Source organism: Arthrobacter sp. PsM3, assembly GCF_030433895.1.
Classification (GTDB): Bacteria; Actinomycetota; Actinomycetes; order Actinomycetales; family Micrococcaceae; genus Arthrobacter.
Window position 1 is genome coordinate 1 of sequence record NZ_JARUXE010000025.1, and the last position, 57,671, is coordinate 57,671.

The 57,671-nt window shown below is 65.1% G+C and carries 45 protein-coding genes and 3 pseudogenes (1 of these 48 running past the window's edge); 29 read left to right on the plus strand and 19 right to left on the minus strand.

Annotation, left to right across the window (positions count from 1 at the left end; all coding sequences use genetic code 11):
- Positions 1 to 187: 187 nt before the first annotated feature.
- From QCD75_RS13975 to QCD75_RS13995, 5 genes are all read right to left on the minus strand, one after another.
- A complete protein-coding gene (locus QCD75_RS13975; protein WP_301229575.1) occupies positions 188 to 1,687 on the minus strand; it encodes an NAD-dependent succinate-semialdehyde dehydrogenase in 1,500 nt (499 codons plus the stop codon).
- Positions 1,688 to 1,801: 114 nt separating this feature from the next.
- Entirely contained in the window at positions 1,802 to 2,755 is a 954-nt protein-coding gene (locus tag QCD75_RS13980) for an alpha/beta hydrolase (protein WP_301229576.1), read from the minus strand.
- Positions 2,752 to 4,239 carry a flavin-containing monooxygenase gene (locus QCD75_RS13985; RefSeq protein WP_301229577.1) on the minus strand — a complete coding sequence of 496 codons (1,488 nt, stop codon included), beginning with the start codon at positions 4,237 to 4,239 and terminating at the stop codon, positions 2,752 to 2,754. The genes QCD75_RS13980 and QCD75_RS13985 overlap by 4 nt, the downstream gene beginning before the upstream one ends.
- 31 nt (positions 4,240 to 4,270) lie before the next feature.
- Positions 4,271 to 5,425, minus strand: a complete 1,155-nt coding sequence (locus QCD75_RS13990) for an alcohol dehydrogenase catalytic domain-containing protein (RefSeq protein WP_441005489.1) — start codon at positions 5,423 to 5,425, stop codon at positions 4,271 to 4,273.
- A 133-nt stretch (positions 5,426 to 5,558) separates the two neighbouring features.
- Complete coding sequence (locus QCD75_RS13995; RefSeq protein ID WP_301229579.1) at positions 5,559 to 7,001, minus strand: PucR family transcriptional regulator; 1,443 nt, start codon at positions 6,999 to 7,001, stop codon at positions 5,559 to 5,561.
- Positions 7,002 to 7,139: 138 nt separating this feature from the next.
- Between QCD75_RS13995 and QCD75_RS14000 the strand changes: the two genes are divergently transcribed.
- The 5 genes from QCD75_RS14000 (at position 7,140) to QCD75_RS14020 (ending at position 12,980) form a co-directional block, all read left to right on the plus strand.
- A complete protein-coding gene (locus QCD75_RS14000) occupies positions 7,140 to 8,498 on the plus strand; it encodes an aminotransferase class III-fold pyridoxal phosphate-dependent enzyme (RefSeq protein WP_301229580.1) in 1,359 nt (452 codons plus the stop codon).
- The gene (locus QCD75_RS14005) at positions 8,495 to 9,676 is read left to right on the plus strand and encodes a CaiB/BaiF CoA transferase family protein (RefSeq protein WP_301229581.1); all 1,182 of its coding nucleotides are present in this window, start codon (positions 8,495 to 8,497) and stop codon (positions 9,674 to 9,676) included. Before QCD75_RS14000 ends, QCD75_RS14005 begins: the two co-directional genes overlap by 4 nt.
- Before the next feature lie 68 nt (positions 9,677 to 9,744).
- A complete protein-coding gene (locus QCD75_RS14010) occupies positions 9,745 to 10,947 on the plus strand; it encodes an acyl-CoA dehydrogenase family protein (protein WP_301229582.1) in 1,203 nt (400 codons plus the stop codon).
- Between the two features lie 107 nt (positions 10,948 to 11,054).
- Positions 11,055 to 11,603 (plus strand): DUF2231 domain-containing protein, encoded by a 549-nt coding sequence (locus QCD75_RS14015; RefSeq protein ID WP_301229583.1) that lies wholly within the window; start codon positions 11,055 to 11,057, stop codon positions 11,601 to 11,603.
- Positions 11,604 to 12,323: 720 nt separating this feature from the next.
- The gene (locus QCD75_RS14020) at positions 12,324 to 12,980 is read left to right on the plus strand and encodes a hypothetical protein (protein ID WP_301229584.1); all 657 of its coding nucleotides are present in this window, start codon (positions 12,324 to 12,326) and stop codon (positions 12,978 to 12,980) included.
- On the opposite strand, the gene QCD75_RS14025 is transcribed toward QCD75_RS14020, so the two are convergent.
- Positions 12,962 to 13,165: a hypothetical protein gene (locus QCD75_RS14025; protein WP_301229585.1), complete on the minus strand. Its 204-nt coding sequence runs from the start codon at positions 13,163 to 13,165 to the stop codon at positions 12,962 to 12,964. The two genes, QCD75_RS14020 and QCD75_RS14025, sit on opposite strands and share 19 nt — an antisense overlap.
- Positions 13,166 to 13,724: 559 nt before the next feature.
- On the opposite strand from QCD75_RS14025, the gene QCD75_RS14030 reads away from it, so the two are divergent.
- The 5 genes from QCD75_RS14030 (at position 13,725) to QCD75_RS14050 (ending at position 19,782) form a co-directional block, all read left to right on the plus strand.
- Positions 13,725 to 14,480 carry a FadR/GntR family transcriptional regulator gene (locus QCD75_RS14030; RefSeq protein WP_301229586.1) on the plus strand — a complete coding sequence of 252 codons (756 nt, stop codon included), beginning with the start codon at positions 13,725 to 13,727 and terminating at the stop codon, positions 14,478 to 14,480.
- Positions 14,470 to 15,234 carry a cache domain-containing protein gene (locus tag QCD75_RS14035; protein WP_301229588.1) on the plus strand — a complete coding sequence of 255 codons (765 nt, stop codon included), beginning with the start codon at positions 14,470 to 14,472 and terminating at the stop codon, positions 15,232 to 15,234. The genes QCD75_RS14030 and QCD75_RS14035 overlap by 11 nt, the downstream gene beginning before the upstream one ends.
- A gap of 118 nt (positions 15,235 to 15,352) precedes the next feature.
- A complete protein-coding gene (locus tag QCD75_RS14040) occupies positions 15,353 to 16,801 on the plus strand; it encodes an aminobutyraldehyde dehydrogenase (protein WP_301229590.1) in 1,449 nt (482 codons plus the stop codon).
- Between the two features lie 96 nt (positions 16,802 to 16,897).
- Complete coding sequence (locus QCD75_RS14045; protein ID WP_301229592.1) at positions 16,898 to 18,361, plus strand: APC family permease; 1,464 nt, start codon at positions 16,898 to 16,900, stop codon at positions 18,359 to 18,361.
- A 26-nt stretch (positions 18,362 to 18,387) separates the two neighbouring features.
- The gene (locus QCD75_RS14050) at positions 18,388 to 19,782 is read left to right on the plus strand and encodes a flavin monoamine oxidase family protein (protein WP_301229680.1); all 1,395 of its coding nucleotides are present in this window, start codon (positions 18,388 to 18,390) and stop codon (positions 19,780 to 19,782) included.
- Between the two features lie 115 nt (positions 19,783 to 19,897).
- Here the strand turns inward: QCD75_RS14050 and QCD75_RS14055 are convergent, their stop codons facing one another.
- From QCD75_RS14055 to QCD75_RS14065, 3 genes are all read right to left on the minus strand, one after another.
- Entirely contained in the window at positions 19,898 to 21,247 is a 1,350-nt protein-coding gene (locus tag QCD75_RS14055) for a purine-cytosine permease family protein (protein WP_301229594.1), read from the minus strand.
- A gap of 230 nt (positions 21,248 to 21,477) precedes the next feature.
- Positions 21,478 to 23,484 carry a hydantoinase B/oxoprolinase family protein gene (locus tag QCD75_RS14060; RefSeq protein WP_301229596.1) on the minus strand — a complete coding sequence of 669 codons (2,007 nt, stop codon included), beginning with the start codon at positions 23,482 to 23,484 and terminating at the stop codon, positions 21,478 to 21,480.
- Positions 23,481 to 25,541 carry a hydantoinase/oxoprolinase family protein gene (locus tag QCD75_RS14065; RefSeq protein ID WP_301229598.1) on the minus strand — a complete coding sequence of 687 codons (2,061 nt, stop codon included), beginning with the start codon at positions 25,539 to 25,541 and terminating at the stop codon, positions 23,481 to 23,483. The genes QCD75_RS14060 and QCD75_RS14065 overlap by 4 nt, the downstream gene beginning before the upstream one ends.
- Positions 25,542 to 25,697: 156 nt before the next feature.
- Between QCD75_RS14065 and QCD75_RS14070 the strand changes: the two genes are divergently transcribed.
- Positions 25,698 to 27,296: a helix-turn-helix domain-containing protein gene (locus tag QCD75_RS14070; RefSeq protein ID WP_301229600.1), complete on the plus strand. Its 1,599-nt coding sequence runs from the start codon at positions 25,698 to 25,700 to the stop codon at positions 27,294 to 27,296.
- A 184-nt stretch (positions 27,297 to 27,480) separates the two neighbouring features.
- Entirely contained in the window at positions 27,481 to 28,935 is a 1,455-nt protein-coding gene (locus QCD75_RS14075) for an amino acid permease (RefSeq protein WP_301229602.1), read from the plus strand.
- A gap of 426 nt (positions 28,936 to 29,361) precedes the next feature.
- Here QCD75_RS14075 and QCD75_RS14080 read toward each other — a convergent pair whose 3' ends face one another.
- Positions 29,362 to 30,156: a DUF4386 domain-containing protein gene (locus QCD75_RS14080; RefSeq protein ID WP_301229604.1), complete on the minus strand. Its 795-nt coding sequence runs from the start codon at positions 30,154 to 30,156 to the stop codon at positions 29,362 to 29,364.
- Between the two features lie 1,281 nt (positions 30,157 to 31,437).
- Here QCD75_RS14080 and QCD75_RS14085 point away from each other — a divergent pair.
- The 7 genes and pseudogenes from QCD75_RS14085 (at position 31,438) to QCD75_RS14110 (ending at position 38,137) form a co-directional block, all read left to right on the plus strand.
- Positions 31,438 to 32,664, plus strand: a complete 1,227-nt coding sequence (locus QCD75_RS14085) for a sugar ABC transporter substrate-binding protein (protein ID WP_301229606.1) — start codon at positions 31,438 to 31,440, stop codon at positions 32,662 to 32,664.
- A 59-nt stretch (positions 32,665 to 32,723) separates the two neighbouring features.
- Positions 32,724 to 33,683: a carbohydrate ABC transporter permease gene (locus QCD75_RS14090; protein WP_301229608.1), complete on the plus strand. Its 960-nt coding sequence runs from the start codon at positions 32,724 to 32,726 to the stop codon at positions 33,681 to 33,683.
- 11 nt (positions 33,684 to 33,694) lie between these two features.
- On the plus strand, positions 33,695 to 34,564 hold the full coding sequence (locus QCD75_RS14095) for a carbohydrate ABC transporter permease (protein ID WP_441005490.1): 870 nt from the start codon (positions 33,695 to 33,697) through the stop codon (positions 34,562 to 34,564).
- 73 nt (positions 34,565 to 34,637) lie between these two features.
- Entirely contained in the window at positions 34,638 to 35,423 is a 786-nt protein-coding gene (locus QCD75_RS14100) for a ThuA domain-containing protein (RefSeq protein ID WP_301229612.1), read from the plus strand.
- Entirely contained in the window at positions 35,420 to 36,598 is a 1,179-nt protein-coding gene (locus QCD75_RS14105) for a Gfo/Idh/MocA family protein (protein ID WP_441005491.1), read from the plus strand. The genes QCD75_RS14100 and QCD75_RS14105 overlap by 4 nt, the downstream gene beginning before the upstream one ends.
- A gap of 291 nt (positions 36,599 to 36,889) precedes the next feature.
- Positions 36,890 to 37,102, plus strand: a pseudogene (locus QCD75_RS22225) (transcriptional regulator); the annotation flags it as partial.
- A gap of 93 nt (positions 37,103 to 37,195) precedes the next feature.
- Positions 37,196 to 38,137 carry an ROK family protein gene (locus QCD75_RS14110; protein WP_301229616.1) on the plus strand — a complete coding sequence of 314 codons (942 nt, stop codon included), beginning with the start codon at positions 37,196 to 37,198 and terminating at the stop codon, positions 38,135 to 38,137.
- A gap of 47 nt (positions 38,138 to 38,184) precedes the next feature.
- On the opposite strand, the gene QCD75_RS14115 is transcribed toward QCD75_RS14110, so the two are convergent.
- Positions 38,185 to 40,422, minus strand: a complete 2,238-nt coding sequence (locus QCD75_RS14115; RefSeq protein WP_301229618.1) for a S9 family peptidase — start codon at positions 40,420 to 40,422, stop codon at positions 38,185 to 38,187.
- 287 nt (positions 40,423 to 40,709) lie between these two features.
- Here QCD75_RS14115 and QCD75_RS14120 point away from each other — a divergent pair, with 287 nt between their 5' ends.
- The gene (locus QCD75_RS14120) at positions 40,710 to 41,537 is read left to right on the plus strand and encodes a response regulator transcription factor (RefSeq protein WP_301229620.1); all 828 of its coding nucleotides are present in this window, start codon (positions 40,710 to 40,712) and stop codon (positions 41,535 to 41,537) included.
- Here the strand turns inward: QCD75_RS14120 and QCD75_RS14125 are convergent.
- The 7 genes and pseudogenes from QCD75_RS14125 to QCD75_RS14155 form a co-directional block, all read right to left on the minus strand.
- Entirely contained in the window at positions 41,504 to 43,267 is a 1,764-nt protein-coding gene (locus QCD75_RS14125) for an ATP-binding protein (RefSeq protein WP_301229622.1), read from the minus strand. The genes QCD75_RS14120 and QCD75_RS14125 overlap by 34 nt on opposite strands.
- A 141-nt stretch (positions 43,268 to 43,408) precedes the next feature.
- Positions 43,409 to 44,710 (minus strand): glycosyl hydrolase family 8, encoded by a 1,302-nt coding sequence (locus QCD75_RS14130; RefSeq protein ID WP_301229624.1) that lies wholly within the window; start codon positions 44,708 to 44,710, stop codon positions 43,409 to 43,411.
- A 101-nt stretch (positions 44,711 to 44,811) separates the two neighbouring features.
- Positions 44,812 to 45,183 (minus strand): annotated as a pseudogene (locus QCD75_RS14135) (response regulator transcription factor); the annotation flags it as partial.
- Between the two features lie 14 nt (positions 45,184 to 45,197).
- Positions 45,198 to 45,956: a hypothetical protein gene (locus QCD75_RS14140; protein ID WP_301229628.1), complete on the minus strand. Its 759-nt coding sequence runs from the start codon at positions 45,954 to 45,956 to the stop codon at positions 45,198 to 45,200.
- On the minus strand, positions 45,953 to 47,383 hold the full coding sequence (locus QCD75_RS14145; RefSeq protein ID WP_441005492.1) for a glycosyltransferase family 2 protein: 1,431 nt from the start codon (positions 47,381 to 47,383) through the stop codon (positions 45,953 to 45,955). Before QCD75_RS14145 ends, QCD75_RS14140 begins: the two co-directional genes overlap by 4 nt.
- 221 nt (positions 47,384 to 47,604) lie before the next feature.
- Positions 47,605 to 48,693 (minus strand): LCP family protein, encoded by a 1,089-nt coding sequence (locus QCD75_RS14150; RefSeq protein ID WP_301229632.1) that lies wholly within the window; start codon positions 48,691 to 48,693, stop codon positions 47,605 to 47,607.
- Positions 48,694 to 48,751: 58 nt separating this feature from the next.
- Positions 48,752 to 49,342 (minus strand): arsenate reductase/protein-tyrosine-phosphatase family protein, encoded by a 591-nt coding sequence (locus QCD75_RS14155; RefSeq protein ID WP_301229634.1) that lies wholly within the window; start codon positions 49,340 to 49,342, stop codon positions 48,752 to 48,754.
- Between the two features lie 186 nt (positions 49,343 to 49,528).
- On the opposite strand from QCD75_RS14155, the gene paaA reads away from it, so the two are divergent.
- The 6 genes from paaA to QCD75_RS14185 are packed head-to-tail and all read left to right on the plus strand — an operon-like array spanning position 49,529 to position 54,412.
- On the plus strand, positions 49,529 to 50,560 hold the full coding sequence (gene paaA, locus QCD75_RS14160; RefSeq protein ID WP_301229636.1) for a 1,2-phenylacetyl-CoA epoxidase subunit PaaA: 1,032 nt from the start codon (positions 49,529 to 49,531) through the stop codon (positions 50,558 to 50,560).
- The gene (gene paaB, locus QCD75_RS14165) at positions 50,557 to 50,862 is read left to right on the plus strand and encodes a 1,2-phenylacetyl-CoA epoxidase subunit PaaB (RefSeq protein ID WP_024367847.1); all 306 of its coding nucleotides are present in this window, start codon (positions 50,557 to 50,559) and stop codon (positions 50,860 to 50,862) included. Before paaA ends, paaB begins: the two co-directional genes overlap by 4 nt.
- Positions 50,859 to 51,803 carry a 1,2-phenylacetyl-CoA epoxidase subunit PaaC gene (gene paaC, locus QCD75_RS14170; protein WP_301229639.1) on the plus strand — a complete coding sequence of 315 codons (945 nt, stop codon included), beginning with the start codon at positions 50,859 to 50,861 and terminating at the stop codon, positions 51,801 to 51,803. The genes paaB and paaC overlap by 4 nt, the downstream gene beginning before the upstream one ends.
- A gap of 2 nt (positions 51,804 to 51,805) precedes the next feature.
- Positions 51,806 to 52,342: a 1,2-phenylacetyl-CoA epoxidase subunit PaaD gene (gene paaD / locus QCD75_RS14175; RefSeq protein ID WP_301229641.1), complete on the plus strand. Its 537-nt coding sequence runs from the start codon at positions 51,806 to 51,808 to the stop codon at positions 52,340 to 52,342.
- Positions 52,343 to 52,356: 14 nt separating this feature from the next.
- Positions 52,357 to 53,589, plus strand: coding sequence for a 1,2-phenylacetyl-CoA epoxidase subunit PaaE (gene paaE, locus QCD75_RS14180; RefSeq protein ID WP_301229643.1), 1,233 nt, complete (start codon positions 52,357 to 52,359; stop codon positions 53,587 to 53,589).
- A gap of 40 nt (positions 53,590 to 53,629) precedes the next feature.
- Entirely contained in the window at positions 53,630 to 54,412 is a 783-nt protein-coding gene (locus QCD75_RS14185; RefSeq protein ID WP_301229645.1) for an enoyl-CoA hydratase/isomerase family protein, read from the plus strand.
- Between the two features lie 2 nt (positions 54,413 to 54,414).
- Here the strand turns inward: QCD75_RS14185 and QCD75_RS14190 are convergent, their stop codons facing one another.
- A complete protein-coding gene (locus QCD75_RS14190; RefSeq protein WP_301229647.1) occupies positions 54,415 to 55,293 on the minus strand; it encodes a hypothetical protein in 879 nt (292 codons plus the stop codon).
- Positions 55,294 to 55,421: 128 nt separating this feature from the next.
- Between QCD75_RS14190 and galU the strand changes: the two genes are divergently transcribed.
- From galU to istB, 3 genes and pseudogenes are all read left to right on the plus strand, one after another.
- A complete protein-coding gene (gene galU / locus QCD75_RS14195; RefSeq protein ID WP_301229649.1) occupies positions 55,422 to 56,312 on the plus strand; it encodes a UTP--glucose-1-phosphate uridylyltransferase GalU in 891 nt (296 codons plus the stop codon).
- 112 nt (positions 56,313 to 56,424) lie between these two features.
- Positions 56,425 to 57,606, plus strand: a complete 1,182-nt coding sequence (gene istA, locus QCD75_RS14200; protein WP_301229651.1) for an IS21 family transposase — start codon at positions 56,425 to 56,427, stop codon at positions 57,604 to 57,606.
- Positions 57,607 to 57,665: 59 nt separating this feature from the next.
- Positions 57,666 to 57,671, plus strand: a pseudogene (istB, locus tag QCD75_RS14205) (IS21-like element helper ATPase IstB); it runs 751 nt beyond the window's last position.

Here is a 57,671-nt window from a genome sequence, read left to right on the forward strand (position 1 = left end):
TCCGCAGCGCTCAGCCGGTGTAGGGGTCGGCGATGACCAGCCCGGATCCGCAGCGCTCAGCCGGTGTAGGGGTCGGCGATGACCAGCCCGGATCCGCAGCGGTCAGCCGGCGGGGTCGGCGATGACCAGCCCGGATCCGCAGCGGTCAGCCGGCGGGGTGCGCGGCGCCAGCCTGGATCCGTAGCGCTCAGCCGGCGTAGGGGTCGGCGATGCCGATGTACTGGGTGGTGGTGTATTCGGCAATTCCTTCCGCGCCGCCTTCGCGGCCCAGCCCGGAATGCTTGACCCCGCCGAACGGAGCGGCCGCGTTCGAGATGACCCCGGAGTTGAATCCCACCATGCCGAATTCGATCTGCTCGGCCACGCGCAGCAGCCGGTTGAAGTCGCGGCTGTACAGGTAGGAGGCCAGGCCGTATTCGGTGGCGTTGGCCAGGGCAATGGCGTCCTGCTCGGTGGCGAAGGTGGTGACCGGGGCGACGGGGCCGAAGATTTCCTGGCGGAGGATGTCGGCGTCGTTGGGCACGTTGGCCAGCACCGTGGGCGGGTAGAAGTACCCGGCGCCGCCAGCCGGTGCGCCGCCGGTGACCGCGGTGGCACCGGCGTCGACGGCGGCGCTGACCAGGGCGTGCACGTCATCACGGGCACCGGCGTCGATCAGCGGTCCCACCTGGGTGCCGGGGTCGGTGCCCCGGCCAACGGTCAGGGCGCCCATGGCCGCGGCGAACTTCTGCGTGAATTCGGCAGCCACGGATTCCTGGACCAGGAAGCGGTTCGCCGCGGTGCAGGCCTCGCCCATGTTCCGCATCTTGGCGGCCATGGCACCGACGACCGCCTTGTCCAGGTCCGCGTCCTCAAAGACGATAAAGGGCGCGTTCCCGCCGAGCTCCATGGAAGTGCGCAGCACGTTGGTGGCGGCGTCGGCCATCAGGCGCTTGCCCACCGGGGTGGAGCCGGTGAAGGAAACCTTGCGCAGCCGCGCATCGGCCAGCAGCGGCCCGGAGATGCCGGCGGCGCTGGAGGAGGCCACGACGTTGAGCACGCCGGCGGGCAGCCCGGCCTCCAGCATGGTCTGCGCGAAGAGCTGCGCGGTCAGCGGGGTCAGCCTGGCAGGCTTGAGCACCATGGTGCAGCCGGCCGCGACGGCCGGGGCGACCTTGCGGGTGGCCATGGCCAGCGGAAAGTTCCACGGTGTGATCAGCAGGCAGGGGCCCACCGGCTTCTTCTGCACCAGGATCCTGTTATTGCCCTCCGGGGTGGGGAGGTAGCGGCCGTAGTTGCGGACCGCCTCTTCGGAGAACCAGCGCAGGAATTCGGCACCGTAGGTGACCTCGCCGCGGGCCTCGGCCAGCGGTTTTCCCATTTCCAGGGTCATCAGCAGGGCGAAGTCCTCGGCCCGGGCCGTCACCAGGTCGAAGGCCCGGCGCAGGATCTCGGCCCGTTCCCGCGGCGCGGTGCGGGCCCAGGAAGCCTGCACCGCGTCCGCCGCGTCGAGCGCGGCGAGGGCGTCGGCGCTCGTGGCGGACGCCAGAGTGGCGAGGACTGCACCCGTGGAGGGGTCGTGGACGTCAAAGGTGCCGCCGTCGGACGCTTCGCGCCACTGCCCGCCGATCAGCAGGCCCTTCGGGACGGAGTCAAGAAGCTCGGCCTCACGAACTGGTGAGAGCGGACCTACGAGGGAAGTGGTCATGGAGTTTTTCCTAAGAACGTGAATGACGGTGATGGCCCGTCAAGGAATTGACGGGCCATCACCGTGCTTCGATTGATCAGCCTTCCGGTGCCGGGACGGCAGGGTCCGCCCCGGTCAGGCTGTGCGGTTCCTGATGAAGCCGGCGACGTCGCCGACTGTCTTTTCGCCGCGCCGGATCCGCCCGGCGGACGTGAGCAGTCCGTGGGCGTATCCGGTGAGGTGCTGGTAATGGACCTCGGTTCCGGCCCGGGCCAGGGCGGCGGCGTAGTCTGCCCCCTCGTCAACCAGCGGATCGTTGTCCACTGTGATGACGTAGGCCGGCGGAAGCCCGGCAGGGAGCTGGGCCAGGGCGGGGCTGATGTCCGGCCGCGCCCGGTCGATCCCCTCGGGCAGGTAGTGGTCCGCGAACCAGGCGATGGTGTCGGCAACCAGGGGGAAGCCTTCGGTGACCCGGCTGTAGGACTGGGCAGACATCGTCAGGTCGACCATCGGGTAGATGAGGACCTGCGCCGCGATCGGCCACGGATAGGCGCTTTCCGCGTTTTCGATGGCCAGGACCGCGGCCAGCTGGCCGCCTGCACTGTCACCGACCAGGACGGCCTTGGTTACGTCCAGGCCATGGACCGGAGCTGCGCTGAACAGCCAGTCCAGCGCCGCCCGGCTGTCCTCGATTGCCGCAGGGTAGGGGTGCTCCGGGGCGAGCCGGTAGTCCACCGCCACCACGGGCAGGCCCGTGAGGGCAGCCAGGCGCCGGCACAGCCCGTCATGGGTGGAGAGGCTTCCCATGACCCAGCCGCCGCCGTGGAGGAACAGCACGACGGCGGTCGGCCCGGTCTGGGTGCGCGGCTCGTAGACCCGCACGCCGAAGTCCTGCACGCCGAAGTCCGTGACCGAGGAAAGCGGATCGCCGGTGAGGCCGTTGGCGGCACAGCCGCGCTCGTACATTCCCCGCACCTCGTCCACGGGGTAGGTGTGGAACGGGCGTCCGCCGGAGGCCCGGAACCGTTCCAGAACGTCGGCTGCGTCCTCGGCTACGGGCCTTCCGCTGAACAGATCCTGGCTGGTCACTTTTCCGAACCGGCCGCGGCCAGCTGGAGGTAGTCCTCGAGCTGGAGGTCCTGGGTGTGGGCCCGGTACTCGTTGACGGTGCCGGACCAGTTGTTGATGACGCGGCCGTCCTCGTTCTTGTACCAGGAGGAGCACTCGGAGGAGAAGGCGGACTTGCCGAGTTCTTCCTGGACGTGGGCGTTGAATTCCTCCAGCACGCCGCGGTGAACTTCCAGCACCCTCGTCTCGTCGGCCGCGATGTACTGAACGGCCTGCGCGATGTAGCGGTGCTGGGCTTCGAGCATGGACACCACCGAGTTGTGGTTCAGGTTGGTATTCGGCCCGTAGACCATAAAGAGGTTGGGGAAGCTGTCGACGGTGATGCCGAGGTAGGCCTCCGGGGCGTTGCCCCACCGCTCGTCCAGGCCGAGTCCGTCGCGTCCGGCAACGCGCATGGAGCCCTGGAAGGCGTGGCTCTTGAACCCGGTGGCGTAAACGATCACGTCGAATTCGTGCTCGACGCCGTCTGCCGTGCGGATGCCGCGGGGCGTGTATTCGGTGATCTTCTCGGTCACGAGGTCCACGTTGTCGCGGGTCAGGGCGGGGTAGAACTCATCGCTCCGGAGGATGCGCTTGCAGCCGAAGTCGTAGTCGGGTGTGAGCTTGGCCCGCAGGGCCGGGTCCGCCACCTGGTTCTCGAGGTGCTGGCGGGCCTGCTGGACACCTTCCTCGGATGCTGCACTGTGGCGGCGGGTGCGTTCGAATCCGGCTTCGCGGAGCTCATGGATCTCCTGGCGCTTCGTGCGGTAAAGCTCGGGGTCCGCCTGGAACGCCGCGGTCTCCTCGGCCGTGAAGACGTACTGGTCGCGGGGCAGGATGTAGTTGGCTGACCGCTGGAACACCGTAAGGTTCGAGGCGATCTTGGCTACCTCGGGCACGTACTGGACGGCGGTGGCTGCGGAGCCGATGGATGCGACGCGCTTGCCGGTCAGATCGAGGTCGTGGCGCCAGGAGGAGGAGTGGAACACCTCTCCTTCGAAGGACTCAATGCCCGGGATGTCCGGGATGTTGGGCACATTCAGCTGGCCCCAGGCTGCCACGACGGAACGGGCCAGGAACTGGGAGCCGTCTGCGGTATGCACGGTCCAGAGGCTGCGGTCCTGGTCCCATTCGGTGGCCGTGATGTTCTGGCCGAAGCGGATGTGCTTGGCCAGGCCGAATTCCTCCACCAGGGAACGCAGGTAACCCAGGAGTTCCTCCTGGCCGGCGAACAGCCGGGACACCTTCAGGTTGAGGAAATAGCTGTAGCAGTAAACGAGCGCCTGGGTGTCGCAGGCGGCGCCCGGGTACGTGTTCTCGCGCCAGACACCTCCGACGTCGTTGCCGCGCTCAAGGATCAGGAAGTCCTCGACGCCTTCCTGCACGAACTGGGCTCCCTGGCCCAGGCCTCCGAAGCCGGCGCCGATGACGATGGAACTGTAAACGTGGTCGTTGGTGAGTGACATGGTGTTCTCTCCTCAGGGAAAGTCTGGTGGTTTAGGAAAAGGTGATGATTTGGCGCAGCGCGTGGCCGCCGTCGAGCGTGTCCATGGCCCGGTTGATCTCCTCGAGCGGGATGGTGTCCGAAACGAGGCCTTCCACGGCAAGTTGCCCGGAGCGCCACAGCTCCTCGTAGATCGGGATGTCGTGTTCCGGAACGGCTGAGCCGAGGTAGCTGCCAACGATGGTCCGGGCCTCCGCCGTCAGGGCGAGCGGGTCGATGGAGGCGGGCTGACCCGGGGCCGGCAGGCCGACCGTCACGGTGATGCCGCCGGGCTTGGTCAAGGCGATGGCGGCTTCCAGCGCGCGGGGGTGTCCGGCGGCTTCAATGACGGCGTCGAACTTCTCACCGCATTCCAGCGCCGCAGCGGAGGTCATGGCGTTACTCGCGCCGAGATTCATGGCGGCTTCCAGCTTGGCCGGCAGCGTGTCAATGCCGACCACGTATTCGACGCCGGCGGCCCTGGCGGTGATGAGCGCGGCCATGCCGACACCGCCGAGCCCGACGATGGCCACCCGGGAGGAAGGCCCGGGTTTGGCAACATTGAGAATGGCTCCGCCGCCGGTGAGCAGGGCACAGCCCAGCAGCGCAGCGATGTGCGCCGGCACGTCCGGGCCGACGGGCACCACGGAACGGCGGGAGACCACGGCGTGCGTGGCGAAAGCGGAGACGCCGAGGTGGTGGTGCACGGGCTCACCGTCCCGGGAGAGTCTCCGGCTGCCACCGAGCAAGGTGCCTTCCGCGTTGGAGGCGCTGCCCTGCGCGCAGGGGGTCTTGCCGTTCGAGTGGCATCCGGCGCACTCTCCACACCGGGGGAGGAAGGTCATCACCACGCGCTGGCCCAGGGCAATGTCAGTGACACCCGCACCGAGTTCCTCGACGATTCCGGCGGCCTCGTGACCGAGCAGCATCGGAACCGGCCGCGGCCGGTTTCCGTTCACGACGGACAGGTCCGAGTGGCATACCCCGGCGGCCTCGATGCGGACAAGGATCTCGCCCTGGCCGGGACCTTCCAGCTCGAGTTCGGCCACCCGGATGGGAAGGCTGTCCTGGTAGGGCCGGTCCGCCCCGATGGTTTCAAGCACGGCGCCGCGGATGGTCCTCGTGCGGCCGGCGGTCTTTGTGGCTGGCTTTGTGTCTTCGATCGTCACGATCGTCCTCTCCATGATGCAGTGAAGCTGTGCATTGAGAGTAGGCAACGTGACAACCCCAGTCACGGTGCGGAATGTCGTGACTTGGCCTTTTCTTTGTACGATTCGTCAAAAAGCCTTGGTGGCAGGGCCTTTATTCCTTGGGGGGCGCCTGGGTGCGGCCCCTCAGGGCAAGCCAGAGCTGGGCTGCGACGTCGGGGTCGTCCAGGTCAACGCCCAGAAGTTCCTTGGCCTGGGCAATCCGGTACCGCACCGAGTTCCGGTGCACGCCGATTTCCCGCCCGGCGGCCTCCCACTGCCCGCGGTGGGCCAGGTAGGCCCGGACGGTCTCCAGGAGGTGGCCCGGGTGCGCCACCAGCGTGTCCACCCACTCGTCGGCCGGGAGGTCGAGTCCGTGCCCGACGCGGATGAACTGTCCGGGAGGGGCGGAGGCCGCAATCTCGGCGACCTGGGCCCGGATTTCGTGCAGCCGCCGGAGCGGCATCGGCCCGCCCCACGCGCCGCGGGCACCCTTGGGCAGCTTCGGCGAGGGGCCGGATGCTGCCTGGAGCACGAACATCACACCGGAACGCTCGAGCACGAGTCCGTCCGGGTGGGGCTGCGTTGCCAGCTCTTCCAGGTCCGGAAGCACCACGACGAATGCCGTCTCGGGCAGCGGGGCGGAGTCCATCTGGGTGGCCAGGAGGCGCGCGGCATCATCGTGTCCCTCCAGGACAAGCGCGGCGAGCATCCCCTCGGCGCGGCGCCGTTCAGCCGCCGCGCGGCGCTGCCCTGCCGCCCTCGCGGCAAGGAGCGTGGACGCGGTCAGGAACAGGTGGCGCTCGGCGGCACCCAGCTGCCCGCTCCGGCCCAGCGCAAGGTAGCCGGACATCGCCGGACCGTCGGATACCGGATAGAGGGACGCGGTGCCGGATGCGAGTTGGATGTTGCCCGTCGCCCCCCGGCGGGCGGTCCGCAGCCTGGCGGATTCGCGGGCCAGTTCCGCCAGCAGCCCGGCCGGCAGTTCGCCGCCGCTGGCCGCCGCCGACGACGGAGTCCCGTCACCTTCCGGCAGGTAGGCAACCCATGTGCCGAGGGCGCGGGAGAGCTCGCGGACGATCTCGGGTTCCGCATCCTCTTCCGCGGCGGCGCGGGTCAGTGCCACCTGGAGACCCAGCAGGGCTGTAAGTTCGGCCTCGCCGCCCTGCCTGACCAGCTCCCAATAGGCCCGCGATACGGCCAGGAACGGGGACTCCCGGGGGACTGTCAGCAGGGGAAGGCCCAATTCCACGCATGCGGCCCGGAGCTCGTCGGGCACCATGGCGTGGCCTGAACCCAGGCCCAGACCCAGGGCCGCCACGCCGCCGTCAACAAGCCGCTGCACGTAATTTCGGGCCGCCTCCGCCCGGGCATCACCGTTGAGGCCGCCGAGCTGCAGTCCCACGGTCAGCAGCAGTTCGCCGCCGTAAAGGAACACGGTGGGATCCTCAAGCTCGGACACGTGGACGCCCGTCAGCTCAACGCGGGGAAGCGGAACCGGCCAGTAGGGCACCAGGTCGGGCTTTGCGGCCTCGACAAGCCGAGCGAGGGTGATCATGCCTCAAGCATAAGGTACAAGCCTTTGTACAATCCGGCTTCTGTGCTCATTCAGCAGGACGAATCATCCAAAGACAGCAGGCTCCGCCGTCCTTATCGTGGGAGCCAAACCACGAATCCAAACCCACGAGGAGGACCCATGACGGTCACACCAGAACTCGCCCCCAGCCGCGCCACTGACCCGGCCAGCGTCACAGCAACAGCCCGCCGCCTGCTCACGGAGCTCCCCGGCCCGCGCTCCCGCGAACTGGAAGCCGAACGCCGGAAGCACGTGACCGACGCATTCGGCATCACCATGCCGGTGTTCATCGACCACGCGCAGGATGCGCTGCTCGTGGACGTTGACGGGAACCACCTGATCGACTTCGCCTCCGGAATCGCGGTCACCAGCGTCGGCGCGGCGAACCCGAAGGTGGCCAAGCGCGCTGCCGCCCAGCTCGAGCGCTTCACGCACACCTGCTTCATGGTCACCGAATATGCCTCCTTCGTCGAGGTCTGCCGGTGGCTCAACGAGCACACCCCCGGCGACTTCGAGAAGCGGACCGCGCTGTTCACCACCGGTGCCGAGGCCGTGGAAAACGCGGTCAAGGTCGCCCGGGCCGCAACCCGGCGCCCGAACATCCTCGTCTTCGACGAGGCCTACCACGGACGCACCCAGCTCACCATGGCCATGACGGCCAAGGAAAACCCGTACCGGCTCAACTTCGGACCTTTCCCGGGTTCGGTCTTCCGCGGCCCGACGGCGCCCGCACACACCTCCCCGAACGGACCCGGCGAAGCCCTCGGACGGATCGAGGAACTCCTGGCCCAGCACGGGCCGGAGACGTTCGCCGCGATGGTCATCGAGCCGATCCAGGGCGAGGGCGGCTTCATCGTCCAGGCCCCCGGATTCCTCACCGGGCTGCGCGAGATCGCAACGCGCCACGGCATCGTCCTGGTCATCGACGAAATCCAGTCCGGCATGGGCCGCACCGGAAAGCTGTTCGCGTCCGAGCACGAAGGCATTGCCGGGGACATCACCTTGACCGCGAAGGCCCTCGGCGCCGGTCTGCCGCTCTCGGCCGCCACCGGGCGGGCCGAGCTCATGAACGCCGTTCACACCGGCGGTCTCGGCGGCACCTACGCCGGCAACCCGGTAGCCTGCGAGGCCGCCCTGGCGGTCTTCGACATTCTCGAAGAGGGTACCCTCCTGGAGAACGCCGCCCGCATCGAAGCCGCCGTTCGCCGCCGCTTCGAGCCTCTTGTGGCCCTCGACGGCGTCGCCGACGTCCGCGGCCGGGGCGCCATGATGGCCATCGAGTTCCGCGACAGCTCAGGACCCCGCGGGGACCTCGCCAGCGCCGCCGCCAAGGCAGCCAACGCCCACGGCGTCCTCACCCTCACCTGCGGGACCAACGGAAATGTGATCCGCCTGCTGCCCCCGCTGGTCATCGAGGCCGACGTCCTCGACGAGGGCCTCGCCGTGCTGGAGGCATCCATTCGCTCCGTGCTTTCATGAGTAAACCGGGATCCGGCGCTCCCCTCGCGGGAATCCTCGTCGCGGACTTTTCCCGCGTGCTCGCCGGGCCGCTGGCCACCATGACCCTGGCCGACCTCGGCGCCCGCGTCATCAAAGTCGAACGGCCCGGAACCGGGGACGACACCCGCCAGTGGGACCCGCCGTCGTCGAAAACGGGGGCCACCTACTTCGAGAGCGTCAACCGGAACAAGGAATCCATCACCCTGGACCTGACCGACGCTGCGGACCTCGAGCTTGCCCGGGAGCTCGCGCGCCGCGCCGACGTCCTGGTGGAGAACTTCAAGCCGGGCGGGCTCGCCGCACTCGGGCTCGGGTATGAGTCGCTCGCCGGGGAGAACCCGGGACTCGTGTACGCATCAATCTCCGGCTTCGGCTCCGCCGGCGGCCGGGATCTTCCCGGGTACGACTTCATCGTCCAGGCCCTCGGCGGGCTCATGAGCATTACCGGCGACCCGGACGGCGATGCCTACAAGGCGGGGGTCGCGCTGGTCGATGTCCTGACCGCAAAAGATGCCACCATCGGCATCCTTGCAGCCCTTTCCGAGCGTGCCTCCTCAGGACGGGGCCGCCGGATCGAGGTCAACCTGCTGTCCAGCCTCCAGGGCGCACTCGCCAACCAGGGGCAGGCGTATCTGGGCGCCGGTGTGGTGCCCAAGCGGATGGGCAACGACCACCCCTCCATCGTCCCCTATCAGCTGCTGGCCACAGCAGACGCGCCCCTGGCCGTAGCCGTGGGCAACGACGCGCAGTTTGCCCGGCTGTGCACGGCCATCGGGGCGCCGGAGCTTGCCGTGGACCCGCGCTTCGTCACCAACTCGGCCCGGGTCCGGCACCGGCGCGACCTCATCCCGCTGCTGGAATCCGGGCTGGCCGGGGCAGGTGCGGCGGCGTGGCAGGACACCCTGGTCGCCGTCGGGGTGCCCGCCGGGCGGGTGGCCAGCATCGGGGAGGGCATTGCCTACGCGGAGTCCCTGGGCCTGGCGCCCACCATCGAAATGCACGACGCCGGCGGCTCAGTCATCGGACGACAGATCCGCCACCCCATCACCTGGACACCGCCGCTGCCGCCGCGGACCCACGCGCCGCCCGCACTCGGGGAGCACACCGGGGACGTGGTGGAGTGGCTGCGGCACCCGCAAAGCAATACTTCCCCCTAGCCCTCGAAGCCCCCGTTCCCCCTGCCTTTCCCATTCCCCCAGCCGTTCAGCCCCGGAAGGACCACACCATGAGCCTTGCCCTTAGTTCAGCCGACCTCGAGGCAGCCGCTGCCGTGGACCCCTCGGACCTGATCTCATTCGACTCCCTCCTCAGCCCCGAAGAGCTCGCCCTGCGCGACCGGGTCCGGACCTTCGTACGGGAGGAAATCAAGCCGAACATCGCCCAGTGGTACGACGAGGCGAGGTTCCCGATCGAAATCGTGCCGGAAATGGCCAAACTCGGCCTGCTCGGCATGCATCTCAAGGGCTACGGCTGTGCCGGCGGAACCGCCGTCGAGTACGGCCTCGCCGCCGCCGAACTTGAAGCCGGCGACTCCGGCATCCGCACCTTCGTGTCGGTCCAGGGGTCCCTCGCCATGTCCGCCATCGCCAAGCACGGCTCCGAGGAGCAAAAACAGGAGTGGCTCCCGCGGATGGCGGCAGGCGAGGCAATCGGATGCTTTGGCCTCACCGAGCCCACCGCCGGGTCAGACCCGTCGGCCATGACCACCTTCGCCCGCCGGGACGGCCGTGACTGGATCCTGAACGGCACCAAGCGGTGGATCGGACTCGCCAACATCGCCCAGGTGGCCGTGATCTGGGCCCAGACGGACGACGGCGTGCGGGGCTTCGTGGTGCCCACCGGCACTCCCGGCTTCACCGCCATTCCGATCGAGCAGAAACTCTCGATGCGCGCCTCGATCCAGTGCGAAATATCGCTGGAAAACGTGCGCCTCCCCGGTGACGCGGTCCTGCCCGACGCCAAAGGCCTCAAGGGCCCGTTCTCGTGCCTGAACGAGGCACGCTACGGCATTGCCTGGGGCACAATGGGCGCGGCACGCGACGCCTTCGAGGACGCCCTGGCCTATTCCAAGGAGCGACTCCAGTTCGGCCGCCCGCTCGCCGGGTACCAGCTCACCCAGCAGAAGCTCGTGAACATGGCGCTGGAGATCAACAAGGGATTTCTGCTCGCCCTGCACCTGGGCCGGCTCAAAGACGCAGGAAAACTGCAGCCCCACCAGATCAGCGTGGGCAAGCTCAACAACTGCCGTGAGGCGATCGAAATCTGCCGCGAGGCCCGGACTGTCCTTGGCGGCAACGGCATCACCCTTGAGTACTCACCGCTGCGCCACGCCAACAACCTCGAGTCGGTGCGCACCTACGAAGGTACTGACGAAGTCCACACCCTCATCCTTGGCCAGAAGCTAACGGGCGTGGGAGCCTTCCGCTGAGCTGAAAAGCCCTGTTGTGCCGTCCCCAGAACTGAAGCGGACACAACATCGAACGGTTAGCGGCTGTCTCTATACAGCGGCGCAGCGCCGGCGTACCGTGAGTGAGCGTGAGCGAATTGTCACTGCCGCAGCGTCTGGCCCGGGCCGTGGGCGAGAGTCCCATCTCGGAGCGGGTGGCGCTCGCGCAGGGGCTCGTTTACGGGCCTGTTATCGGCTGGGCACGTCGCAGCCCATTTCACACCGGCGTCCTTGGCCACTCGGTACATCCGCCACTCACCGACCTGACGCTCGGGTGCTGGATCAGCGCGTCAATCCTCGACGTGGCCGGAGGACCCGAGGCCCGTCGCAGCGCCACGCTTCTAGTCGGAGCAGGCCTGGCGGCGGCCGGGCCGACCGCTATCGCAGGAGCCGGTGACTGGGCGGAAATGACGGGCGCCGAGCGTCGGCTCGGAGCGGTGCACGCGCTGGGCACCGACGTCGCCGTCTTCCTTCTCCTGGGCTCCCTGATCGCGCGGAAGCGAGGCCGCTATGCCCTGGGTATGAAGCTCGGCCTGGCCGGAAACGCGATCGCCGCAGGAGCCGGCTTTCTGGGCGGGCACCTAGCGCTCAATCGCGGAACCGCCCGCCGGACCGCTTTACCGTCTGATGTTTCCTAGCATCCGGAGCCAACCCCCTGCGTTTGCGGACCGGCGCCGGAGGGACCGGACGGGCCATCGCCCAGACGCTCAGGAGCGGCCTTGCAGGCCGGGCGTAGAATGATGTTGTAGTCCTCCGCGTCGAGCACCCGCTCCTGGGAGCGCGTATGGCCGTGGATCCGTTTCAGGTTCAACTGGAACAGGAATAAGGGACATCAAATGTCGACCAGTCCGTCTTCACTTCCGGAACGCAGCCCGGGCGGGCCTCCGCCGTCGCGTCCTCGCCTAATGACCTTCAGCGCAGCAAAAGTTCCCAGTGGCAAGAAGATGCCGGACATTCGACGGCAGGCCATAGCTGTTATTGAGGCTTTGATGGCACTGTCCGGGCCGGAGGGTGCGGCTGAACGGGAACAACTAAGGGCATACGTGGAAGCGCATCCCGGGCAACCGGAAGTCGCGCTGGCCAAGCACTTGCTGGCCCTCAGGCCCTATGTCGATGTCCCCAGTGCCGGGACGGGGCCACATCCCGGGTCGTAAAATGCCGGGGCAATCCCGGGCTGGGACCGGTAGTCCGTTGATTCAGCTGGTGGAAGTGGTCTGAGAATGTGGCCACCTTGATGGAGCTCTGAAACTCTTCCTTCGGCGCGGCGGCACGGAACGGCTCTGACTGTGATGTCATGAAGATAGGGACCGCAGCAGCCACTGCGGCTGCGGGTTGGATCACAGCAGGAGCGCACCGCCATGGAGGCCACACCAGGACCGAAAAGACACACCCCGGTTGTTCCGGCGACTGCCGGCGGTGCCCGGGATTTCGTCTCCGTCGATGACAGCGGGGCGTTTTCGTACCATGAGTCCGAACCGGCGCTGATAGCGGCGTTTGAGTATGTCGGGGAGGCCGCGTGCATTCTCGACCGCGCCGGCAACTCCTATGACCTGTCCCTGGATCCGAACCGTCACTTGATCCTTGGGCCGGCCCACGGTCCGGCGGAATTCCATTGGCTCCGTCAGGCATTGGTGGACGCCCGCGAGGTTCACCCCGAAGATCACCGGTTGCGGCGCTTTTACCCGGAGACCCCGGACCAGTTGCTGTCTGATCTATTTGAAACCCTCGCCTTGGAACACGGTTCGGATACGGGGCTTTGGATTCTGGACATTGATGGAGTCACCACTCGCGGGCAAACCCTCCAGGATGTCGATCGCTGCCTCTCCGGCCAGGACCAGCTGGCGAACGTCCGTGTCCTGGACCCCTTCGGCCACGTCTACCGGCCCAACAGGCACCGCAAACACTGGTACCTGCCGGCCTCTGCCGGAGTCATCCTCTACATCGAAGTCCCTCCGCAGCGCGGCGGATCCGGCGTTCTCGGGCACGAAAGCGCCCCTCATTCACCTGGGTTTTGAGCACCGTAGGCCGGCGCGGCCATCGGCGTCGATTGGACGCGCAGCCGGTCGGCGGAGCTTTCACCGGGAACGGGGCTCACCCACCCTGACTGCTTGCTGCTGGTGAGCGACTGCTGGCCACTGCCGGGTACCGGTGATACGAGCCGCCGGTTGTTGTTGCTTTGGACCAGGGTTTTGCGTTTCATGGCGTTACTGTCCTTCTGGGTGAGCGCGATTTATGGGTCGTATGACGGGACGCCTGTGCCTTAGTTCCGCCGCCCCGTATCGGACCCTGAGCCAGGGATCGAGCTCGTGGATGAGTTTCCACAGGGTCTGGCTGCCCCCGAGAGAGGGCATGATTTCCCCCTGCTGCAGGTAGCGGAAAGGCTCCGGGTCGCCATCCGGCCGCCACCAGCCGCTGGCGGGTGCATGGTGGCCGGTGGTGGCGGTGACCGTCGACTCGTGCGGACGTTTTAGCTTCAGTGGCATGAGGGCTTCCTTTCACTCCTGCGGCCCAAGTTGCAGACAGCCGAAGCAGTTTCTGGGGGAGGAACTGACCGTCCCCTGAGCGTATGCACCGCTGTGACACCCGTCACCGTGCAGAACGTCAAGACTTTTGCCTTTGTTTGTACGCGTGCGCCTGGCAATCTGTGCGAGGGGCGCAAGATGTTGCGCCAAGACCCGAACCGAAAGATACAGTGGCGCTATGGATGACAGGCCCCACCTTTGCGCGCAGATCCCGCCACCAAGCCGCGGGACGGAACTGTGACGTCAGACCCGGCGCCGCAGCCATCCTCCCGGGGAGCCCGGGCCGCGGTTTTTGCCCAGCTGTCCGGCGCCGGCCGTTCGGAGCAGGTCGCCCAGCGGCTCATCGATGCGATCCTCCTGGGCGTCCTGACGCCGGGGGACCGCCTGCCCAGCGAAGCGGAACTGGCACAGCGGTTCGGTGTGGCTTTGGTGACGGCCCGCGAAGCACTGAGCGCCATGCGGGACGCCGGGTTGGTGGAAACCCGTCGCGGCCGGGAGGGGGGCAGCTTCGTTCTGCCTGTGTCCCGGGCCCCGGAAGCACTGCTCTGGGCCCGGCTGCGCGGCATGGCCCGGGTCGATATCGAAGACAGCGCCGTCTATTTCGGGGTGCTCAGCGCCGGCTGCACCGAACGGGCCGCGGAGCTGGCCTCGGATGAGGAATCGGCACGCCTGCGGTTATGGCTGGAGAATGCCGATTTTGCCACGGTGAGCGACGCGGCCCGCAACGCGGGCGGTTTCTATCTGGAAATCGCCGTCATCAGCCAGTCGCCGCGCCTTGTCCGTGAACAGATCCGCCTGCAGGCCGAATTTGGTTCCCTGTTGTGGCTCGGAGTGGCCGACGACGGTCTGCGCCGGAGCATCTTCGGACAGAACGTGCAGATCGCGGAGGCAATATCCGTGCATGACCCGGAGCGGGCCCGCGCGCTGGTGCGGGCTCAGCTGAGCGAACTGTCGAGTTGGTTGTTGGCAGCAAAGGAAAGAATTGAGCAATGAGAGCATGGCCATGCGCATAAAAGACAACGGGCCGGATGCCGGACGCGGCAGGGAGTGCGCGGCCGCCATCGGTGCCCTGTTCAGCGGAGTCTTCACCATGTTGGACGGCTGGCGCGCTGCGGTGGAGGCGTCCGGAGCAGGCGCCACAACCGCCCGGATCGACTCGCTGGTGTACTCCCTGGTGGAGCCGGAGCTGACCGCGGCTGATCCGCTGGTGATCGGGGCAGGATTCATCGCCGCTCCGGAAACTGACACCAGCCAGGCGCTGCATTTCGCCTGGTGGCTGGGCCCGCTCTCAGACAATCCCCTGCTGGGCACCACCACGAAGCCCAGCCGGCTGGACCTGGCGTCGCGCGAATACGCGGAATACCTGCGGGACTTCAGGGCCTTTGAGTGGTATCAGGTCCCCCAAGCCACCAGGACCGGCCACATCACCGGCCCCTACGTGGACCACCTGTGCACCTGCGACTACATCCTGACGCTCACCGTGCCGGTGGGCACCGGCGGATCCATGCGGGGAGTCGTGGGGGCGGACATCCTGGTCCGGCGGTTGGAGCCGGAAGTACTGCCGTTGCTCCGCGCCACGAAAACGGCCATCGCCCTGGTCAGCAGCAGCGGCCGGGTGATTTTGTCGGTTTCGCCGACCCTGCGGGTGGGCTCCACCGTGTCCGATGCCGGCGCCGCGAGCCGCGGATGGGACGCTGTCCGGTGCCCTGGCACGGAGCTGAAACTCCTCCTGGGAGAAGACATATAGATTAAACATCCCATTCCAGATGAATCAGGTGTAGTCTCACTTAGGCGCTGTGAACCGCGTCACAAAGCGGGCCGCAAATGCGCTGTCCTGATTGATGTCTTTTGGAAGGGAAACCCATATGAGTGTGCGCGAGCTACACAACTTCGTCGACGGCCGGTATGTCGAATCTTCCTCTGCGGAAAGGCTGGACATTATCAATCCGGCCACCGAAGAGGTCATCGCCAGAACCCCCATTTCCAATGCGGCGGACGTAGCCGCGGCATACGCTGCCGCCGCGGCCGCGTTCGAAACCTGGGGCGAGACCACACCGGGGGAACGCCAGCGGGCGCTGCTCAGCATCGCCGCCGCGGTGGAGAGCCGCGCCGAGGACCTCGCCGACCTGGAATGCGCCGACACCGGCAAGCCCCGCGGGGGGATCGTCTCGGACGAAATCGATGTCCTGGTGGACCAGATCCGCTTCTTTGCCGGTGCCGCCCGGACCCTGGAGGGACGGGCTACGGCCGAGTACCTGACGGACCACAGCTCCTCCATCCGCCGTGAACCCATCGGCGTGATCGGCCAGGTGGCCCCGTGGAACTACCCGCTGATGATGGCCACCTGGAAGGTCATCCCGGCGCTGGCCGCCGGCAACACCGTGGTCCTCAAACCCTCGGACTCCACACCCAGTTCCACCCTGCTGTTCGCCGAACTGGCCAGCGAATTCCTCCCCGCCGGCGCCTTCAACGTGGTCCTGGGTGACCGGAACACCGGCCGGGCCCTCGTGGCGGACAAGGTTCCGGGCATGGTGTCCATTACCGGATCGGTCCGCGCCGGCATGGAGGTGGCCGGAGCCGCTGCCGTCGATCTCAAGCGGGTCCACCTTGAACTTGGCGGCAAGGCCCCCGTCATCGTCTTCAGCGACGCGGACATCACCGCGGCCGTCGAGGGCATCGTCCCGGCATCGTTTTATAACGCCGGCCAGGACTGCACGGCGGCGACGCGCCTGCTGGTGCACGAGAGCATCCACGACGAGTTCGTGGCCGCCTTCACCGCCGAAGTCCGGAAAAACGCCAGGACCGGCGCCCCGGACGAAGAAGGCGTCCTTTTCGGAGCGCTCAGCAGCGCCGAACACCTCAAACGGGTCGCCGGGTTCGTCAAGCGCCTGCCCGATCACGCCGTCGTCGAAACCGGCGGCAAGCGGCACGGCACCGTGGGCTACTTCCACGAAGCCACGGTGGTGTCCGGCCTGAATCAGGACGACGAGCTGGTGCAGGAAGAAGTCTTCGGACCGATCGTGACCGTACAGAAGTTCTCCACCGACGCCCAGGCGCTGCAGATGGCCAACGACGTGGACTACGGCCTGGCGTCCTCCGTCTGGACCCAGAACCACACCCGTGCCATGCAGTTCGCCAAGAAGCTGGACTTCGGCTGCGTCTGGATCAACACCCACATCCCGCTGGTCGCCGAGATGCCGCACGGCGGCTTCAAACAGTCCGGCTACGGCAAGGATCTCTCCATGTACGGCCTGGAGGACTACACCCGGATCAAGCACGTCATGAGCTACATCGGTTCCGACAGCCGTGGGTAACGCACAGACCCCGGTGGAGACTGCCGCGCTGTTGCGGGAACACCGGGGCACCGCCGCACCCGCGGACGTCGAATCCACGTTGAGGAAGTGAGCTCCATGGCACCGAAAAAATCGCTCAAGCGTTCCCTGGGAATGTGGGCCATTGTGGGCCTGGGCCTGGGCTATATGACCCCCACGGTGGTCTTTGACACGTTCGGCATTGTCTCCACGGAAACCGGCGGCCTGGTCCCGATGGCGTACCTGGTGGCCACCGTGGTGATGTTCTTTACCGCACTCAGTTACGGGAAAATGGTGGCGGTCTTCCCGGCCGCCGGATCGGCGTACACCTACACCCGCGAGACCATGCACCCCGGGCTCGGCTTCGTGGTGGGCTGGGCTGCGTTGCTGGATTACCTTCTGCTGCCGGTGGTCAACGCGCTGCTCATCCGCATCTACATGGAGGCCCTGTTTCCCGACGTTCCGGGCTGGATCTGGGTGGTGCTGTACGTCGCCCTGATCACCGGAATCAACCTGCGCAGCATGACCTCAACCTCCAAGGTCACCTCCACGCTGGTGGTCTTCGAGATCGCACTGATTGTCGCGTTTGTTGCCCTGGCCGCCATCCAACTGTCCAACGGAATGGGACAAGGCACCATCTTCTCCACTGCGCCGCTGTTCAACGACGGCATCAAGGCTGCGGCGATCCTCACCGGAGCAACCGTGGTGTGCTTCTCCTTCATCGGCTTCGACGCCATCACCATGTACAGCGAGGAGGCCAAGGACCCCAAGACCATGCCGCGGGCCATCCTGCTCACCCTGGGAATCGGCGGCGGCATCTTCTTCCTGGCGGCCTGGTTTGGCCAGTCCGTGTTCCCCACGGTGGACCAATTCCTGGTCACCGACGACACCCTGCCGGAAATGGCGCTCTACGTGGGCGGGCAGGTCTTCCAGCTGCTGTTCCTGGCCGGAGCGTTCGCGGCCACCATCGCGTCCGGCCTCTCCTCCCACGCCAGCGTGTCGCGCCTGCTCTTCGTGATGGGGCGCAACGGCGTGCTGCGCCCCGCCAAACTCTTCGCCTACGTCCACCCGACATTCCGGACACCGGTTTTCACCGTGGCACTGGTGGGTGTGGTCTCGCTGCTGGCGATCACGCCGTCGCTGGAGTTGGTGGCGTCCATGATCAACTTCGGCGCACTGATCGCCTTCACGTTCGTAAACCTCTCCGTGATCGCCTACTTCGTGGTCCGCAAGAAGCGGTACCGCACCCCAAAGGACGTATTCCACTATCTGGTGCTGCCCTTGATCGGAGCGGGCATGACCGGGGTGCTGTGGGCCTTCCTGCATCCGGAAGCGCTCACCTTCGGCCTGATCTGGACCGGTGCCGGCGTGGTGTACCTCGCGGTACTCACCAAGGGCTTCCGTCTGAAGGTCGCGGACTTTGTGCTTGAAGAAGAGACCGCGGACGTCGGGGTCACCGCTGACATCGAGGTCAGCGCCGACATCGACGACCGCGACCGCCCCACCAGCGGAGTTCCGGTCCTGGCCGGCGCGGCCCCCACCCAAGCCCATGACAAGGAATGAACACGACCATGAAAACCGAGGAAAAAGTGAACACTCTTGACCGCGACGTCGTCATCATCGGCGCCGGCGTCACGGGGCTGACAGCGGCCCGTGACCTCAAAGCCGCCGGCCTGACCGTCGCCGTCCTGGAAGCCCGCGACCGTGTAGGCGGCCGGACCTGGACGGACACCATCGACGGCGCTGTGCTGGAGATCGGCGGCCAGTGGATCTCCCCGGACCAGGACGCGCTGACGTCCATCCTGGACGAGCTCGGACTGGAAACCTTCAGCCGGTACCGCGAGGGAAAATCCGTGTACGTGTCTCCGAAGGGCGAACGGACCGAGTACGCCGGGGACATGTTCCCGGTTCCGGAGCAGACCGGGCGCGAGATCCAGCGCCTGATCGAGATCCTGGACGAGCTCGCGGCCGACGTCGGCGCCGCCGAGCCGTGGGCCCACCCCAGAGCCCGGGAACTGGACACCATCTCCCTGCACCACTGGCTGCGCCAGCATTCCACGGACGAGGAAGCCTGTGCCAACATCGGACACTTCCTCGCCGGAGGCATGCTGACCAAACCTGCCCACTCCTTCTCCGTCCTGCAGGCCATCCTGATGGCTGCGTCCGCGGGCTCGTTCTCCAATCTGGTCGATGAGGACCTGCTTCTGGACAAGCGGGTGGTGGGCGGCATGCAGCGGCTCTCCGAAACGATCGCCGCGGAACTGGGCGACGACGTCGTACTCGGCTCTCCGGTCCGCACCCTGCAATGGGGGCAGAGCGGGGACGGCACCGGCGTGACCGCCGTGTCAAAGAAGGCGACCGTCAGGGCGAGGTACGCCATCATGGCCGTTCCGCCCAACCTCTATTCCCGGGTTTCCTTCGATCCGCCCCTGCCGCGCCGGCAGCACCAGATGCACCAACACCAGTCCCTGGGGCTGGTCATCAAGGTCCATGCCGTTTATGACGCACCGTTCTGGCGGGACGAAGGATTGTCCGGCACCTGCTTCAGCCCGGACCTGATGGTGCAGGAAATTTATGACAACACCAACCACGAGGACCCGCGCGGAACGCTGGTCGCCTTCGTGCCGGATGAGAAAGCCGATGCCATGTTCGCGCTGGGCGCTGACGAGCGGCGCCGTGTGATCCTGGAAGACTTCGCAAAGTCGCTGGGGCCGAAGGCACTGGAGCCTGCGGTGTACTACGAATCCGACTGGGGATCGGAGGAGTGGACCCGCGGCGCCTATGCCTCCAGCTACGACCTGGGCGGCCTGCACCGTTACGGCGCGGACCAGCTCACACCCGTGGGACCGATCTACTGGGCTTCCTCCGACCTGGCGGCCGCCGGCTACCAGCACGTGGACGGGGCCGTGCGGATGGGCCGTGGCACCGCGGCGAAGATCGCGGCCCGCGCCGGGGAGTCAATGCCGGCATACACCGCAATCTGACGGACAAGGGTTCGCGGCGGGCCGTGAAACGGCTGGAGCACCGTGAAACAGCAACAAGAACCAGGCGGGCCCGGCAGTAATGACTGCCGGGGCCGCCTGGATTTAAGGACCAACCCTAATGTGTGAGGGCAGGATCCAGCTCTTCATCGGCCGGGTCAACGGTCGCTGCGGAACTGATCAAACGCGGCGGTGAGAGTTTGTAGGCGCCGTAGTACACGCCCGCCGCCAACGCCATGGTGATCAGGGGTGTGAGCTGGGAAACCACCGGCCACGCTGTTTGTTCGGTGAGTGCAATTCCCACTGCTGAAGCAAACACCCATGCGACCGCTCCGGGGCTGATCGCCTTGAGATTGGCCGGCCGGATATCAGGGACCTGATCCTGCGCTTTCCAGTTCAGGCCGATGAATACCAGTGCGATGGCAACCCACGCGGTGACAAAGACACCCTGCCAGGCCAGGGCCTTGAGAAGGTAACTCAAAACGTCCGTGAGCATCAGCAGGAAGGCCAGGGCGCCGGTGACGATAACCCAGATATAGCGGGGCAGGTCCAGCCGGAACACCCGGCTGGCGAACGCCGAGATGTTTTCTGATGCGAGGTAGTAGTTTGCCGTGTTGATGCGGGTCTGTGAAATGAGGATGACCAGCAGGCCGACAATCCCCAGCGATGAGATAAAGGCCTGGACGACTCCGGTTTCCGAGGCTTCAATTCGCCATGCACTCATGATGTAGATGCCAACCAGCCCGTTCAGTCCGAACGTGAATGCATAGAAGACCCAGCCGAATGTCACGGTTCCCAGGAACTTCTCGTCCTGCTTACGTCCCATCCGGGCATAGTCGAAGGTGTACATCATCATGATGTAGACGCCCATGTAGATAAGGTAAGAAGTCAGCCAGCCCGGCAGTGCGGACGAGACGGCGGCCTGGCCAATCCAGTCGGTGGGTACGCCCCTGATGAGGGTGGCCGCGACGACCACCGCAATCAGGCCGGCAACATAAAGCGGGAGCAGGACACCGTTGAGTTTGTCCAACCAGTTCTGCACGCCCCCCAGGGCCAGTGGGATGGCGTAGATCACCACCACGGCATACCAGACGACGATGCTCCCACCGAAGAACTCGTGGAAGGCAACGGCAATGATGGATCCTTCGAACACCGCATAGTAGATGGCCGTGGCTGCGAAGATCAGCGATGCCAGGGCGGAGCCGACCAGGCCGAAAAGGGTGCGGGAGAAAAGGCTGACAGTGAGCCCGGTCCGCGCCGCATACCGCGAGAGGACCTTGTTGATGGCGCCGTAGGTGACGATGGTGAGCGCCATGCCAATCAGGGTGTTCACGACGCCAACTGCTCCTGCCGAAGCTACAGCCACGTAGATCCAGAACATGGCGGAGAATACCGCCCACCAAGCCATCGTGAGGGACCATCTTCCGGCACGCATGCTGGCCGGAAGGACATAGTTTGAGTACGACAATTTCGCACCTTTCACAGCTGTTGAAGAAGCTAGGGAGGGTGAGGCTTAGCCTCGGAATGCTCTGGAAGGAACGCCTGGCCCGGGCATGCGGGGTTCGGGCCGGGTTCGCTTCCTGCAAAACTGGGTGCTTCCCCCACCGTGGTCACGGATCCATCGCGATGCAGGGCAATGAGGTGCCAGGCCCGCCGATGCGGTCAGCGTCGGCGGGCCCGGGGTCGGTCAGAATGCGCTTAGTGCCAATGGGACGAGGAGCGCTTCTCCATGCTTTTGCGGAACTCAGAGGTGGTCTCCGGGAACAGTTCCCCGGTGCCCCAGTCCAGGATCACGCCGTGCCGGCGGATCACATCGAGCATGTCCACCTCTCCGGTGCGGTACTTCTCCGCCACGACCACAGGATCGGCGGTCAGCCACCCGGGGCGGTCGGCGCGGATCTGCTGGCGCAGCGCGGTGCTGGCTGCATGGTCAATCTCGAACTGGTCCAGTTCGCGGTCGATTTCGCGGATGACGACGCCGTAGTCCTTGGCTGCCCGTTCGATCGACACATACTCGTCGATGACGTCTTCGAGGACCTCCTCAAAAGGCCGTTCCAGGGGATCGCCGTAGCCGCCGCCACCAGCGGACGGGCGTGTGAACGAGTCCCCGGAGCGCAGCGGAACAGCTGAGAAGTTCGAACCGAGGAACTTTTCCTGATCAGTGCCCTTGTTCATCCACACACCGTGCGGGATGGACGGAAGGCCGCCTTCGATGCCCCAGGTGATGGAGCGTGCCCGGTCGCAGCAGTAGCTCATCACGGTCTTTGTCGCGTCGACCAGGGTGCCGCCCTTTTCGATGCCCAGGCCGCCGCGGAATCTCCCGGGGCCGCCGGAGTCGGTGGCGATCTGGTGCACCGTGGTCAGGACGGGGGAGAGCCGCTCCTGGCCTTCGATAGGTTGGACCGCCAGACCGGGGCCGAAGACCGGGGCAGTGGCGCTGGCTCCGTCCTTGGAGGCCCGGCCGCCCCAGCCGCCGGCCATCCAGTCGTACCACATGAAGTACGGGTTATCGTCGGTGCGGCCGTCACGGCCGCCCACCAGGAGATACTCGAGGTTGAACGCACATGCCATGGCGCGCTCGGGCATGATCTGGGACCACAGCTCGAAGATCCCGTTCATCAGCTTTTCGTAGGGGCCGGAGCAGAACCCTGTGACCGCGAAAGGCCAGCCGGCGTTGACCACGGTGCCCTCGGGCCCGATTTCCGCATCGACGGCGGCGTAGAAGCCGGAGTTCAACGGAACGTCCGGGAAGAATGTCTTCGTGCCGGCGTAAATGGCCGAGTGGGTGGTGCCGTAACCGGAATTGAGGAAGGTTTCCACCGCGGGCGCGGAACCGGTCAGGTCGTAGTGGATTCCTTTCCCATCCAGGGTTAGTTTGATCTTGATGGGCACCAGGCCCTCGCCCTTGCCCGGATCGAAGTCGATGTAGTCGGTCGTTTCCCATTGCCCCTGCGGCAGGTGCTCGAGCCGGCGTCGGACGGTTCTTTCGACGTAGTCCTGGGTTTCCTGCATCGCGGCGACGACCGTTGTCTTCGAATACTTAGCCACAAGGCGGTGGATTTCGCGCTCGCACACGGCGGTCGCTTCTGACTGGGCTTGGAGGTCACCCATGGCCTGGCGCGGGGCCCGGGTGTTGGAGACCAGGAGCTGGGCGACGTCGTGCAGGAAGACGCCCTTGCTCCAGATCCGGACGGGGGTGATCCGCAGGCCTTCGCCGAAATGCTCCTTGGCGTTGACATCGAACGAACCCGGAACGTTGCCGCCAATGTCCGCCCAGTGGCCCTTGTTCTGGGCGAAAGCGATCACCTCACCGGCGGAGAAAATCGGCCGGATGAAGCTGACGTCGTTGAAGTGCGTGCCGCCCCGGTAGGGGTCGTTGATGGCGAACACGTCCCCGGGGTGGATGTCTTTGCCGAATTCCTCGATGACCGCCTTGCACTGGAAGTGCAGGGTGCCGACGTGCACGGCGATGTCACCGCTGCCCTGCATGACGGTGTTTCCGGTGGCGTCACAGAGGGCGGAGGAGAAGTCGCGGGAGTAGATGACGAAGGAGTAGCAGGTCCGGAGAATCTGCTCGCTCATCAGGTCGACGCTGGTGACGAAGGCGTTTTTCAGCACCTCGAACGTCACGGGGTCAAGCCCTGATGCCTGCCGCGCATCGGTATGGGCGGCATGGAGGTCTGGCATGGTGATCACGTCGGTCATGATGAGGCTCCCTGCTGGTCTTTGAACTCTGTGAGGTGGATCCGGATGTTGAGCCACTCGTCGATTTCGGCGGTGGTGCGCGGGGGCAGCACCGTCGTGGAGTCAAGCTGGTCGATGATCGCGGGACCTTCGAACCTCGCGCCGGCGCCGAGCTTGGTGCGGTCGTAGACGGGCGTTTCGACCCAGCCGTCCTTGCCGAAGTACACCGGCCGGACCGAATCGGGCTCGCCGGGTCCGGAGACCCTTTCCGTCGCCGGAGCGAAGGAGGGCTTGGGCGTCTTGCCGACTGCGGACAGCTGCAGTTGGTAGATTTCCACGGGCTGGTCATCCTGGCGGAACGCGAATTCGCGCTCGTGCTGCTGGTGGAAGCTCTGGATGGCTTCTTCCAGGGCGCCGTCGCCGGTTCCCATGTTCACGGCCATTGAACGCCACTGTCCCTGGTAGCGCATGGAGATGATCCGCTGCAGGATCGAGTTCTCCTCGGATACGCCTTCGTGCCGGAGCCGGGCGGTGGCTTCCGTTTCGAGGGCCCTGTATTTGCTCTCCAGGTCCTCGGCGTCGGCTTCGGCGGCAACGGCCGTGTACATCGCGGACAGGTCGTGGCTGATGTCCACCAGGAGGCAGCCCAGGGCCGAGGTGACGCCGGGGTTGGGCGGTACTACGACGGTGGGGATGTTCAGTTCCCTGGCCACCTCGGCGCCGTGCAGGGCGCCGGCGCCACCGAAGGCGATCAGCGCAAAGTCGCGGGGGTCATAGCCGCGCCGGATGGAGATCAGGCGGACGGCGTCGGCCATATTGGCGTTCGCCACCTGGAGGATGGCGTGTGCGGCCTCCGCTTCGCTCATGTCCAAAGGTTCCGCAATGGCACGCTTAATCGCGGACTGCGAGAGTCCGCGGTCCAGCGTCTTTGCGCCGCCGGCCAGGGTGGATCCGAGCCTGTTCAGGACCACGTTCGCGTCGCAGTTGGTCGGGTCCTCGCCGCCCATGTTGTAGCAGGCGGGGCCAGGGTCGGCGCCCGCGGACTGCGGGCCGTTGCGGAGCGAACCGGCAATGTCGATGTGCGCAATCGAGCCGCCGCCGGCGCCGATGGTGAGGACTTCGATGCTGGGGAACACGATGGGGTGGCCGTATTCAACCTGCCATTCCTTGGTGATGCGGAGTTCACCGTCGGAGACCAGCGCAATGTCGGTGGACGTGCCGCCCATGTCCAGGCTCACGGCGTTTTCGAAGCCGCACTGCTGGGCGATGTGCTTGGCCGCGATGGCGCCGGCTGCGATGCCCGACGCGGCGAGGCGCACGGGGTAGCGCTTGACCATGCGCGGGGTCATGGAACCGCCGCCGGAGTGCAGAAGCAGCAGGTCGCCGTCGTAACCGCCGCTTTCGAGCTCGTCGGCGAGGCGGCTGACGTAGCCGGACACCAGGGGGCCCAGTACGGCGTTGGCGACGGCGGTGTTGAAGCGGTCATGCTCGAAGATTTCGGGCAGGATCTCGGCCGAGGTGGAGACGGTGGCGTCGGGAAGTTCCTCTTCCAGGATTTTCCGCATCCGGATTTCGTGCTCGGCGTTGGCGTAGGAGTTGATGAAGCAGATGGCGATGGTTGTGACGCCGCGCTTACGTAGCACTGCGGCGAGACGGCGGGCTTCCTCTTCGTCCAAGGGAGCGACGATGTTGCCGGCGTAGTCAATGCGCTCGGTCACCTCGAACCTGTCACGGCGGCGGATGTAGGGACCGGTTACGTCGTTGTAGGCGTCCCACAGGTCATCCTTCGTGCCGTCCCGGATCTCGATGACATCCCGGAACCCCTTGGTCGTGACCATGGCTGCCGTGGGAAAGTTCCGGGTGATCAGGGCGTTCGTTGCAACGGTGGTTCCGTGTGAGAATAACGACACGTCCGCCAGATTGATCTCTGCACGTTCCACGCCGTGCAATATCGCCAGCATTGGGTCAGCCGGTGTCGACGGGACCTTGGTGACCCGCATGCGTTGTGTTGCTTCATCGAAAATGCAGACGTCAGTAAATGTGCCCCCGACGTCGACTGCAACTCTGAGATTGGACATCTATGGTTCCTCCAGGATGCTGATTGGGTACCAACAACCTTCCGCTGTGACGTGAGTCTCTGTCACTGGTGAAACTAAAATAAAGGGAAGAGGCCGTTGTGAGATTTCCAAACAGCTTCCACTCGGGCCTCCCTCACCCTTCAGCCAGGAGTCCACATGCCCGACAAGCCCGCCGTCACGCTCAACGACGTGGTTTCAGAAGCGTTGCTGGGCCTGGTCCCGGTAGTCCCGGGCAGCCCGGCCGCAGTCATAACGGGGGCGCACACCAGTGACATCGACAATCCGGCGGCCTGGCTGGAGCCGAACACGGTTCTGCTGACCACCGGGTTGAGGTTTGTGAATGCCGAAGGGGACGAACAGCTGGCTGTGCGACTCGTCGATGACCTGCGGAAAGCCCGGGTGGCGGCGGTGTTCTTCGGTGTCGGGGTCTACTTTGACCAGGTGCCCGCCAAGCTGGTGTCGGCCTGCAAGCAGGCCGGCCTCCCGTTGTACACGGTGGCGCCGGATGTTCCGTTCCACCGCATCGAGAACTTCATCAACAAGTCGCAGGCATCTCCGGACGCCTACCTGCAAAAGCGCGCACTGTGGCTAAGCAATGACCTGCTGCAGAGCATTTCTGCTGAGAATCCGGTTAAGGCCCTCATAGTCAGGCTCGCCGCAGCGTGCCGGGGTACAGCGGTGCTGTATGAGGATTCCGGGAAGATCGTCGAATCCTCCGGGGACGGTCCGACACACTTGATTTGGAGAGAGCTGCGCAACCGGAAGAACGAGTCTGATCCCGTCGTGATAGGCCAGTGGGGAGTCATGGCACGGTCGCTGGTGCTTCGCGGCGACGGCTTCACCGTGGCCGTGGCCAGCAGAAACCACCGCGTACTGACCGATCTCGGGGATGTGTTGCTGGAAACGACACAGCGGCTCCTGGCCGCGGTACATGGGATCGCTCAGTTCTCGGATTCCCGGGAAAGGCACGAGAACACGCAGTTGCTGACCATGCTGCAGGACGGCGTGCCGGTGGCTCGCGAGTTCAGGCACTGGGAACGGATGCGCACATTCCGCTTCGTTCCCTATGCGCCGATACGCGCCCTGGTCGCTGCAAATCTCACCCAGCAGCCCTTGGGCCAGTCCTTGTCCGAACGACTTTTGCGGGGTGCCGAAATTAGTGGCCTGGGGCTCTTGCTGGCAGAGAACGGTCGGACGCCCGAAAGCCCGCCGGGCTTTCATGCGGTGGTCTCGGACTCATCAGCCCTGGACGCCTGGCTGGAGTTGACGGAAACGGCCGTTTTCATCGGCCTGTCCGAACCCTATACCGATCTCGCAAAGACCCCCGACGCTTTCCGGGAAGCAGAAGCAGCAGCCGGGATTGCCCGTCGGCAAATCCAGGCCGCAATGACCACTGCCTCGGGAGCTTACCGGGGGATCGTCCGGCTGGATGAGGTGGACCCGGCCACATGGCTCCTTGGACATCGGCAGACGCCACAGGATAGGGACAAGCTCAATAGGTTTGTTGCAGCCCTCAACGTCGACGGCGAACTGAAACAGACGGTCATCTGCTACCTCGTGAACGACTTGGACGTCGCGAAGGTTGCCGGCGTCTTGTTTGTCCACCCGAACACCGTCCGGTACCGCTTGAAGAAGGCTGAAACCTTGGTGGGCGGGTCCCTTTCGAGCCCAAGGATTATTGCCAACCTCTACCTCGCCTTCCATGACGAAATAGTGGCTTTGGGCCAGACCACGCCTGAATCGCGCGGTTCATAGTCTTCCGTCACCAGAGCTTCCGCCCCTGGATCCGTCGGTCCTACCGGCGGCACTTGTGCATTGTGTCTAAGAGCGCCGCGGGAAGCAGTGCACATCATCCATGGCCTTGGGGGACTCCGTCGCGCACACTTGGCAGGAATTGTGTTCGGCATCACAACCCCCAAATCTAGGAATTAAGATACGTATGCAAGACCCCGCGACTCTCGCAGCACCAACAGCCACCACCGGCGAATCCCGGAAGGCGGGACAGGCTCCGTCCGCCCACGCGACCCTCCGTCCGCGGCACCTGACCATGATCGCGCTGGGTGGCATCATCGGTGCGAGCCTTTTTGTGGGCTCCGGCTCCGTGATTCGTTCGGTGGGCCCCGCCGCACTGATTTCGTACGCAATCGGCGGAGCGCTCGTCATCCTGGTCATGCGCATGCTGGGCGAGATGTCCGCCAACCGTCCGGTGGTCGGTTCGTTTATGGAGTATGCCCGCGACGGACTGGGCGAGTGGGCCGGATTCACCATCGGCTGGCTCTACTGGTACTTCTGGGTCGGGGTGGTCGCCTTTGAGGCGGTCATCGTGGGGCGGATCCTGAACGAATGGATCCCCATGATTCCGGACTGGAGCTTTGCGCTGGCCGGCATCCTGCTGCTGACCATGACCAACCTCATGTCCCTGCGCTCGTTCGGCGAAACGGAGTTCTGGCTCGCGTCGATCAAGGTCTCCGCCATCATCGTGTTCCTCATCTTTGGCACCCTCTATGTCCTGGGCCTGCTGCCGAATTCGACCGGATCTGTCGGGAACCTGACAGTGCACGGCTTCATGCCACACGGCTGGACAGCGGTCCTGAACGGCGTCGCCGTCGTGGTCTTCAGCTACTTCGGCACCGAGATCGTCACCATGGCCGCGGCAGAATCAGAGCAGCCGGCCAAGGCCGTCGCCAAGGCCACGAACACCATCGTGTGGCGCATCGTATTCTTCTACATCGGCTCGGTTGCGATCCTGCTCATGGTGGTTCCCTGGGACGAGCTTCCCTCCCAGACGAGCCCCTTCGCGTTCGCGTTTGGCCGCTTCGGCCTCCCCGCCGCCGACCAGGTGATGAACGCCGTCGTGCTCACCGCAGCGCTGTCTGTGCTCAACTCGGGCCTGTACTCCGGATCCCGGATGCTCTTCGCCCTCTCCAAGCACGGTTATGCGCCCCGCTGGGTGGAGGACCGCAACCGGTCCGGCGTGCCGTGGAAGGCGATCCTGCTCTCGACCGTGGTTGGCTACGTCGCGATCGCTGCCAACTACGTGGCGCCGAAGGTCATTTTCGACTTCATCATGAACTCCGCGGGACTCGTGGCGATGTTCGTGTACGGCTTCGTGGCCCTGACGCAGTGGCGGCTGCGGAACCGCATGACCGCTGCTGAGCGGGATGGGCTGAAGCTCAAGATGTGGCTGCACCCGTGGCTCAACATCGCCGTGCTTGCCGCGGTGGTCCTCATCGTGGTCCTCATGGCCCTCGATCCCGCCAACGCCCCGCAGGTCTGGACGAGCCTCAGCGCGCTTGCGGTGCTGCTGGTCATCTTCCCCTTCGTGCGGCGGCGGATAAAGCAGCGCACGTCGAGCAGCCAAGAGGCACCGCGCGTTGAGCAGCCAGTAGGTTGAGCCTCTAGCAACGTATGGCCCGGTCGATTCCACGCAAGGAATCGGCCGGGCCATACTGTTTTGTGGGGCAGCAGCAGTAGCGGCACCGGACGAGGGTTGTGCAGGATCTGTTCCGGCGGGGTTCCGCTGCGCAAAATCTCCCGCGACCCGGACAAGGCCCTGCGCTACGGGCATACCGACACGCCGGGCACATGGCGCGTCGCCAGGCAGGAACAGTAGCGAATTGCTGCTGCACGGCGGTGTTCGACGGCGGAAGTCGCACTTTTGGGGGCGGCCGGGACTCCGGGGTGCCCAAAGCCCGTCACCAGGAACACCCACCAGCAGGCGGCGAGGAAGTCCAACGTCCTGGCCGAGTAAACCTGGGTGCACGGGGCCGGCCGTTCAGTCGCTATCCGGGTAACTGTCGAGACCCATGGTCACGGCGACCTAGTCAGAGTCGGTTCGTCTGGCGGGCGCGGCGACCGCGGCGGTGGCGAGCATTGCGCCCGTAATGGGTGACGGCTTGAAGCCCTTGACGACCAGCCAGAGGCCAAGCGAGAACTCCCAAAGTGCGATCGGGAGCGCGGCGAGCAGGGTCACAGTGGAGATTCGGTCGATGACGCCGAACATCGTCAGGATGACGGCAGTGAACTGCAGGGGAGCTCCGATGAGTCCAAGCACGGGAAGGGCACGCGGCACGAGGCCCGAGCGGTACAGCAAGGTCCCAAGCAACACGGCGTTCACGGCTGGCATGAGGCTTTGGCCGAGCAGGAACGTTCCGTTGTAGAACACGACGAGCCCATCGCCCACAGTGGTCAACGAGGTCGCGTCCGCTCCGGAGCCGCCGGCTTGCTGCAAGGCAACGAGGGAGAGGATGCTCGCGACGCCGGCGAAGATCATGGCGGCTTCAATCGTGCGGCTGGCGACAAAGCCCAGCGCCATGGCTTCGTTTTGCCGCTTGATCACCGGGAACAGCGTGACTGCGGTGCCGATTCCGGCGAGGCCGACGATCACCTCGAGCAAGCCTCCCCAGAGCGCGCCAGTGTCGGCGGCGGAGCTGATGATAAAGCCCTGGCCCTTCACCGGACCGTACAGTGTGAGCGTGGGGATCGAAACAAAGGTAATCAGGTAGAAGATACCTGCCACGAGCGCGGTCTTCCTCGTCGAAGTCACCGGGACGCCTTCCGTTGTTGGCGCGATGGCGGGCGAACCATTGCCCGCCCAGTTGTTCGGCTGCGGCATAAATTGTGCCGTCCTTCAACTGGGTCCCAGTGTCGTGCTCACGTGAACGCTCGTCAAGAGCTCGTCAAGGGCTCGACGAGGCACACGAATAGTGCTCGCGAAATGGGGTGCGCGCCTCATCTGGGAAATGTTCGCGAAACGTGGTCCGGCTCTGTGTGCTGCTGGGACCATGCAGGGGTTGTCGTTGTCAACGCGCAGGGAGATCATCAAGCAGCCCGCGCGAAGTACGCGCGGGCGTCGAAGAGGGACAAGGGACGGATCCTGGATGATCTGGCCGGTGTCACGGGCTGGTCGCGTGCCAATGCCCGCAGTGCCCTTTCCACGGCACTCAAACGTCGGACTCCGGTCCATAAGGCCAAGCGGAAGGCCCGGCCGCGGACCTACGGATACGACACGCTGACAGCCCTGACACACTGGCGGCCTCGGAACCGCATGACCGCTGCTGAGCGGGATGGACTCAAGCTCAAGATATGGCTGCACCCGTGGCTCAACATCGCTGTCCTTGCCGCCATTGTTCTCATCGTGGTCCTCATGGCCCTCGATCCCGCCAACGCCCCCAGGTCTGGACGAGCCTCAGCACGCTTGCGGTGCTGCCGGCCATTTTCCCCTTCGCAGCGCACATCGAGCAGCCAAGAGGCACCGCGCGTTGAGCAGCCAATAGGTTGAGCCTCTAGCAAGCAACGTATGGCCCGGTCGATTCCACGCAAGGAATCGGCCGGGCCATTCTGTTTTGTGGGGTGCAGGGGTTTCATAGCGGCCTCTTGTGGTGAATGGTAGCTCGAATGTGAGCCGCTGGCGCTATAACGAAGTGAACAACAAGAAAATAGGCACTGGTCCGTATCTCCGTGCGGGGTCTGTTCCGACCGGCTTCCTCAACCCACGCAAACCCTTCCGTGACCATTTCCGCTGCGCAAAATGCCCCCGACAGGGAGGCAACTCTGCCTTGGTCAGCCCCACCCCCGCCCGGGCTCGCGCTGGACTGGGCCGAGCGGCCGGAGTGCTCAGCGGAGGCCTGAGTGGGGGCATAGCCCAACGAAAACGCAACGTCGGGGCGGATGCCCGGTTCGGTCTTCCACCCTGGCTGCCGCCACCGGCAAAAGAATTTAGGGCTATATGTTGTGACGCACGACATATCGTGCGAATATGTTGTGGTGCACGACATATAGCAGCTGTGTCTGGCGCATCTAGTCATCCGCATTGGCGCAGATTGGGCTGGTTGATACCCGACGTCGAACGTCGAGATCCGCTAGTCACATCACGAAGCAAGGGAGCTTTTTGATAATGAACAATAAAAGAAGAGTGACGGTCATTCTGGCGATGGCCGCCATTGCACCGCTTACGTTCACAGCATGCGCCGGCGGTGGAGCGGCCCCGGCCTCTGGCGGAGACGTGAAGTCCCTTACTGTCTTGGACAGCTACAACAACGATCCAGACAAGGGGATCCTCCAGGCCTCGATCGACAAGTGCGCGGCCAAAGTCGGCGTCACCATTGAGCGGACAACCGTGCCAGGCAAGGATCGGATGCAGACCGTCCTTCAGCGTTCATCCTCCAAGACGCTTCCTGACGTCCTAATGCTTGACAATCCCGAAGTGAAAGACGTTGCCGCGACCGGCGCTCTCTCCCCGCTCAGTGACTACAAAGTGGACATGTCAGCGTTCGCAGGGAACAGCCTGGACGCCGTCACACAGGATGGTCAGGTCTACGGTCTTCCCCTTCCTGCTGACACCCTCGGCCTCTTCTACAACGCTGACGTTCTCGCTGCTGCTGGTATTACCCCGCCGAAGACCTGGGACGAGCTGAAAGCGGCAGCCGCTAAGCTCACCACGGGAGATCAGTATGGCCTGGCCTTCTCGGCCGCTGCCACTTACGAAGGCGCATGGCAGTTCCTGCCCTTCATGTGGACGAACGGCGGGGACGAGACCAAGCTGGACAGCCCTGAAGTCAAAGGCGCGTTGCAGCTCTACGTTGATCTGGTCCAGAGCGGCTCCGCTTCGAAGAGCGTCATCAACTGGAACCAGGCGGATGTTAAGGACCAGTTCGTGGCAGGCAAGGCAGCCATGATGATCAACGGCCCTTGGCAGATTCCGGCGTTGGCTAAGGTCCCGGGTGTCAAGTGGAATACGGTTCAGATCCCCGTGAACAAGCCCGGACAGACACCTACCGCGCCGCTTGGCGGCATGGTTTGGACTGTCCCCAGAACGGGTGACAAGGCAAAGCAGGCGAAGGCCGCGGAGTTCGTGGCGTGCACCGGAACCGAGGATAGCCAGATGGCCCTCGGGAAGGCGCGTAACACCGTGCCCACACAGAACGGTCTGCACCAGAAGTACGTCTCGGAGGTCCCGACCATGGCGGCGTTCACCAAGCAGGTGGAAGACGCCAGGTCCCGGACAGGCAAGCTCGGTAAGGATTGGCCGAAGGCAGCGACCACCATCTATACGGCCGTCCAACTCGCACTCACCGGTGGTGCTTCCGTTGATGAAGCCTTCTCTAAGGCCGCTGCGGGCTGATTCGTCCTCCGCCAGCAGGCAGGGTGTGTCAACAATGGAGCCGGAAGGGCCAGCAAAAAATGTCAACAATTGAGCGTTCCTCTCGTCAATCTCCACAGTTGCGCCCCCCCAAGGCCACCCTGTCTGCCAGGAAACGGTTCTCTGAAGAGAACGTCGCCAAGGTCCTCTTCGTTGTCCCAGCGGCCGTCTTTCTTCTATTGTTTTTCGGCTATCCCGTGGTGAAGAACATCACCATGAGCATGCAGGAGTACACCACCCGAACTTTCTTTACGGGGGAAGCCCCCTGGGTCGGCTTCCAGAATTACGTCGCGGTATTTGGAAGCAACCTGTTTGTTCCGGCGCTAGCCAACACAGCACTGTTCACCATCGGATCAATTGCAGGACAATTCGTCATCGGGCTGGCGTTGGCATCGTTTTTCCGGCGACGGTTTCCGCTGAGCAATTTCCTGCGTTCAATGCTGCTCTTGCCGTGGTTGCTTCCGCTCATCGTGGGTAGTGCAACGTGGCGATCCATCTTGGACCAGGACAGCGGAATTCTCAACAGATTTCTTGAAGCCCTGGGCCTGATACAGGAGCCGATCCCGTGGCTCACGAGTCCAGCCGTTGCGCTCACTGCAGTCATTATTGTCAACATCTGGGTCGGTATTCCCTTCAACGTCACGATTCTGTACGGGGGATTGCAGGACATTCCCGAAGAGCTGTACGAAGCGGCGGCTCTCGACGGAGCAACTGGATGGAAAGCGTTTCGGCACATCACCTGGCCGAGCCTTCGACCGGTGGTCAGCGTAGTTCTGGTTTTGGGGGTTGTTTACACGATCAAGGTTCTGGATATCATTCTGGGTTTGACGAACGGCGGCCCTGCCAACGCGACCCAGACTCTGGCAGTACGTTCCTACCAAAAGTCCTTCATTGACTTCGACTTCGGGGTGGGTGCTGCGTACAGCAACATACTCATAGTCATCTCGCTCCTTTTCGCTCTCATCTATCTACGCGCCAACCGGCGTGCCGTCGACGAATAGGGGATGCAGCTATGACGATTACGGCACCAACTGTGGTTCGTACCAGTTCCCCGAGGCCAGCGCCAAAGCGACGGCGAACAGTCCCGACCTGGGTATTCTCTGTCATCGGAATACTTTTCCTGGCTATCATGCTCTTCCCGATCTACTGGATGATCAACGCTTCGCTCCAGCCCTCAGGGAATACTCTGACTGCTGGGATCTTCCCCACTAATCCCAGCTTCGCCGGCTATGAGACGGCCATCTCCCAGCAGGGCAAGAACCTCATCACGAGCCTGGTCGTTTCTGCCGGAACCGTTGTCTTCAGCCTTGCGATCGCGGCTCCGGCTGCCTATGCCCTGGCGCAGTTCAGGTTCCGTTGGATCAATGCCGCACTCCTCGCCATTTTGATCTCGCAAATGATCCCGGGAATTGTGATCGCAAATGCGCTTTACGCTGCCTACAACGACCTGGGGCTCCTGAATTCGATTCCTGGTCTCATCCTCGCGGATGCCACGCATGCGATCCCGTTCGCGATCCTCATCCTGCGAGCGTTCATGATCGGCATCCCGCCCTCGCTGGTTGAAGCGGCCAGAGTGGATGGGGCGGGCCTGGTGCGGGCGTTCTTCTCGATCGTGCTGCCAATTAGTCGCAATTCGATCATTACCGCGGGACTGTTCTCCTTCCTCTTTTCCTGGAGTGACTTTCTATTCGCGCTAACACTCACGACCACCCAGGACGTGCGACCGGTGACTTTGGGAATTTACCAGTACTTAGGATCGGAAGTATCGAACTGGAGCGCTGTGATGGCCACCGCGGTCCTCTCATCGCTTCCCGCGATTGTGCTCCTCTTGATAGCCCAGAAGTACATTGCTGCTGGAGCAACTGGGGGCGCAGTCAAATAGCCGGTTGACCATACGAACGCTGTAATGGTCCGCACAATATTCTCTACTCATTCGCTAACCAGATAGGAATTTAATGTCTGATTTTACCGCCAATGGACCGCTCAGGGTCGTCGTCTGGGGAGAAAACCGCCACGAGCAGCTTGAGCCGGAGGTCGCTGCGATATACCCGGAAGGGATGCACAACACCATCCGCCAGGGCATCGAGGAGAACCTCGGCGAGCGTGCGCAGGTGAGGACGGTTACCCTCGATGACCCCGAGCATGGACTCACCGAAGACCTTTTGACGAACACCGATGTTCTGGTCTGGTGGGGTCATGCTGCACACGCCGAGGTTTCCGATGAAGTCGTGGATCGGGTTCACTCCCACGTCCTTGCCGGCATGGGCCTGATCGTGCTGCATTCTGCCCACTGGTCCAAGATCTTTGGAAAACTCATGGGCACCAGCTGCACCCTTCGCTGGCGCTCCGAGCGGGACCGCGAGATCGTCTGGACCGTGGACCCCACCCACCCCATCGCGAAAGGAATTCCCCACCCATTCATCATCCCTGAGCAGGAAATGTATGGAGAGTTCTTCGATATACCTGCCCCCGATGAACTTGTTTTCCTAAGTACCTTCTCCGGGGGGGAAGTGTTCCGCAGTGGCTGCACGTTCCGGCGCGGGTATGGAAAAATCTTCTTCTTCAGCCCCGGGGACCAGGACTACCCCGTCTACTTTCATAAGGACGTCCGACGAGTAATTGCCAACGGAGTCGAATGGGCCGCGACCGAGCGTCCCGAGCGCACAAGTCCTCAACTACTTCGCTACGAAACCGAAGATTTCTACAACGGCCACGACTACCGGGGAGCGATGCAGAATTGAGCCCCTTTGCCACACTTAGCGACACGAGTTCCCCTATCCGAGTAATTCTCATCGGCGCTGGGCTTATGGGCAAGAAATGGATATCTGTGCTCACTGCCTCCGCAGATGTCGAGTTGGTCGGACTCGTCGACCTCAATCTGTCCGCGGCTGAGGCCGCGCTGCACGAAGCGGGGCTGGACCATGTCCCGACTGGAACGAACCTCACTGACCTCGCCAGAGCCACGGGAGCCCAGGCCGTGGTCAACGTGACTGTCCCCGCAGCTCATCACCCAACCAACATGGAGGCGCTCTTCGGCGGTCTGCCCGTGCTGTGTGAGAAGCCCGTCGCACCGACCGTCAGTCAGGGTTTGTCGCTGGTCGCCGCTTCGGAAGTGACCGGACAGCTGCTGATGATCAGCCAAAGTCGCCGCTACTACCGCACTTTGGCGGCTTTGAAGAATAACCTGTCCTCGCTGGGCGAGGTTGGCATAGTGACCACTGAGTTCTTCAAGGCTCCGCACTTCGGTGGTTTCCGCGAAGAAATGGAACATGTTCTCTTGATCGACATGGCCATTCACGCCTTCGACGTCGCACGCTATCTGCTTGGCCAGGAGCCCGTTTCAGTTTACTGCGAGGAATACAACCCTTCGTGGAGCTGGTATGCCGGGGACGCCGCCACGACGGCAGTTTTTGAGTTTAGCAATGGGGCCCGTTTCGTCTTCACTGGCAGCTGGTGCAGTGCCGGACATGAAACTTCATGGAACGGGAGCTGGCGCATAAGCGGCGCACACGGCACCGCCAGGTGGGATGGCGAGAACGAGGCCTCCTTCGAGCTGGTAGATCAGGGACAGGACGATAGTTTCTTGCCCCCCAACGGTGACACTGCGTCGCCTGAGGAAATCGCTGGCTCGCTAGCCGAATTCGTTAGCTCACTCCGCTCCGGGATACTTCCTTCGGGCGAGGTTCATGGAAACATTCTCAGTTTGGCGATGGTAGAGGCAGCCGTGCAATCGTCAGAGCGGGGTGAACGCGTCAGCCTCGATCAGGTTCTGAGCGCAGCTCGGGCAACGGCTCTCAGCGAGGAGTCCATCCCGGTCGTGAAGGAGGCGCTCAGCGACTGGCCCTCGGACCGGCATACCCTCGCCAGCTTGGCCGAATACGCGGCCTCAGCGCTGACGCACTCAGCTCAACACTGAGTCCACGGACCTGCTTCACCTATAGCCGTCTCGCCGAGAGGCGGAGAATCAAGTCCGAACGGCTCCGAGTGGATTCGGCGGTCGCTCGGATAAGCATCAAAGTGAGCACAAAATGATGTTGGGAACGAAGCCGCCTTTGCCGGGCGTTTTGGATCGCCGGTCCATTGCGCCCGGCAAGGACGGTCGCCTGGACGCGGAACGAGAGCTTGGGGGACCGGTTGGACCGCGCACGTGAGTTCTGTGACAGCTTCCTCGGCCGCATCGCGCTCGGTAACTGATATTCTCCCGAAGATGCCCTCCCCGACCCAACGGTCCGCCACGCCGCCGTTACTCCCAGAGCCACTAGCGCCGTCCAGCGAGCAGGATCCTTCCAGACGGAACAACCTGTCCGTGATCACAACGTTGGTCCATCACCACGGCGTCCTTAGCCGGGCACAGTTGACTAGGCGCACCGGGCTGAACCGCTCCACGGTGGCCACCCTGATCGGACAACTCGTTGCATTGGGCCTTGTTTACGAGTCCGCACCGTCCGGGGAGGCCCGGGTGGGCAGGCCTAGTCCGGAGGTGCGCCCCAGCCAGTGGACAGCGGCACTTGCCGTGAATCCGGAGATCGACGCCGTGACAGTCGGGCTGGTGAGTCTCGGCGGAACAGTCCAAAAGCAGGTTCGATTTGGCACGAAACGGATTCCCACGGCCGCGGAGGCCGTCAGCATCGCGGCTGCGGTTATCGAAGGGATGCTTTCGGAACTCGATACCTCCTACCGCATTACAGGGATCGGTGTAGCTGTACCGGGCTTGGTGCACCGGGCCGAGGGCGTGGTTCGGCACGCCCCGCATTTGGGCTGGCGAAATGAACCCATCGCCGCGATGCTGAGTGAGGCCAGTGGCTACCCCTGCGCGGCCGCCAACGATGCTTCCCTGGCTGCAGAAGCCGAACTCATCTTCGGTGCGGGCGCCGGACGGCAAGACTTGGTCTACCTCAATGGTGGAGCCAGTGGCATCGGCGGCGGCGTGATCTCCGAAGGTGGACTCCTGGGTGGCGTCTCGGGGTATGCGGGGGAATTAGGACATACCTTTGTTCGCACGTCAGGGATTACCTGTCACTGCGGCGCCACGGGTTGCCTGGAGACCGAGGTCACACAGTCGAGGCTCTTCAAACTAGCCGGGCTCGCAGGCGGCGATGTGTCCCAGCTGGAACAGGTCCTGCAAAATAGCAGTAACCCGGACGTGGCGGTCGAAGTGACACGGCAGCTAGGGTACCTGGCAGTAGCCTTGCGCAACGCGGTGAACATCTTCAACCCCGAGGCGATAATTCTCGATGGATTTCTGGGTGTTCTTTACGCGCTTTCCCCCCGAACACTAGACGATCTACTCCTGTCTCAGGCTCTTGAGGGCCCCGCCAGCGAGGTGACGATATACCGGGCAGCCTTGGGTTCACACCTGATGATGATCGGAGCCGCAGAGCTGGCCTTCGCACCTTTACTGGCCGATCCCGCTGGCCTCGGCACGCTCTCCCTTGGCGGTACACATAAAGCCTGAGATGCCCACAAAGGCAAATCGATAGGGGCGAGCCCCCAGCCCCCGAGCTACTTAACCCCGGCCCCCGGCAGCAGTTCCGTGGCGTCCAGGGAGTCGGCAACGAAGGCGTAGTCCCAGGCCCGTTCCTTCCACTGCACGTAGCGGCCGGAGGCGCCGCCGTGGCCGCCCTCCATCTCGATCTTCATCACGATCGGCTCGCTGCCGGTGTTGAGTTCGCGCAGCCGCTGCACCCATTTGGCGGGCTCCACGTAGAGAACCCGCGTGTCATTGAACGAGGTCACCGCGGCGATCTTGGGATACGCCACCGCACGGACGTTCTCGTACGGCGTGTAGGACTTCATGTACTCGTACACGTCGCGGTCGGTGATCGGGTTGCCCCATTCCTCCCACTCCAGCGCCGAAAGCGGCAGGTTGGGGTCCAGGATGGTGGTCAGGGCGTCCACGAACGGGACGGCGGCAACGATCGCCGCGTATTTCTCCGGGGCCAGGTTGGCGACGGCGCCCATCAGCAGGCCGCCGGCCGAGCCGCCCATGGCCGCGATCCGTGCCGGGTCCACCCAGCCGGACTCCGCCAGCCAGTCGGTGGCCGCGATGAAGTCCGTGAAGGTGTTCTTTTTCTGCAGCTTCTTGCCGGTGTCGTACCAGTGCCGGCCCAGTTCCCCGCCGCCGCGGATGTGGGCGATCACGAACACGATGCCGCGGTCCAGCAGGGACAGCCGGGGGATCCCGAAGCTGGGATCCATGCTCATCTCGTAGGAGCCGTAGCCGTACACCAGGCCGGCCGCCGTCGAATCCTGCTTGACGGAGGCGTGGCGCAGCACGGAGAGCGGGATGCGGGTCCCGTCGGACGCCACCGCCCATTCGCGGGTGGCGACGTAGTCCGCGGCGGAGTAGCCGCCGAGCACCGGGCTTTCCTTGCGCTGCAGCAGCTCGCCGGCGGGCTGTTCCGCGGTGGGCAGCACAAAGTCATAGACCCGGGACGGCGTGAAGTAGGAGGTGTAGCCCATCCGGATCACGGGGGCCTCGTAGTCGGAGCCGGCCACCCCCGCGGTGTAAAGCTCCTCCTCGAAGGCGGGCTCCACCGGCGCGCCCTGCTCCGGCGTGCCCAGCCCGGCCAGCGGCAGGACCTGCACCCGCTCGATCGTGTCCTTGCGGATGGAGACCACCAGGTGCGTCGAGGTGACGCCGGCGCCGTTGACCCGCACCTCGTCGGAGTGCTCGACGACGGTGGTCCAGTGCTGCTCGGCGAGCGGCTTGGCGAGCTCGGCCGGGTCCACGAGGGAGACCATGGAGTTGATGGCCTCCCTGTTGTGGGTCAGGAGGATCGACTCGGCCGGCGTCCCGGAGACGTCCGCCAGCAGGAACGGCTCGGCCTCGTAAAGGATGCGTTCGTCCCGGGAGATCACGGTGGACAGTCCGGCGTCGAGCGCGTCGAAGCGCAGCAGCCGGGTCTCGCTGAATTCCGAGCAGCCGATGCTCAGCACCAGGTGGCGCCGGTCGGCGGAGAGCTCGAAGCCCAGCCACATGGCGACGTCGTCCTCCTGGTAAATGACCTCGTCATCCGCGACGGGCGTGCCGAGCACGTGGGCCTTGACCTGGTAGGGCCGCCACGCGTCGTCCACCACGGTGTAGAAGATCCGGGTGCCGTCGGGGGAGAAGGAGATGCCATAGAAGACGTTCTCGATCACGTCGGGCAGGAGCTCCCCGGTGCGCAGGTCCTTGATCCGCAGCGTGAAGCGCTCGTCGCCGGCGTTGTCCACGGCGTAGGCGTAGAGGTTCCCGTCGATGGTCACGGCGGCCCCGCCGACGGCGAAGAACGGCTTGCCCTCGGCCTCGACGTTGCAGTCCAGCAGGATTTCCTCGCCCGGGATCTCGACGCCGACCTCGACGGCAGGGGGAGTCCAGTCGGCGACGCGGTCACCAGTGTCCCGGGCCTGGACCCGGCACTGGATACCGTATTCCTTGCCCTCCACGGAGCGGGTGTAGTACCACCAGCCGTCCTTGCGGTTGGGAACGGAGAGGTCCGTCTCCTGGGTGCGGGCCTTGATCTCCTGGAAGATGGCCTCGCGCAGCGGCTCCTGGTGCGCGGTCACCGCCTCCTGGTAGGCGTTCTCGGCCTTGAGCAGGTCCACCACCTCGGCGGATTCCTTGTTCCGCAGCCACTCGTAGTTGTCCTCGAAGGCGTCGCCGTGGTGCGTGCGGAGAGCGGGGATCTTCTTGGCAACGGGTGCAGCGGATTTTTCGATCGCGCCGGAAGGGCCACCAGTGGCGGGAGTGTCAGTCATGCTCCCCAATATATAGAGACAACCGTCGCCTGGCGCCCACGTTCGCCACGGGGGTATTCCGCCACCCACAGCCCCCGCCCAGCGGCGGGCCGGAGGGCGTACGCTTGCCGGAATGCCAGGAATCGGGCCGGGGCATTTAAGGGTCGGGGCATCTAACCGTCCATGCAGGAATTCCTTGGCCGACATTATGCCAATGGTGCGCGAAATCGTGACATTCCAGTGACACTAACCTGTTAGCGTTACCTTCAACGATTTGCTGGGGTGGGAATGTGGTAGATATTTCGCGCGTGGCAGTGGTTATTGAAGATGACAAGGATATCCGGGGGGCCCTCCGGTCGATTCTGACTGCGTCGGGCTTCACCGTCCATGAGTGCAGCACCGGGGTTGAAGGCGTGGATGCGGTGGCCCGGTACGGGCCTCATATCGTGACGTTGGACCTGGGGTTGCCTGACATCGACGGTTTTGAGGTGGCCCGGCGTATTCGCCTGTTCAGTGACACCTACATCATTATGCTGACAGCCCTGACCGAGGAGCTCGATACCCTGCAGGGGCTGGAAGCCGGTGCCGATGACTACCTGACTAAGCCCTTCCGGCCCCGTGAGCTCCGGGCCCGGGTTGCCGCCCTGTTGCGTCGCCCTAGGGGACTGGAAGCGGCGAAACCTGCTTCCGCGGAGAGGGTACTGGTGGAAGCGCCAGTGCCGGTGCCGGCGTCCCGGGGACCCCTGATGCCTGAAGCGTCTTTGAGGGGAGCGCCGACGGCCCACGATACCGCCCCCAGGCGGGTGTGGGACCACAACGGCCTGCGGCTGGACCCTTCGACCCGCACCACCGAAGTTGCCGGGGTTGAGGTGGTCTTGACGCGCACCGAATTTGATTTGCTGGAGGCGCTATTGGAGGGCGGCCGCATTGTCAGGAGCAAGGCCGACCTCGCACGGCGGCTTCACTATGAAGAGTACGGGACGGGTTCCTACGTTAGTGAAGCTGATGAGAAAGTCGTTGAGGTTCATGTAGCGAACCTCCGGCGTAAGTTGGGGGACAACCCCCGGCTGCCACGGTGGCTGGAGACAGTGCGGGGCGTGGGTTACCGGATGACCCCGGGCGCCACCGCTTCCTGAAAGGGCTCCGTCCTGCCGGGAGCCGCCCGATTGCTGTCGAGGGGTAGGCGCACCGAGAAGGTTGTCCCGCGTCCCAGAGCGGATGCGACAGCGATACTGCCGTTGTGCCGGGTGATGATGTCATGGACGATCGCCAGTCCCAGCCCTGTTCCCGGTACCGCAGCCGCTGAGGCGTTGGATGCGCGGAAAAAGCGCTGGAACACTTGCGGGATGTCATGTTCGGGAATTCCAATGCCGTCATCCGCCACTTCCACCCGCAATTCGGCTGCCTGATCTTCGGAACCGCATTTTTGCGCGGTAATGCTGACATGCCCCCCGCGGGGGGTAAACTTAATGGCGTTGGACACCAGATTCGTAAACACCCGTTCCAATTGCGCTTCGTTGGCGCCAACTACAAGATCCTCGCCGGCGTGGTCCAGCGTGATGTGGATGTCCCGGGCAGTGGACATGGGACGGAGCACGGCCGTTACCATGCGCAGCAGGTGTCCGATATTGACGGGAGCTTTCCGGGAATCGTCGCTGTTGTCGTGCCGAGCGAAGCTCAGCATGTCCTCGATGAGGCCGCGCAGACGGTCCGAATTCTGCTCGATGACGGTCAGCATCTCTTCGATACCGGGCGGCACGGGACCGCCCTCACCGTCATGAATCATGTCCAAGTAGGCGGTGATCGAGGTCAGGGGCGTTCGCAACTCGTGGTTGACCATGGCGAGGAAGTCCGTCTTCGCCTGATCGAGCTGGTGGAGCCGTTTGAGGACCAGCTGCTGGGCATTGATCAGATGCCCTTGGATCAGGCCGTAGGCGAGATTGCCCGCCACATGGCGGATCAGCGCGGTCTCGGCGACGGTCCACAGCCGGGGTTCGTGGGCGTTGACGATCCACAAGATACCGAAGGCTGCTTCGCCTTCTCCGACCGGGACCACAGCAGAGGCGCGGGCACCCATGGCTTCCATCCAGTCCAGGAGTTCACCATCCTCCGGGGACGGCCGGTAGTGGAGATGGTCATCCACGGTCAACAGGGCGGATTCAGTCCAGAACCTGTTGGCTGCCCGTCTGGCGGCAGGTTCATGGGCTCCGAGGCGCGGCGGCAGCTGGGCCAGGCCGTACCGATTCCACTGTGCCGTGATCAGCGGCACCCGTTCGTCGTCGAAGGTGGTGAACCAGACGTGGTCGGCGTCGAAGGTTTCCCCGAATCCCTGCACGAACTGCTCGGACATGTTTCTTGGGTCGTTGGTTGCGCGGATAGCCGCGGAAACGCCGCGGAGGCGCTGCCGCAGCCGTTCGGAGTTCCCCCGGACCTCGCTGCGTCGTTGCCCGCGGCGGATGAGGTTCTGCACGCGGTGGATCAGTTCATCGGCACGGGCAGAGGTCCGGACGTAGTCGGAGACGCTGAGCATTTCGAGCACGTCCGGGCTCAAGTCATGATCTTCGTCAACCAGGAACAGCACAGGAATGCCGGGTTCCTCCTCCTGGGGTGCCGCACCGGTGATTGAACCTGACGCATCAGCGGCTGCCGTTCCTGCCGGCACGGCGCGGCTGAAGGCCATGTGCACAATCAGGACACTCGGATGTCCGCGGGCAAGGAGCCGCAGCAGCTCACCCTCATCAGGGGTGGAGGCAACGGAAAATCCGGCGCTCTCCAAGGTGGATGTGGTTCTGGCGAGCCTTTTCCGGTCGGGGTCCGCAACGACGGCGCTGGTCGTGGCGGCGTCGGCCACCGGTTGTATTGTCACGGTTCCCCCTGCATAGGCGGCGGCTCGCCGCCCTCACTGATCCAGGGTCAGGCTATCAGCGTCCGGCCCGGGGATCGTCCCGGTCCGACGCCTGCCGACACGTTCAACCCGGGCAGGGGATCGGGTGGCGCTGCGCTGCTTTTAGGAGGACAGCTTGGGGCAGCCGCCAAGAACCCGCGAATCCAGCAGGATCCGTCCAAGGGCAATCCAGGCAGTGCCGTAGTAGGTGGGATGGATGCTGTTGAGCGTTTCGGCCCGGCCCAGGTCAGCCCGTGCTCCGGGACGGTCGCCGGCCGCTGCGCGGGCGGCAGCCCGGGCCACGTAAAACACGGGATGTTCCTCCCCGGCCATCCGTGTACCGGAGAGATCCAGGGATGTCGCTTGCCGGCCGGTGCCCAGCGCAGTACCGGTGCCCAGCGCGGTGGCGCTGTGCGCCGCCACAGCCACATCCGCGGGGAGGCACGATTCGCTGAAACGCACCGGCACCCTGGCGGCGTCGTAGCTGTACAGGCCGGGCCCGTCGGTGCCGGCGGGCCCGGTTACGGGCTGCGCGGACCCGTCGGCCCGGATGCGCGCCCAGTCCGGCAGCAGGGGACCGGCGGCCAGGAGCGAGGCTGTCACCCTGGAGGTGCCGGTGGAAAGTTCGCTCCAGCGTGCGTCGCCGGTGCTCGCGCCCAGGATGTCGAAAGCCGCAGGGGAGGCGTAGGAGGGGTTGTAGGGGAGGGCGGGCCCCTGCCGGGCCCAAAGGCCGGGCAAGAGAATACGTCCATGCACTGTCTCTGCGGTGAGCTTGTCCATGACACGGCCAGCCAGCCGGTTTCCTTCCGCAGTCAGGTCCGGACGGCCGAAGAGGGTGCCTGCCCGCACCAGCGCCCGGGCTGTGTCCAGGTCGGCATCACTGGCAGGGGCCGGGTCCTTGACCGCCCCGTCGGACCAGTGCCAGGAAAGGAGCCCGTCCTCGCGCATCAGGTGGTCCCGGGTCCACGTCCAGATCTTCTGAAAGCTCCGCTCGTCACCCACGGCTGCGGAAATGAGCAAACCGTAGGCCTGCCCCTCGCTGACCGTATCGTTGCCTTGGTCCCGCCGTACCACCCGCCCGTCCTCATCCACCCAGTGCAGCAGGAACGCCGCGGCTGATTCCCGAAGCGCCTGCTCGGCGGGCCGGACCGGATCCGCGGCGGCAACAGGCCCGGTGCCATGATCGGGTGATGCCGGGCCGTGGGCTCCGGTCAGGATCATGGCTGCGCTCAGAAGCCATGCCGGGATGGACGCCGCACGGCCGGCGCGCCGGTAGCGGCGTTCCTGGCGCCGTGCCGGTGCCACCGAACGCGCCCCGGGAGAGGGAGTCGGGGCGGGGCCCTCCAGCGGCCGGCGGATTTCTTCCCGGGCTGGAGTTCCTGCGAGGACCCGCACATAGGAGTCCATGATTGTGTGTCCTTCCATTGGTCGCGGCCTGTCTGCGGTTCCGGCCACGGCGGCTGAGGCCCATGACACGGTTGTCAGTCGGTACCCGGCGCCTCGAACGGTCTCAGGCTGCAGGGGCTTTTCCGTGGCCGCCGTTGCAGGGCTTCCACCCTGGCCTGCAGGATGAGGGGCCGGAAAGGCTGGGTGATGTAGTCATCAGCGCCGGCATCCAGCCCCATGAACACGTCATTTTGGTCGTTGCTGGTGCTGACGATGAGGACGTAGGCATCACTGAACTCGCGGATCCGCCGGATGGCTTCCAGGCCGTTCATGCCGGGCAGGTGCAGGTCCGTTGTGATGAGGTCCGGATCATGCATCCGGGCCGCCTGCACGCCGTCCGCGCCCGTGGCCGCGGCGTGGACGGCGAAGCCGCACTCCCGCAGCAGCCCGGTGAGGAGTTCGCTGACGTCAGGGTCATCTTCGATCACCACCGCCGTCAAGGGCTCGTTCATCGGATCCCCCCGCGTCAGTTCCGTGCCGCGGTGCCTGGCACGGCGTAGCCGATGGTGACGGTGTCCAGAACCGTTTGACGGGTGTAGATCCCGGTGCCCGGCGCTGTTTCGGTGAGCAAGTCAAATGTGAACAGGACCTGGGTGCTGTGCGCGGTGGGATTGGCCGGGACCACCACGCCGGAGGAGTAGGAGAACGGCGGCTGGACGGCGAAGTCACCCTGGTCGTTGGCCAGCACGGTTCCGAGCGCGTCCACCCGGGCATTGAACCTGGTGACCTTGATGGCGTTTCCGTCCGGGGAGCCGTCAATGTGGGCGCTGAGGCGGATGATGGGGGCATCATTCGGGCTCAGCGCGGCGGCGTCGTCGGTCATCCAGTAATTCACAATCAGGTTATGGGCGGCAGCACCCAGGGTATGGGTGACGGTTCCGTGGCTCAGATCCCCGGCAACCGGAACCCAGACGGGGGCCGCGGGGGCTGTCGGTGCCGCTGAGGCCGCCGGGGCCGGTGCTTCATTGCCGGCCGCGGCCTGTGACGCGCTGGTGCCCGCCGCGGGGCTCGGGGTTTCAACCACGGCGACCTGCTGCACTGCGGGGGCCCCGGTGGGGCCCGGCATCCCCGGAACAGAACAGCCGGAGACAGCCAGAACCGTCCCAAGAACCAGGGCGGGAAGAACTGCCGCCGGGAGCCGGCGGCGTTTCCTGGACGGGGAAGGAGCAACAGCGGAGTCCTGCCGTGATTCCTGCCGGCCCGGCCGGTGCGTTGCGGCGCTCATACGTGGAATCCCTGGTGGCCGCGGAGGGTCTTGCGGAGCATAAACGTGGTCTGCACCATGGTGGTGATGTACAGGACGGGCCAGCCGACCGACAGGATGCCGGACTGCACTCCGACGGGAAGCTGCAACCAGGCGTAGATCATGCCCAAACCGACCACCAGGAATACGACAGCGGGCATCAAATACGCGCTGCCGGCCCCCCGCTCGGCCCGTGCCTGGGCAGCCCAGTTATCCGTCTGGGCGCTGGTGAAGAACTTCCCCCACGCCCGCACAAAATGGCCCATGCGCAGCCACAGGTAAATTTCCGCCGGCACCGCCAGCAACGCGAAGGCGATGTCCCGGCCGGATTTCCCCTTGATGGACAGGGCAATCCGAAGGTTCAGAATCACGGCGACAACCGGGGGAATCAACCACACCGGGTAAAAGACCCACGCATGGATGCTCAGCGAAGCTGCCAGAAGCATGATGAAGGAGACGCGGGTCAGGATGTTGATGACCATCGAGGCGTTCTCGCTCCACCGCAGCCGCAGGTTCGGGTGGAAAGGCTGCCCCGGGGTGTTGCTGCGCTGCCCGGGCCACATCAGGTCGATCGCGCCGTAATTCCACTTGACCTGCTGGCCATCCAGGGCGCGCAGGGTATCCATGCCGCCAACCGACGCACGGGCGCGGGCTGAAATTTTGGTGGCATAGCCGATGTTTTTGATCTGCAGGGAAAGCAGCGAATCCTCCACTTCGGAGTCCTTGACCCACGGCGTGGACTGCCGGTTATCCACCATGACGTTCTTCAGTGCCTCCATCGACAACAGGGAGCACTGGCCGCCCAAAACGGCCATGTTCCGGCCCCGCAGAAGGTTGTCCATGTTGAAGGCGGCAAACTGGGCGCGCTGGCCGGCGGTCAGGAATTTCGCGGTGAATCCCCGCGTCTGGGGCTCGGCGACGGTGTAGATGGCGGAGATGCCGCCGATCCGGGGATCACTGAGGATTTCCTCTTCCAGATGCTCCACTGCATGCCGGTCGGCTACGGTGTCGCCGTCCACTCCGAGGAAGTAGTCATAGTCGTCGCAGACCTGGGCAAACCCGTAATTCAAAGCGCCGACTTTTTTATCCGAGTTGGACCCGATGTCGTGGATGAAAACTTCGGTCCGGTAGGTCGTGTCCTGATAAACGTGCTCGTGAGGTCCGGCGAATTCCCGGGCAACGAAAAAGGTCTCATCGGTGGAGTTGTTGACCACCACGTGGATGACATCGGGCAGGCGGGACTGTTTGAGCAGGGCCTGGAGAACCTCCGCAATGGTGTCCTCTTCGTTGTAGGCGGGAATGACGCAGGCGATGGTCGCCCGGTCCGTCCCGGCCTGCTTCTTCTGTTGCGGAAGGACCAACAGGTAGTCGCTCTCTAACCGTTCCTGGATCAGTGCAGTCACTTGCATCTCCGTTCGCTGTTCAGTATTGGGCTTGACTCCAATACTGGACAGCGGACCTTTATTCCGCCCCAATGTGCATCTTGGAATTGGCCTAAGAATGTCCCGGCATCCTGAAGACCCTCTGCCGTCCGGTAAATCTTGGGTCAGCGTTGCCCCATTCTTGGGCATTCCCTAAGAAACAGAAGCAGAAACAGCAGCCGGACAGGAGCGTGCGCACCGTCCGGAAGTCAGTTCCCGTTCTGCAGCCCGTGGGCGGCGATGTAGTCGGCCAGGGTCCCGGAGGACAGCGCGGCGGACACGGCGGCAGTGGCGGCGGGGTCCTGCAGGACGATTGACTGGCCGTCCCAGCTGGTCCCCACGCCGGCGGTGGGCAGCGTGAAGAACACGGCGTTGCCAGGCGCTGTGCTGCGCAGGCTGAAGGCGAGGTGTTCCAGGGTCTCCACGTTCAGTCCCGGGGACACCGTGACGTGGGGGAGGACGGTGGACACCAGCTGCTTCACGGTGTTCCGGTCCTGCAGTCCGCCTTCGGCCGCCAGCTTGGCCATCATGGCCTTGAGGAAGGTCTGCTGGTTCCGGACCCGCTGGTAGTCGCCGTCGGCGAAGGCGTGGCGCTCGCGGACAAAGGCCAGCGCCTGCAGCCCGTTGAGCCGGTTCACGCCGGCCGGAAAGTACACGAAGTCGTCAACGGTGCCCTGAAACGCCTGCTTGATGTCAACGTCCACCCCGCCGAGGGCATCGGTCATGGCGGCGAAGCCCTGGAAGTCCAGCATCACGGTGTGGTCGATGTGCTGGCCCAGCAGGGCCTCCACGGTCTGGGTCATCAGCGGCACGCCGCCGAGCTCCAGCCCGGCGTTGACCTTGGCCGCGCCGTGGCCGGGGATGTCCACCCACAGGTCGCGCATGATGGAGATGCCGTAGACGCTCTGGCGGTCCGCCGGGAGATGGATGAAGACCAGGGCGTCCCCGCGCTGGTCGGACGCTGCGCCGGAGGCGGCGGCGGCCCGCTCGTTGACCCGGCTGTCGCTGCCGATGAGCAGGATGTTCAGCGCGGCGGGCGGCGGTTCCGTGGCCGGAGCTGGCGTCGGGGTGGGGCTGGGTTCCGGGGTGGCCGGTGTTGTTTCCGGTGCCGGGGCGGAGGTTTCCACCGGGGCCGAGGTTTCGGTGCGCGGCCGGTTCAGCAGGAAGGCCGCGGCGGCGACCGCCAGGACCACCAGCCCGGCTATGACGGCGAGGGCAATGGTTCGGCGGCGGTGCATTCCGCCCGGTGCCGCGGTTGGGCCTGCGGCTGCTTCTTCTGGTTCCGGCGACGTTCCCATGGCCGGACACTACCACCGCCACCGCTCAAAAGATGCCGGCGGCGCAGGGCAAAAAAGGTCAGCTGTGCTGGCGGGCGAACCGCAGGATGGTGAGGATGGCCGGGGCCAGCTCGTCTTCCATCTGGCTGTAGAACTCCTGCCCGCGCCGGTACGGGTCCACCACGTCGTTGTCGGCGGCCTCGGCGGCCAGCGCCAGGTGCCGCACGGAGGCCGCCCGGGCGGGCAGTTCCCGCCAGAACGCCGGAAGGTCGACGGCGGCGGGCGTCGCGTCGCGCTGCTCCAGGACCTGCAGCATCCGGGCGAATTCGCGGATGGTGAAGGTCCGCTTCAGCAGGGAGGCGTCCATCTGCATGACGTCGCCGCGGTGTTTGGCGGTCATGGCCAGCACCAGGTCGGTCTCCCTGAGAATCCTGGGGGTCAGCAGCCGGGCGGCGAAATCCTCGGGTGTCCCGCCGTAGGTCCGGATGATCTCCGCTGAGGGCGGCTGGACCGGATCGCCCACCATGGCCCGCGTGCCGGCGCTGCGCACCACAAAAGCACCCGGCCGCACCTGGTCCAGGCCGGCTTGCAGCAGCCGCTCGGCCACCGGGGAGCGGCAGATGTTGCCGGTGCAGACCGTCAGGATCCGGACGGGGTGGGGCGTTTCCACGGGGAGGCCCTTTCGGGGGAGGGGCGGGTCGTCGCGACCCGGAGGCTCCAACTTAACATGGGGAGGGCGGCGAATCCCGGTGAACACCCCAAAGGGAACTGCCCGGGTGCTTGACGCATCTCCCGCCTTCCGCATATCCTGAACGAACGGTCGGTAATTATTTATCGGAAATGCATAGGAGCAACCATGGCAGCGCAGACCCTGCAGTCAGTGCCCGGAGAGCCAACAGCGGCACGGCACGAACAGAGCCTCGAAGATGCGGCCCGGCGTGACGCTGAAGGCCAGGCATACTTCGACAAAGTCATGGCGGATGACTCGCGGATCGAACCCCGCGACTGGATGCCCGCGGCCTACCGCAAAACCCTGCTGCGCCAGATCTCCCAGCACGCCCACTCGGAGATCATCGGCATGCAGCCGGAAGCCAACTGGATCTCCCGCGCCCCCAGCCTGAAGCGCAAGGCCATCCTGATGGCCAAGGTCCAGGACGAGGCCGGCCACGGCCTGTACCTGTACTCCGCCGCCGAGACCCTCGGCCAGCCGCGCGACCAGATGATGCAGGACCTGATGGACGGCAAGGCCAAGTACTCCTCCATCTTCAACTACCCGGCCCGCACCTGGGCGGACATGGGTGCCATCGGCTGGATGGTCGACGGCGCCGCCATCGCCAACCAGGTGCCGCTCTGCCGCGCCTCGTTCGGCCCCTACGGCCGCGCCATGGTCCGCGTCTGCAAGGAAGAGTCCTTCCACCAGCGCCAGGGCTTTGAGATCCTGCTGGAACTCTCCCACGGCACCCCCGAGCAGAAGCAGATGGCCCAGGACGCGGTGAACCGCTGGTACGCCCCGGCACTGATGATGTTCGGCCCGCCGGATGACGACTCGCCCAACTCCAAGCAGTCCATGGCCTGGAACATCAAGCGCTTCAGCAACGACGAGCTGCGCAACCGCTTCGTCGGCATGATGATGGAGCAGGTCAAGGTCCTGGAGCTCACCCTCCCGGACAAGGACATCCGCTTCAACGAAGAGACCAAGAAATGGGAGCACGGCCCGCTGGACTGGGATGAATTCCACGAAGTCCTCGCCGGCCGCGGCCCCTGCAACGCCCAGCGCCTGGAACGGCGCCGCGAAGCACACCACGAGGGCACCTGGGTCCGCGAAGCCGCCGCCGCCTACGCGGAAAAGCAGAGCCGCAAGCAAGCAGAGAAGGAATCCGCAGCATGACAACCCCCGAACCGCACGCAGGAAACGTCTGGCCCATCTGGGAAGTATTTGTCCGCTCCAGCCGCGGCCTCTCCCACGTCCACGCCGGCTCCCTGCACGCGCCGGACGCCGCCATGGCCCTGCGCAACGCCCGCGACCTCTACACCCGCCGCAACGAGGGTGTGTCCATCTGGGTTGTCCCGGCCGACGCCATCGCCTCCAGCGATCCGGACGCCAAGGGCTCATTCTTCGAGTCGCCCCAGGGCAAGGACTACCGGCACGCCACGTATTACACCAAGAGCGAGGGCGTGAAGCACCTGTGAGCACCACACCTGAAACCGCGGCAGCTCCGGCACCCGCAGACACAGCAGAAACCGGCGGCCACGGGGACATCTCCGTCGGCGTCAAAGGCTCCGGCAACAGCGGCGAGGCCACGGCCAGCGCCACCCGCATCACCCCCGGCAACGCCCTCCGTCCGGAGGACATCGCCCTGGCCGTCAGCCGCGGAACCGCCAAGCCGAGCGAGGACGTCGCCGAGTTCGCCCTGCGCCTGGGCGATGACGCCCTGGTCCTTGCCCAGCGCCTGGGCCACTGGATCTCCCGCGCACCCGAGCTTGAGGAGGACATCGCCCTCGGCAACATTGCTTTGGACCAGCTGGGCCACGCCCGGTCCTTCCTCAGCTACGCCGGCGGGCTCGATGGCCGGAGCGAGGATGACCTGGCGTACTTCCGCCGCGAGCCCGAGTTCCGTTCCGTGGAGATCTTCGAACTCCCCGTTGGCGACTTCGCCGTCACCATCGCCCGGCAGTTCGTGGTCAGCTACTACCAGTTCGAGCTCTACCGCCGGCTGACGCAGTCCACCGACGCCACCCTGGCCGGCATCGCCGCCAAGGCCGTCAAGGAAGTGGATTACCACCGCGACCACAGCGCCCAGTGGGTGCTGCGCCTCGCCCAGGGCACGGACGAGTCCCGGGCGAAGATGATCCACGGCTTCAAGGTCATCTGGCCCTACGTCGACGAGCTGTTCCGCGACGACGAGCTTACCGGCCGCCTCACCGCGTTCGGCGCCGCCGTCGAACCCTCCAGCCTGCGCGCCGACTTCGACCGCCTCACCGGCGAGGTCCTGGCCGAAGCCGAGCTTGAGGTTCCGAAGGTCCAGCCGGCCCCCGGCGGCGGACGCAGGGGACTGCACTCCGAACACCTCGGCTACCTCCTCGCCGAAATGCAGGTGCTCGCCCGCGAGTACCCCGGAGCAAGCTGGTAACCATGACTGGGATGGACACCAAAACGGCCGAGCAGAAGGCCTGGGACATCGCGGCCACGGTCTGCGATCCGGAAATCCCGGTCCTCACCGTTGCGGACCTGGGCATTCTCCGGAATGTCCAGCTGTTCGACGACGGCGGGCCGGTTCCCGCGGTCCAGGTCACCATCACGCCGACCTACTCCGGCTGCCCCGCGATGGATGCCATCCGGGACGACCTGACCACGGCGTTCCACGATGCCGGCTACCCGCACGTCCGGGTGGAACTGGTGCTCTCGCCGGCGTGGACCACGGACTGGATGACGGAATCCGGCAAGGCCAAGCTGCAGGAATACGGCATCGCGCCGCCCTCCGGCCACACTGCTGTTGATGGAAAAGCCGTCCGGCATGCCGGGCCCATCCGGCTGTCCCTCGCCGTCAAATGCCCGCAGTGTTCATCGTTGAACACCAAGGAACTCACCCGCTTCGGTTCCACTTCCTGCAAGGCGCTCTACGTCTGCCAGGACTGCAAGGAACCGTTCGACTACTTCAAAGTTTTGTAAGGAACAGGTGCCCCATGGCTATTGTCCGCCAGACCGCCGCTGAAACGGCTGCAGCCACCGGCCGCCGCCGCGCGTCCTTCCACCCGCTGACCGTGGACGAGGTACGCCGGCTCACCGATGACGCCATCGAGGTGACCTTCGGCGTTCCGGCCGAGCTCGCCGGCCAGTTCGATTACCTCCCGGGCCAGTACGTCGCCCTGCGCACCACCCTGCCGGATGAGAACGGCGAGCCGAAGGAAATCCGGCGCAGCTACTCCATCTGCGCCGAACCGCAGAGCTTCGCGGACGGCAGCAGCGAGATCCGGGTCGCCATCAAGAAGGACCTCGGCGGACAGTTCTCCACCTGGGCCAACGCCGAGCTCAAAGCCGGAGACGTCCTGGACGTGATGAGCCCCATGGGCGCGTTCGTGTCCAAGCACGGCCGCGACGGCAAAGAGCAGAACCTGATGAACTCCATGAACCATCCGGAGGCCATGGCCGGCGAACTCGCGGGGGAGCCCGGCTCCTTCGTTGCGATCGCCGCCGGCTCCGGCATCACCCCGGTGATCGCAATTGCCCGCACCCTGCTCGCCGCACACCCGGAAACCCGCTTCGACCTGGTCTACGCCAACAAGGCCGCCATGGACGTGATGTTCCTCGAGGAACTGGCCGACCTGAAGGACAAGTACCCGGCCCGGCTGGCCCTGCACCACGTGCTGTCCCGCGAACAGCGGATCGCCCCGCTGCTCAGCGGCCGGATCGACGCGGAGAAGCTGCAGGCCCTGCTGGGGACCGCCATCCACGCGGACGACGTCGACGAGTGGTTCCTCTGCGGCCCGTTCGAGCTCGTCCAGCTCTGCCGGGACACGCTGGCCGAGCGCGGCGTCAACCCGGACCACATCCGCTTCGAACTGTTCACCACCGGCAAGCCGGACCGCCCCGAGGGCAACGCCGGCCGTCCCGTGATTGTGGACGAGTCCCAGGCCACCTACAAGATCACGTTCAAACTGGACGGCCTCCAGGGCGAGGTGGCCAGCCCCACGCACGCCCGCGAATCGATCCTGAACGCGGCCCTGCGGGTCCGCCCCGACGTGCCGTTCGCCTGCGCCGGCGGTGTCTGCGGCACCTGCCGCGCCAAAGTCATCACCGGGGCCGTCACCATGGACGAGAATTACGCGCTGGAGCAGGACGAACTGGACAAGGGCTACGTGCTCACCTGCCAGTCCCACCCCACCACGCCGGAAGTCACCGTCGACTTCGACGTCTAAGGCACCAACCCCCGCTTCCCGCCCCGACCCCAGGAGCCCCATGATTTCCCTCTCCATCGCCGGCGGCGTCGCCGAGATCGTCCTCGACGCCCCGCACAAGCTCAACTCGCTGGACGGGCAGGCCCTCAAGGATTTAGCACAGGCGTACGACGACGCCGCTGCCGCCGCCTCGCGCGGTGAGGTGCGGGCGCTGCTGCTCCGGGGGGAGGGGCGCGCTTTTTGCGCGGGACGGGACATCGCCGGGGTCACGCCGGAGACGGACGACGTCCAGGGGTACCTGGGCGGGCTCCTGCAGCCGCTGCTGCAGAAGATGTCAGCGTTCCCCGCCCCCACCTTCGCGGCCGCGCAGGGGGCCTGCCTGGGCGTGGGGCTGGGGCTGCTGCTGGCCACCGACGTGGTCTACGTGGCGGAGAACGCCAAGTTCGGCTCACCCTTCGCCAAGCTCGGAGCCACGCTCGATTCCGGCGGGCACTGGTACTTCACCGAACGCCTCGGCATGCACCGGACCCTGGACCTGATCTACACCGCCGAACTCATGAGCGGCGCGGACGCCGTGGCCCAGGGGATGTTCAGCCGGGCCATGCCCGCGGCTGAGCTGCTGGAGAACACCCGCGCCATCGTGGCCAAGGCCGCCGCCGGCGCCACCACCGCCTTCACGGCCAGCAAGGAGCTCGTGGGGCACATCCGGGACCAGCGGCTGGGCCTCTGGGCCTCCATGGCAGAGGAGAACGCCGAGCAGGCCCGCCTCTGCCAGACCACGGACTACGCCGAGGGTTTCCTTGCTTTCCAGCAGAAGCGGACCCCGGAGTTCAAAGGCCGCTGAAATCAGGCCGCCGGATCGTCCACCATGGTGAGGCTGTCCTTCAGTTCGGTCCAGAGGTCTGACTCCGTGGGCAGGCTGGCGGGGCAGGCGAGGTTGAGTTCCATCAGGCCGTTTCCGGAGGGCATGGAACGCACAGCGATCCGGTACACCAGCTCCGTGTTGCTCTTGTTCTTGAACCGCAGTTCGGCCTCCTGCAGTTCGATCTTGGTGCCGGCCGAGGTCCGCAGTTTGGTGTAAGTTGACCCGGCGTCGGTCACCACTGTCACCGGGGTGGCGGCCAGGTTCTTGACGCCCTCGATCTCGCCCTGCATCGTGGCCGCGGTTGCTTTCTCGTCCACGGTGGCTTCCCGGGGCGGCAGGATGGCCTGGTGGGTGGTGAAGATGCACGGGTTCTCACTGCTGCGATACGTGATGGTGCCGCCCTTGACGCCGGACATCTTCCAGCCGTCAGGCATTTTCGCGGACCAGACCGGCGGTGAGGTGAAGTCCGCATCCTGGAAGAGATACACGTCGTCGCCGCCGGAAGCCGCGGCCGGGGACCCGTCCGCGGTGGCCCCGCCGCTGGGTTTCGCGGACTCCGGGTTTCGGGTGCTTTCGGTGGGCGCCGGTGCCGCTGCGCCCCCGTTGCCCTGACCGAGGCCGTTGAGGACCATGACCCCAGCAACGGCCAGGACTGCAGCAACACCCACGCCGCCGGCAAGCCAGCCCCAAGCAGGAATACCGCCCTTGGGCGGGGCCTGGCCGAACGGTCCCGGTCCCGGCTGGCCGTACGGGCCCTGTGCAGGGTCGCCGTAGGGCGGCTGGCCGGGCTGCTGCCACCCGTTGTTTTCCGGCTGCTGCGGTACGCCGGGCTGCTGGTCGTTGTTCAAGTTGTCCCCCAATATCTGATTAAATCTGCAACCAGAAGTATTGCCGATAAAATCTGGCCGTGCGATGGGCAGGGCTGCCCATCGGCCGTGTCGCGGCCTTGAATTTCCGGATTTGGTCAACCGATTTGTATGGTTCAGATATGACTTTGGGGAAATCAGTTAGAAAAGCCGTCATTCCTGCTGCCGGACTTGGAACTCGGTTCCTGCCCGCCACCAAGGCAATGCCGAAGGAAATGTTGCCGGTGGTGGACGAACCCGCCATCCAGTACGTGGTTGAAGAAGCGGTGAGGGCGGGCCTCACGGATCTGCTGATGATCACAGGGCGCAACAAACGCGCGCTGGAGGACCACTTTGACCGCGCACCGGCGCTGGAGCGCACGCTGGAGCTCAAGGGCGACACGGCGAAGCTGGAGGCCGTCCAGTATGCTTCCGACTTGGGGCCCATCCACTATGTCCGCCAGGGCGAGGCGAAGGGCCTGGGCCACGCGGTCCTGTGCGCCCGCCAGCACGTTGGTGATGAGCCCTTCGCCGTCCTGTTGGGCGATGACCTGATCGATGAGCGTGACGAGCTGCTGACCACCATGATGGCTGTTCAGGCCAAGACCGGGGGATCGGTTGTGGCGCTTATCGAGGTGGACCCGGCCCAAATCAGTGCCTACGGCTGTGCGGACATTTCTGCAATCGAGGGTGAAGGCTACGTTCGCGTGAACAGCCTGGTGGAAAAGCCGGCCGTTGAGGACGCGCCCTCCAACCTTGCCGTCATCGGCCGGTACGTGCTTCATCCTGTGGTGTTCGATGTCCTGGAGCAGACGGAGCCCGGCAGGGGCGGCGAGATCCAGCTGACGGACGCCCTGCAGACCCTTGCCACTTCAGAGGCAGAGGACGGCGGAGTCTACGGTGTGGTGTTCGGGGGTCGGCGCTACGATACCGGGGACAAGTTCAGCTACATCAAGGCCGTCATCTCGATCGCCTCGGAGCGCGTGGATTTCGGCGAGGACCTCAAGACGTGGATGAAGGCCTTCGTCAGCTGACAGCGCTGTCCACGGCAGGCCTAGGGTGGTTTCCGCGCTGGGCCTGTTAACGCCAGCCGAAAATAGGGCCAGAAGCGCCAACTGAAAACAGGGCCACCGACCATTATGGAAGGTGATCAATTTGGATGATTGGGCGGAGATACGCCACCTGTTTTCGACGGGCAAGCACTCGAAGCGTGAGATCGGCAGGATCGTGGGGGTTTCCCGCGGAACGGTGGAGCGTGCGCTGGAGTCGGACCGGGCGCCGAAGTACCAGCGGGCGGCGGGGGTGTCGAGTTTTGATGCGTTTGCGCCCAGGGTGCGGGAGCTGTTGGTGAAGACGCCGACGATGCCAGCCGCAACGCTCGCGGAGCGGGTGGGCTGGTCCGGTTCCGCATCGCTGTTCCGGGCGAAGGTCGCCGCGATCCGGCCGGAATACGCGCCGCCGGACCCGGCCGACCGTCTGGTCCACGAGCCGGGATTCCAGGTCCAGTGCGATTTGTGGTTCCCGCATGATCCGCTGCCCGTCGGTGAGGGCCAGACTGACACGTCCCCGGTGCTGGTGATGACTTCGGCGTTCTCGGGATTCATCCAGGCACGTATGCTGCCGTCGCGCACGACACCGGATTTGATCGGTGGGATGTGGGCGCTGCTGCAGGATGCGCAGGCCGTCCCGTCCCGGCTGTTGTGGGACAACGAGTCCGGCATCGGCCGGCGCCGGCCCACGGAGCCGGTGGCCGCGTTCGCCGGATCCTTGGGGCTGGAGGTCAAGCTGCTACCGCCGCGGGATCCGGAGTCCAAAGGCATGGTCGAGCGGATGAACAGGTTCTTCCGGCAACGCTTCATGCCAGGCCGGGACTTCCGCTCACCTGCGGATTTCAACGGCCAGCTGGAGGACTGGCTGCCCAAGGCCAACCACCGGTATTCCCGGTCCCGCCACGGCCGCCCTGACGAGCTGATCGTCCTGGACCGGGAGAAGATGAGGGAGCTACCGCCGGTGACACCGGACACGGTATTCCGCAACGCGGTGCGGCTCCCGCGGGCTTACTACGTGCGGGTGTTCTCCAACGACTATTCCGTGGACCCCTCGTTCATTGGGCGGATCGTGGATGTCACCGCTGATCTGGACACCGTCTGGGTCACCCATGACGGCGTCATCATCGCCACACACGTCCGGGCCTGGGCGCGGCATCTGGTGGTGACCGATCCGGCTCATGTTGCCCGGGCCGCAGAGATGCGCAGGGACTTCCGGACCCAGCGGGTGCACCGCCTCGAGCCCGAGGAAGTTGTGCAAATCCGGGATCTGGCCGCCTAGGACGTGATCTTCGGCATCGACCTCGGCCAGGACCCGGCGGTGCTGCTGGAGGCGGCGTCATGAGC

Coding starts and splice junctions, on each gene's coding strand:
- QCD75_RS13975 (WP_301229575.1), bottom strand. CDS start 1,687: ATGACCACTTCCCTCGTAGGTCCGCTCTCACCAGTTCGTGAGGCCGAG.
- QCD75_RS13985 (WP_301229577.1), bottom strand. CDS start 4,239: ATGTCACTCACCAACGACCACGTTTACAGTTCCATCGTCATCGGCGCC.
- QCD75_RS13995 (WP_301229579.1), bottom strand. CDS start 7,001: ATGATCACCCTCGCTCGGCTTGTCGAGGCCGCAAAGCCCGACCTGGTG.
- QCD75_RS14000 (WP_301229580.1), top strand. CDS start 7,140: ATGACGGTCACACCAGAACTCGCCCCCAGCCGCGCCACTGACCCGGCC.
- QCD75_RS14005 (WP_301229581.1), top strand. CDS start 8,495: ATGAGTAAACCGGGATCCGGCGCTCCCCTCGCGGGAATCCTCGTCGCG.
- QCD75_RS14010 (WP_301229582.1), top strand. CDS start 9,745: ATGAGCCTTGCCCTTAGTTCAGCCGACCTCGAGGCAGCCGCTGCCGTG.
- QCD75_RS14020 (WP_301229584.1), top strand. CDS start 12,324: ATGGAGGCCACACCAGGACCGAAAAGACACACCCCGGTTGTTCCGGCG.
- QCD75_RS14025 (WP_301229585.1), bottom strand. CDS start 13,165: ATGAAACGCAAAACCCTGGTCCAAAGCAACAACAACCGGCGGCTCGTA.
- QCD75_RS14040 (WP_301229590.1), top strand. CDS start 15,353: ATGAGTGTGCGCGAGCTACACAACTTCGTCGACGGCCGGTATGTCGAA.
- QCD75_RS14045 (WP_301229592.1), top strand. CDS start 16,898: ATGGCACCGAAAAAATCGCTCAAGCGTTCCCTGGGAATGTGGGCCATT.
- QCD75_RS14060 (WP_301229596.1), bottom strand. CDS start 23,484: ATGACCGACGTGATCACCATGCCAGACCTCCATGCCGCCCATACCGAT.
- QCD75_RS14065 (WP_301229598.1), bottom strand. CDS start 25,541: ATGTCCAATCTCAGAGTTGCAGTCGACGTCGGGGGCACATTTACTGAC.
- QCD75_RS14070 (WP_301229600.1), top strand. CDS start 25,698: ATGCCCGACAAGCCCGCCGTCACGCTCAACGACGTGGTTTCAGAAGCG.
- QCD75_RS14075 (WP_301229602.1), top strand. CDS start 27,481: ATGCAAGACCCCGCGACTCTCGCAGCACCAACAGCCACCACCGGCGAA.
- QCD75_RS14080 (WP_301229604.1), bottom strand. CDS start 30,156: ATGCCGCAGCCGAACAACTGGGCGGGCAATGGTTCGCCCGCCATCGCG.
- QCD75_RS14085 (WP_301229606.1), top strand. CDS start 31,438: ATGAACAATAAAAGAAGAGTGACGGTCATTCTGGCGATGGCCGCCATT.
- QCD75_RS14090 (WP_301229608.1), top strand. CDS start 32,724: ATGTCAACAATTGAGCGTTCCTCTCGTCAATCTCCACAGTTGCGCCCC.
- QCD75_RS14095 (WP_441005490.1), top strand. CDS start 33,695: ATGACGATTACGGCACCAACTGTGGTTCGTACCAGTTCCCCGAGGCCA.
- QCD75_RS14100 (WP_301229612.1), top strand. CDS start 34,638: ATGTCTGATTTTACCGCCAATGGACCGCTCAGGGTCGTCGTCTGGGGA.
- QCD75_RS14115 (WP_301229618.1), bottom strand. CDS start 40,422: ATGACTGACACTCCCGCCACTGGTGGCCCTTCCGGCGCGATCGAAAAA.
- QCD75_RS14130 (WP_301229624.1), bottom strand. CDS start 44,710: ATGGAAGGACACACAATCATGGACTCCTATGTGCGGGTCCTCGCAGGA.
- QCD75_RS14140 (WP_301229628.1), bottom strand. CDS start 45,956: ATGAGCGCCGCAACGCACCGGCCGGGCCGGCAGGAATCACGGCAGGAC.
- QCD75_RS14145 (WP_441005492.1), bottom strand. CDS start 47,383: ATGCAAGTGACTGCACTGATCCAGGAACGGTTAGAGAGCGACTACCTG.
- QCD75_RS14150 (WP_301229632.1), bottom strand. CDS start 48,693: ATGGGAACGTCGCCGGAACCAGAAGAAGCAGCCGCAGGCCCAACCGCG.
- paaA (WP_301229636.1), top strand. CDS start 49,529: ATGGCAGCGCAGACCCTGCAGTCAGTGCCCGGAGAGCCAACAGCGGCA.
- paaB (WP_024367847.1), top strand. CDS start 50,557: ATGACAACCCCCGAACCGCACGCAGGAAACGTCTGGCCCATCTGGGAA.
- paaD (WP_301229641.1), top strand. CDS start 51,806: ATGACTGGGATGGACACCAAAACGGCCGAGCAGAAGGCCTGGGACATC.
- paaE (WP_301229643.1), top strand. CDS start 52,357: ATGGCTATTGTCCGCCAGACCGCCGCTGAAACGGCTGCAGCCACCGGC.
- QCD75_RS14185 (WP_301229645.1), top strand. CDS start 53,630: ATGATTTCCCTCTCCATCGCCGGCGGCGTCGCCGAGATCGTCCTCGAC.
- galU (WP_301229649.1), top strand. CDS start 55,422: ATGACTTTGGGGAAATCAGTTAGAAAAGCCGTCATTCCTGCTGCCGGA.